The organism is Actinacidiphila sp. bgisy160, from assembly GCF_057707815.1.
Genome location: NZ_JBYIQW010000005.1, coordinates 111,665 through 166,977 on the forward strand (window position 1 = coordinate 111,665; position 55,313 = coordinate 166,977).

Genomic DNA, 55,313 nt, shown 5'->3' on the forward strand with positions numbered 1-55,313 from the left:
GCCCTCCTCGACGAGACCGGCCGCGAGATCGGCGATCGCCGTCTTCTCCGCGGTCGATAGATGGGATTTCTGCGGGAAGCCGGACTCCCTGGTGAAGCCCCCCGGCAGCACCGCACCGCCGTGCCGGCGGTCGAGCAGTCCTTCTGCCTCCAGCGCCCGCACGTCACGCCGTACGGTCACTTCCGAGGTCTGGACGACACGGGCGAGCTCACGGAGCGAGACCGCTCCGTTGGCGCGCACCATTTCGAGGATCAGTTGGCGACGTTCTGCTGCGAACACGAAACTGACAGTAACGCCAATGACCGTCTGCTATCAGCAGTTTGCACCGATTAACAGAAGTTGTTCGCAGGTTCGGACGTCCCGTGCTATATGGGCCGAGGCATTCGCCCCTGCAGGGCGAGACCGGAGGCCGGTGCCGGAGGTCGTTGCCGGGGGACCGTGCTAGAGCTCCCCGGCGGCCTTGCGCGTCGCCAACTGCCGTGCGGCTTCGGCGATCGAACCCGACAGGGAAGGGTAGACCGTGTAGGTGTTCGCCATCTGTTCGATGGTCAGATTGTTGTCGACCGCGATCGAGATGGGGTGGATGAGCTCGCTCGCGCGCGGCGCGACGACCACGCCGCCGACCACGATGCCGGTGCCCGGACGGCAGAACAGCTTCACGAAGCCGTCCCGGATGCCCTGCATCTTGGCGCGCGGGTTGCGCAGCAGCGGAAGCTTCACGACCCGTGCGTCGATGACGCCCGCGTCGACGTCGGCCTGGGTGTAGCCCACGGTCGCGATCTCGGGGTCGGTGAAGACGTTCGAGGAGACCGTCTTGAGGTTGAGCGGGCCGACCGTCTCGCCCAGGAAGTGGTACATCGCGATCCGGCCCTGCATGGCCGCGACCGAAGCGAGCGCGAAGACGCCCGTGACGTCACCGGCCGCGTACACGCCAGGCGCCGAGGTACGGGAGACCTTGTCGGTCCGGATGTGGCCGGACTCCTTGAGCTTGACGCCCGCGCCCTCCAGACCCATGGCGGCGGTGTTCGGTATCGCGCCGACCGCCATGAGGCAGTGGCTGCCGGTGATGACCCGGCCGTCGGCGAGGGTGACCTCGACGCCGTCGCCGACCCGCTTGACGGCCTCGGCCCGGGAACGGGCCATGACGTTCATGCCGCGGCGGCGGAAGACGTCCTCCAGGACGGCGGCGGCGTCCGGGTCCTCACCGGGCAGGACGCGGTCGCGGGAGGAGACGAGCGTCACCTTCGAGCCGAGCGCCTGGTACGCGCCGGCGAACTCGGCGCCGGTCACGCCGGAGCCGACCACGATGAGCTCCTCGGGGAGCTCCTCCAGGTCGTACACCTGCGTCCAGTTGAGGATCCGCTCGCCGTCCGGCTTCGCGTCGGGCAGCTCGCGGGGGCGGCCGCCGGTGGCGATCAGCACGGCGTCGGCGGTGAGGGTCTCGGAAGTGCCGTCGGCCACCTCCACGACGACGGTGCGGGAACCGTCGATCGCCTGCATGCCCTCCAGCCGGCCGCGGCCGCGCATCACCCGGGCGCCCGCACGGGTGACGGAGGCGGTGATGTCGTGGGACTGGGCGAGCGCGAGGCGCTTCACCCGCCGGTTGACCTTGCCGAGGTCGACGCCGACGACGCGGGCGGCCTGCTCCAGGTGCGGTGTGTCGTCCGCCACGATGATGCCCAGTTCCTCGTACGAGGAGTCGAAGGTGGTCATCACCTCGGCCGTCGCGATCAGGGTCTTCGACGGCACGCAGTCGGTCAGCACCGAAGCCCCGCCCAGGCCGTCGCAGTCGACGACGGTCACCTCCGCACCCAGCTGGCTGGCCACCAGGGCCGCTTCGTATCCGCCGGGTCCGCCACCAATGATCACGATCCGAGTCACGTACCCCATTGTCCCGCACGCGCCAAGTGATCACTTACGGGGGCGGCACCCCGCTGTCGTACTCTCGTGAGCATGTCGCTCTACGCCGCCTACGCCGGCAACCTCGACGCCCGGCTGATGACGCGCCGCGCCCCGCATTCGCCCCTGCGCGGTACCGGGTGGCTCAGCGGCTGGCGCCTCACCTTCGGCGGCGAGCAGATGGGCTGGGAGGGCGCGCTCGCCACTGTGGTGGAGGACCCGCTGCACCAGGTCTTCGTCGGGCTGTACGACATCGCGCCGGTCGACGAGGAGGCGGTGGACCGCTGGGAGGGCGTCCCGCTGGGCATCTACCGGCGCCACATGGTGCGGGTGCACACCCTGGACGGCGACGTGCCCGCGTGGATCTACGTCCTCAACGACTACGAGGGCGGTCTGCCGTCCGCGCGCTACCTCGGTGAGATCGCGGACGCGGCGGAGTCCGCGGGCGCCCCGCACGACTACGTCATGGAACTGCGCAAGCGCCCCTGCTGACCCTGCTGACCCCGCGGAAAGCACGGCGTCGCGGTCTCCCCGCGGCCCCCACGGCCCCGTCAATCGGCGGATCCTCCGAAATTTCGCAGACCGTGACCTGGGACGTCTACGCGCGTAGGAGATAACCGGCTACTCTCATCCGCGTGAACTCTTCCGCAACTCCCCACGCTGCCCGCACCCCGCTGGGCGACCCGTACGCCGCCGCCGCGGCCGCCGCCGCACGCCTGCGCGAGCTCACCGGCGGCGAGACCCACGACGTCGCCCTGGTGATGGGCTCCGGCTGGGTGCCTGCCGCCGACGCACTCGGCGAGGCCGACTACGAGTTCGCGGTGACCGAGCTGCCGGGCTTCCCGCCGCCCGCCGTGGCCGGGCACTCCGGCAAGGTGCGCTCCGTGCGGGTCGGCGACAAGCGGGCGCTGGTCTTCCTGGGCCGCAACCACTTCTACGAGGGCCACGGTGTCGCCACCGTCGCGCACGGCGTGCGCACCGCCGTCGCCGCCGGCTGCAAGACCGTCGTGCTGACCAACGGCTGCGGCGGGCTGCGCCCCACCTACCGCCCCGGCCAGGCCGTGCTGATCAGCGACCACATCAACATGACGGCCGCCTCGCCGATCGTCGGCGCGAACTTCGTCGACCTGACCGACCTCTACTCGCCGCGGCTGCGCGCCCTGTGCAAGGAGGTCGACCCCTCTTTGGAGGAGGGCGTCTACGTCCAGCTCCCCGGCCCGCACTACGAGACCCCGGCCGAGATCAAGATGGTCCGGGTCATCGGTGGCGACCTCGTCGGCATGTCCACCACGCTGGAGGCCATCGCGGCCCGCGAGGCGGGCGCCGAGGTGCTCGGCATCTCCCTGGTGACCAACCTCGCCGCCGGCATGACGGGCGAACCGCTGAACCACGAGGAGGTCCTGGAGGCCGGCCGCGACTCCGCCGCGCGGATGGGCAGCCTGCTGGCCCAGGTGCTCGAGCGGATCTGACCGGCTCGCACCCCCCGGTGGGGCAGGCCGGTGTGCCGTACCGGCACGCCGCGCGCGATCGCGGGGGTGCCCGCACCCTGGTTAGGGAAGACGCCCTACGGGGAGGTAACCCAGCGGCGCTCGTCGCGGCAGCCCGCTCCGCCGCCGCCCGGCCGGACGGACCCGGCCGCGCGGCCTCCCACCGCGGCACGGTCGCGGGCATGACGGGCCAGGGGCGCCAGGCCTGCCCGCGCGTGGCGCGGGCGGCACCGAAGACGACATCGCAGGAGCATCACGTGGCAAGCGCAAGCGAGAACGCGGAGCTGATCCCTCAGGCGCGCACCTGGCTGGCCGAGGACCCCGACCCCGACACCCGAGCCGAGCTGGAAGCCCTGCTCGCGGCCGTCGAGTCGGGCGACGCGGCGGCGGCCGGCGACCTCGCGGCCCGGTTCGCCGGCACCCTGCAGTTCGGCACGGCGGGGCTGCGCGGTGAGGTCGGCGCGGGCCCGATGCGCATGAACCGCTCCGTGGTCATCCGGGCCGCCGCCGGTCTCGCCGCGTACCTCAAGGCGCAGGGGCAGGGCGACGGGCTGGTCGTCGTGGGTCACGACGCACGCCACAAGTCGGTGGACTTCGCCCGCGACACCGCCGCCGTCATGGTCGGCGCGGGCCTGCGGGCGGCCGTGCTGCCCGGGCCGCTGCCCACGCCGGTGCTGGCGTTCGCCATCCGCCACCTGGGCGCCGTCGCGGGCATCGCGGTGACCGCGAGCCACAACCCCCCGCGCGACAACGGATACAAGGTCTACCTGGGCGACGGCTCGCAGATCGTCCCGCCCGCCGACGCCGGGATCGCCGACGAGATCGCCGCGATCGGCCCGCTGGCCGGCGTACCGCTGGCGGACGAGGGCTGGCAGATCCTCGGCGAGGAGGTCGTCGAGGCCTACCTGGACCGCGCCGCCTCGGTCGTGGACCGGCACACCCCGCGCGACCTCTCGGTCGTCTACACCCCTTTGCACGGGGTCGGCCGCGACGTGCTGACCGCCGCCTTCGAGCGGGCCGGGTTCGGCGCCCCGCACGTGGTCGCCGAGCAGGGCGAGCCCGACCCGGACTTCCCGACCGTCGCCTTCCCCAACCCGGAGGAGCCGGGGGCGATGGACCTGGCCTTCGCCGCGGCCCGGGCCCTCGGGCCCGACGTCGACATCGTCATCGCCAACGACCCCGACGCCGACCGCTGCGCCGTGGCCGTGCCGGACCGCTCCGCCGCGGACGGCTGGCGGATGCTGCGCGGCGACGAGGTCGGTGCCCTGCTCGCCACCCATCTGGTGCACCGCCGGGCCGGCGGCACCTTCGCGGCGAGCATCGTCTCCTCCTCCCTGCTGTCGCGCATCGCGGCCCGCGCGGGGCTGCCCTACGCCGAGACCCTGACCGGCTTCAAGTGGATCTCCCGGGTGGAGGGCCTGAGCTTCGGCTACGAAGAGGCCCTGGGCTACTGCGTGGATCCCGCGGGCGTGCGCGACAAGGACGGCGTCACGGCGGCGCTGGCCGTCGCGGAACTGACCGCCGAGCTCAAGGCCAAGGGCCGTACGCTCGTCGACCTGCTGGACGACATCGCCCTCGAGTACGGCCTGCACGCCACCGACCAGCTCTCGGTGCGGGTCGCCGACCTGTCGGTCATCGACGAGGCGATGAGCCGGCTGCGGGAGCGGCCGCCCAGCTCGCTGGCCGGGCTCGCCGTCGTCACGGCCGAGGACCTGTCCAAGGGCAGCGCGGAGCTGCCGCCGACCGACGGCCTGCGCTACCGGCTGGCCGGCTCCCCGGGAGCCGGCGTGGAGTCGGCCCGGGTGATCGTGCGGCCGAGCGGCACCGAGCCCAAGCTGAAGTGCTACCTGGAGGTCGTACTGCCGGTGCCGGGCGCCGACCGGCTGACCACCGTCCGCGCCCAGGCCGCCGGGGTCCTCGCGGCCCTCAAGGCCGGCCTCGCGGCCGCCGCCGGGCTCCCCGGGGACGAGGCCGCGGCGCAGGCCTGACGCCCCGGGAACACCGCCCGCCGCGGTCGTGCCGGCCCGGGCACGGCCGGGGGCGCGGTGGGCGCCCGGGCCGGCCGGCTCAGCCGATGGCGAGCAGGACGATCAGCACGACCGCCCCCGCCACCGCCGGGGCGATCACCTCGTAGGCCCAGCGGACCGTGACCTCGCTCTGCGCGCCCGCCCGGCCGCCGTGCCGCTCCGCGAGCTCGCGCAACTCGTCCACCACGCGGTCGGACCAGGCCCGGGTGGCATCCGCGGTACCGGGACGGGACCCCAGCGTCGCGCCCGGGTCGCCCGCGGCGGCGGCGCGCGTCTTGGCCCGTGCGGCCCGCTTGCGGGCGCGCATGGACACGGGCACGGCCCACAGCTGGTACTTCTTGCCCTCCGCGAACAGCTCGGTCGAGTACCCCGAACGCAGCCCCTCCACGGCGCCCCAGGACGCGGTGATGGTGCGGAAGGGGTTGCGCACCAGGAGGCGGTCGTCACCGGCCCGGACGACCGGACGCAGGGTGAACGCGACGACCAGCGGCACGATCAGCAGCAGCAGCGCGAGGGCCACCCAGGGCGTGTTCCCCGTACCGCGGACGATGGCGTCGATGCCGAGCCACAGTGTGATGGCGAGCATGATCACGCCGCCGGCGACACCGGCCGACGAGCGGTAGGAGCGCTCGGCGTACTTCGGCTGCCCGGAATCGGGCTGCGGTTCGGGGACGGGGTTCTCGGAGCTCGTCATGAGATCAGATTGTGCCTGACCGCGAGCCTCCGCCCCGCGGGGCGGAGGTTGCGTTAGTGCATCGGCGTCACCGGCCGCCTACTGGTACCCCTTGTCCTTCCTGGAGTCGTAGACGCGTTTGCCCGCCGCGTCGTAACCCTGGATGTGCGGCAGGGAATCCTCCGGCGCGGCGAGGACCCCGGTCGCGACGAAATAGCCGTGGTCGAGCGCGGCCTGCCGCGTGACGCCGCCCCAGGAGACGGTGACCTTGGCGACCCCGGGCTCGACCGTGCCGATACTGCCCCAGCGGAAGGGGAAGTGGTACGGCAGCCCCGGTCCGGTGGCGGTGTCCTGCTTGTAGAGCCGGTAGGCGTTGTCGTCCGGCACGACGGGCCCGCGGCCCGGAGCGTCGTCCGCTCCGATGCTGCCGTTGATACCGCCCGCCTTCCCGTCCTTGTCCGTGCAGATCAGGCGGACGGGGTCGCCGTCCGCGGTGCCGACCGCCACGACACGGATGCCGTCGCCCGGGGAGTTCCTGTCGCCCGTGGCGTTCAGCGCGAGGATCACCCGGTAGTCCTCGGCCTTCCCATAGTCGCGCGCGAAGGCGGACGCTCTGGGCTCGTGTTCCTCGCTGAACGCGAGACACCGCTCCAGCACCTCGGCCGCGCGCTCCATCGTGATCCCGTCGGCCAGCTGCCCCGGTGTCACCGGACCCGCGGGCCCGCTCGGCAGCGCGCTCGTCCGCACCGGGGCGGAGGGGTGCGGCTCTGCGGTGCTCGCCGGCACCGACGGCCGGGTGTCATGCGCGGGCAGGGCGGCCGAGCCGTCACCGCCGGGCTGGTAGTGCATCGCGACAGCCGTGCCGGGCACCGCGACCAGCGCCGCCAGCCCGGCACCGGCGGCGAGCACCCGGCGTCTGCGGCTCGTCCTTCCCTGCCGCACGATCGTGGCGTAGGGCGCCTCGCCCGTGCGCAGCCCGTCCGTCTGTTCCTCGAGGAGCTCGCGCAGCTGCGCCTCGAACTCCGTGTCACCGTCCGCCGGGCCGTAACCCGCCGTGTCTCCCGTGTCCTTCATCGGGCCCCTCCCGCGACCTTCGTGTCCTTCGCCGTGCCCCACGGCCTCGTCCCTGTCCTCGTCCCCATGGCCGCCCCGGCACCTACGGGCTCCGCGGCCACCACCGCCGTGCCCAGCCGGGCCCGCAGCTTGGCCAGGCCACGGGCCGCCTGGCTCTTGACCGTGCCGGCCGAGCAGCCCAGCGCCTGGGCCACCTCGGTCTCCGACAGGTCGTCCCAGTACCGCAGCACGACCACGGCCCGCTGCCGTGCGGGCAGCTCGCCGAGCGCCGCCAACAGCACCTGGCGCTGCGCCACCCGCGCCGTCGGGTCGGCCCCGACTCCCTCGGGCAGTACGTCCGTGAGCCGTTCGGCCACGCGTTTCTTGCGGAACCGGTCCTTGTTGCAGCTGATCAGAATCCGCCGCACGTACGCGTCCGGGTTGTCGCTGCGCTGCACCCGCCGCCAGGACCGATAGGCCTTGGCCAGAGCTGTCTGCGCCAGATCCTCGGCGTGATGCCCGTCACCTGTGAGCAGATAGGCGGTCCTGACCAGATGGGCCCATCTGGCGCGGACGTAGCCTTGGAACTCCGCCTCGTCGTCTGGATTCATCGATGACCCCCTTCACCCACCAGACCACCGATTCCGCCGATTCGGTTGCCGGGCCCCCCGGAAGGGGACGGACGGATCCGTCCCTACCGGTGACATTCGCTACGCGCGTAGATATGCTGGTCTGGTGACCATGCCCACCACTGTTCCCGCTCACGGCCCCGACGCCGCGGCCCGGCTGGCGTCCATGGCCGACGTCACGGCCTCCGACGCCGCGCTGCGCCGCTACCTGCACGGGCTGCCCGGCGTCGACGCGGTCGGTCTCGAGGCCCGCGCCGCAAGCCTCGGCACCCGTTCGATCAAGACCACGGCGAAGGCGTACGCCATCGACCTGGCGATCTCGATGATCGACCTGACCACGCTCGAAGGCGCGGACACCCCGGGCAAGGTCCGGGCGCTGTCCGCCAAGGGCGTCAACCCGGACCCGACCGACCGCACGACCCCCAAGGTCGCCGCGATCTGCGTCTACCCGGACATGGTCGCGACCGCCAAGGAGGCCCTCGGCGACTCCGGCGTGCACGTCGCGTCCGTCGCCACCGCCTTCCCGGCCGGCCGCGCCGCACTGCCGGTGAAGCTCGCCGACACCGCCGACGCGGTGGCCGCCGGCGCCGACGAAGTGGACATGGTCATCGACCGCGGTGCCTTCCTCGCCGGCCACTACCTGAAGGTCTTCGAGGAGATCAGGGCGGTCAAGGAGGCCTGCCGCCGTCCCGACGGCAGCTCCGCCCGCCTCAAGGTCATCTTCGAGACCGGCGAGCTGGCCACGTACGACAACATCCGCCGCGCCTCCTGGCTCGGCATGCTCGCGGGCGCCGACTTCATCAAGACCTCCACCGGCAAGGTGGCCGTCAACGCCACCCCCGCCAACACCCTGCTGATGCTCGAGGCCGTGCGCGACTTCCGCGCCGCCACGGGCGTCCAGGTCGGGGTGAAGCCCGCCGGCGGCATCCGCACCTCCAAGGACGCCATCAAGTTCCTGGTCCTCGTCAACGAGACCGTGGGCGACGAGTGGCTGAGCAACGAGTGGTTCCGTTTCGGCGCGTCCAGCCTGCTGAACGACCTGCTCATGCAGCGCCAGAAGCTGAGCACCGGCCGCTACTCCGGTCCCGACTACGTGACGGTGGACTGAGGACTCCGATGACACAGACCAAGAAGAACCAGCAGTCCCCGCAGGACCGGGCGGCCGGCCAGCCGGCACCGGGCTCGGCCTTCGCGTACGCGCCGGCGCCGGAGTCCCGCTCCGTCGTCGACATCGCCCCCTCCTACGGCCTGTTCATCGACGGCGAGTTCACCGACGCCGCCGACGGCCGGGTCTTCAAGACCGTGAGCCCGTCCACCGAGGAGGTCCTCTCCGAGGTCGCCCAGGCGGGCGAGGCGGACGTGGACCGGGCCGTCAGGGCCGCTCGCAAGGCCTTCGAGTCATGGTCGGCGCTGCCCGGCTCCGAGCGCGCCAAGTACCTGTTCCGCATCGCCCGGATCATCCAGGAGCGCTCGCGCGAGCTGGCCGTCCTGGAGTCGCTGGACAACGGCAAGCCGATCAAGGAGACCCGCGACGCCGACCTCCCGCTGGTCGCCGCGTACTTCTTCTACTACGCCGGCTGGGCCGACAAGCTCGCGCACGCCGGCTTCGGCCCGGCCCCCCGCCCGCTGGGCGTGGCCGGCCAGGTCATCCCGTGGAACTTCCCGCTGCTGATGCTGGCGTGGAAGATCGCCCCGGCGCTGGCCACCGGCAACACCGTCGTCCTCAAGCCGGCCGAGACCACCCCGCTGTCCGCGCTGTTCTTCGCCGACATCTGCCGCCAGGCGGGCCTGCCCAAGGGCGTCGTCAACATCCTCCCCGGCTACGGGGACGCCGGCGCCGCGCTGGTCGCGCACGAGGGCGTCGACAAGGTCGCCTTCACCGGCTCCACCGCCGTCGGCAAGCAGATCGCCCGCACCGTCGCCGGTACGAAGAAGAAGGTCACCCTGGAGCTGGGCGGCAAGGGCGCCAACATCGTCTTCGACGACGCACCCGTCGATCAGGCCGTCGAGGGCATCGTCAACGGGATCTTCTTCAACCAGGGCCAGGTCTGCTGCGCCGGCTCCCGGCTGCTGCTCCAGGAGTCCGTCGCGGACGAGGTGCTCGACGCGCTCAAGCGCCGGCTGTCGACGCTGCGCGTCGGCGACCCCCTGGACAAGAACACCGACATCGGCGCCATCAACTCCGCCGAGCAGCTGGCCCGGATCACCGCGCTCGCCGAGGCCGGCGAGGCCGAGGGCGCCGAGCGCTGGTCTCCGGCCTGCGAACTGCCCTCGGCGGGCTACTGGTTCGCACCGACGCTGTTCACCGGGGTCACCCAGGCGCACCGCATCGCCCGCGAGGAGATCTTCGGCCCGGTCCTGTCGGTGCTGACCTTCCGTACCCCGGCCGAGGCCGTGGAGAAGGCCAACAACACCCCGTACGGCCTGTCCGCCGGGATCTGGACGGAGAAGGGCTCGCGCATCCTCTCGGTCGCGAACCAGCTCCGCGCGGGCGTGGTGTGGGCCAACACGTTCAACAAGTTCGACCCGACCTCGCCCTTCGGCGGCTACAAGGAGTCGGGCTTCGGCCGCGAGGGCGGCCGCCACGGTCTGGAGGCCTACCTCGATGTCCGATAAGTCCGAGAAGGCCGGGGCAGTGCGGCTGTCCGTCTTCAAGACCTACAAGCTGTTCGTCGGGGGCAAGTTCCCCCGCAGCGAGAGCGGGCGGGTGTACGAGGTGACCGACGCCAAGGGCAAGTGGCTCGCCAACGCCCCGCAGTCCTCCCGCAAGGACGCCCGTGACGCGGTGTCCGCCGCCCGCAAGGCCTTCGCCGGCTGGTCGGGCGCGACGGCGTACAACCGGGGGCAGGTCCTCTACCGCGTCGCGGAGATGCTGGAGGGCCGCCGGGAGCAGTTCGTCCGCGAGGTCGGCGAGGCCGAGGGGCTGTCGAAGTCCAAGGCGGCGGCCGTGGTGGACGCCGCGATCGACCGCTGGGTCTGGTACGCGGGCTGGACCGACAAGATCGCCCAGGTCGTGGGCGGCGCCAACCCGGTGGCGGGACCGTACTTCAACCTGTCGAGCCCGGAGCCGACCGGTGTCGTCGCGGTCCTCGCGCCGCAGGAGTCGTCCTTCCTGGGCCTGGTCTCGGTGATCGCCCCGGTGATCGCCACCGGCAACACCGCGGTCGTGGTGACCAGCGAGCGGGCCCCGCTGCCCGCGCTGTCACTGGGCGAGGTACTGGCCACCTCCGACCTGCCGGGCGGCGTCGTCAACATCCTGTCCGGCCGCACAGCCGAGGTCGCGCCGACGCTCGCCGCGCACATGGACGTCAACGCGCTGGACCTGGCGGGGACGGTGGACGACGCCGGACTGGCGAGGGAGCTGGAGGTCGCCGCCGCGGACAACCTCAAGCGTGTGCTCCGTCCGCAGGCCGTGGACTGGGCGGCCGAGCCCGGCACGGACCGCATGACGGCCTTCCTGGAGACCAAGACCGTCTGGCACCCCGCGGGTGCCGGCGCGGCCTCGGGCTCCGCCTACTGACCCGCTCCCCCGGCGGCCCGTCCCGTCGCCGGGGGACCGGGAGCGCCCGCACGACCCGGCGGCGGGCCCTCGCCATCGTTGTGTCCCCGCGAGGGCCCGCCGCCGTCAGCCGCCCTGCAGGGTCCTGACGGCGTCGCCGATCAACGGCAGGTCCGCGACCGTGCGGCTGTCGGCGACCGGCTTGGTGACGTCCGCGGTGGAGACCGGCTTGAAGTCGGCGACCTGCGAACCCACGGAGTTGTCCAGGGGGTTGACGCTGGTCCGCGCGAGCGGGTTCACCGGCAGGTGGTTCACCGTGCCGATCAGGGCCGACGTCGCCGCCCGGCCGGCCTCGGCGGCCGTGGCCGTTCCTTCGCTCTGGGCGTCCGCGTGCGCCGCCCCCGCCGAGGCGACGGCCGCGACGGACGACACCGCGAGGACGGTGGCGCGGAGGAGGGTGCGGGAGAACTGCGGCATGAGGATCCACCTGCCTGGTCGCCGGCCCGCTCGCTCACGGACCGGTCCCGGGACGACCCGGCGGCCGTCCCCGTACGCGACAATGACATAACTCACCGTAGTTGGTCGAACATCACGCATCCAAAGCATGTCCCGGCGGGTCACTCCAAAGGCGGAATGCGTCACACTGGTGTCCCGTGAGCTCTCGCCCTCCCGCCGCCCGCGTGATCCTGCTGACCGGCCCCTCCGGGTCCGGCAAGTCCTCCCTCGCCGCCCGCACCGGCCTGCCGGTCCTGCGACTGGACGACTTCTACAAGGAGGGTGACGATCCGTCCCTCCCGATGCTGCCGAGCGGCATCGGCGCCGACTGGGACTCCCCGCTGTCCTGGAACGCCGACGCGGCCGTCGCGGCCGTGGCGGAGCTGTGCGCCACGGGCCGGACCGCCGTCCCGGTGTACGAGATCTCCTCCAGCTCCATCACCGGACGGGCGGAGGTCGGCCTCGACGGGGCGCCGCTCTTCATCGCGGAGGGCATCTTCGCCGCCGACATCGTCGCGCGCTGCGCCGAACTCGGTCTGCTCGCCGACGCGCTGTGCCTGAGCCGCGGCGCGGTCACCACCGCCCGCCGCCGCTTCGCCCGGGACCTGCGCGAGAGCCGGAAGTCGCTGCCCTTCCTGCTGCGCCGCGGGTGGAACCTGATGCGCGCCGAACGGGACATCATCGCCCGGCACGCGGCGCTCGGGGCGCATGTGTGCGACCGGGACGAGGCACTGGAACGGATCGGTCGCGCATCTTTTCCGACGGTTGCCGTTCGCGTTTGAACGAAACGGCGCGCGGGTCCGTAAGGCATGCGTGAGGGAGCGGTGCGCACAGACCCCCCGCTGGGCGCGACCGCTCCCTCTTGCTTCCCCCGATTCCCCCCGGTTCCCCCGATTCCCCCCCGTTTCCCCGTTCCCCCCGGCGTCAGGCCACCAGCTCGCCGAACGCCGCCTCCTCGTCGACGCCCGTGCTGAGCGTCGCGTCCTCGCGCAGCCGGCGCAGGGAGCGCCAGATGCTGCTCTTCACCGTGCCGACGCTGATGCCGAGGATCTCGGCGATCTCCGGGTCGGTGCGGCCCTCGTAGTAGCGGAGCACCAGCATCGTGCGCTGCGGCTCCGGGAGCTTGGCCAGCGCCTGCCACAGCACCGCCCGCAGCTCGGTGCCGCGCATCGCGTCCGTCTCGCCCGCCGTCTCCGGCAGCTCCTCGGTCGGGTACTCGTTGAGCTTGCGGCGCCGCCAGGCGCTGATGTGCAGATTGGTCATGGTCCGGCGCAGGTAACCGCCGACCGCGGCCTTGTCGCTGATCCGGTCCCAGGCCCGGTAGGTGGAGAACAGCGCGCTCTGCAGCAGGTCCTCCGCCTCGAAGCGGTCGCCCGTCAGGTGGTAGGCGGTCGCGTACAGAGAGGCCCGGCGCTCCTGGACGTACGCGGTGAAGTCCGCGTCCGCCGTGAAGCACCGCTCCCCCGGGATCCCCCGGGCCCCCGTGGCCTCCCCGTAGGCGACACCCCCGTGCCCCCCGTCTCCCCCGTGACCGCCCTCGATCGCCGTGATGTACGGCGGCCGGTTGCGAACCACCTGACGCCCGGTGCCACGAGCGCACCCCCGCCCGCCCGTGGCACCGGACTTCTCTGCGCCCCGGCCCGCGGTGTGCAGGCGCGGCTGAAGGACTGCGGTGGTCGTCGTGCTGTGCAGTGCGTTCATTTCGCGCCCCCCGTGGGTGGAGCCGGCCTGGTCTTCGTACCCGTCCGGCGGGGGCCGCCCGTTCGGCGTCCCCGTCGATGACCAATAGCGTGCCGCGCCAGTTTCATGGCGCTGTCCGCCGAGTGTCACAGCCCCGTCACAGACCACGGCGGTACCTTCCACGGGCCGTCTTGGGAGAGAATGCGGGCGTGCCTTTCCTGTTGCTGATCGAGGACGACGACGCCATCCGAGCGAGCCTCGAACTCGCCCTGTCGCGCCAGGGCCACCGTGTGGTGGCCGCGGCAACGGGCGAGGACGGGCTGAAGCTGCTGCGCGAGCAGCGACCGGACCTGATCGTGCTGGACGTGATGCTCCCGGGCATCGACGGTTTCGAGGTGTGCCGGCGCATCCGGCGGACCGACCAGCTGCCGATCATCCTGCTGACCGCGCGCAGCGACGACATCGACGTCGTGGTGGGTCTGGAGTCCGGCGCGGACGACTACGTCGTCAAGCCCATCCAGCCGCGCGTGCTGGACGCCCGCATCCGCGCCGTGCTGCGGCGGGGCGAGCGGGACAGCACCGACTCGGCCGCCTTCGGCAGCATCGTCATCGACCGCTCGGCGATGACCGTCACGAAGAACGGCGAGGACCTGCAGCTCACTCCGACCGAGCTGCGGCTGCTGCTGGAGCTGAGCCGCCGCCCGGGGCAGGCGCTGTCCCGGCAGCAGTTGCTGCGCCTGGTGTGGGAACACGACTACCTCGGTGACTCGCGTCTGGTGGACGCCTGTGTGCAGCGGCTGCGCGCCAAGATCGAGGACGTGCCCTCCTCGCCGACCCTGATCCGCACCGTACGGGGTGTCGGGTACCGGCTGGACGCGCCGGCGTGAGTCGACCGCATCACGAGGACACGGCCGGTGACGACGAAACCGACCGGCGGCTGAGCGGCTGGAGGTCACGGCTGCTGCGGCTCACCAGCCTGCGGCTGCGTCTGGTCGCCGTCTTCGCCGCCGTGGCGCTGGCGGCCGCCGTCTCCGCCTCGGGCATCGCGTACTGGCTCAACCGCGACGCCGTGCTCACCCGTGCCCAGAACGCCGCTCTCAACGACTTCCGCGCCTCGATGACCCGCAACGCGGGCTCGCTGCCGCGGCACCCGTCCTGCGACAAGCTGGCCGACGCCGCGCGCAGCATCGGCGCCAGCACCCAGAACTACCAGGTGCTGCTGATCGGCACCGGGCCGGACGGCGAGCGCTGCGCGACCAAGTCGCAGAGCGACGGCTTCTCACTGGACGCCGTCCCCTCGACGCTGCGCAAGGCCGTCAGCAAGCGCAACCCCAAGACGGGCGACTCCGCCGAGTACCACCTGTACTGGCAGCGGGTCACCCGCGACGGCCAGCCGTACCTGGTGGGCGGGGCCAAGGTGATCGGCGGCGGCCCGACCGGCTACATGTTCAAGTCGCTGGAGGCCGAGCGGAAGGACCTCAACTCGCTGGCCTGGTCGCTCGGCATCGCCACCGCCCTCGCCCTGATCGGTGCGGCACTGCTCGCCCAGGCCGCGGCCTCGACCGTGCTGCGGCCCGTGGCCCGCCTCGGCGACGCCGCCAGGAGGCTCGGCGAGGGCAAGCTCGACACCCGGCTGCGGGTCACCGGCACCGACGAACTCGCGGAGCTGTCGCGGACGTTCAACCGCACCGCGGAGCGGCTGGAGCGGCGGGTCGACGAGCTCAGCCAGCGCGAGGCGGCCAGCCGGCGCTTCGTCGCCGACATGTCGCACGAGCTACGCACCCCGCTGACCGCGATCACCGCCGTGACCGAGGTGCTGGAGGACGAGGCGGACTCCCTCGACCCGATGATCGCCCCGGCGGTGCGGCTGGTGGTGAGCGAGACCAAGCGGCTGGGCGAGCTGGTGGAGAACCTGATGGAGGTCACCCGCTTCGACGCGGGCACCGCGCGCCTGGTCCTGGACGACGTCGACGTCTCCGACCTGGTCACCGCCTGCATCGACGCCCGCGCCTGGCTGGACGCGGTGGAGCTGGACGCGCCGCGCGGCATCATCGCCCTGCTCGATCCGCGCCGCATCGACGTGATCCTCGCCAACCTGATCGGCAACGCCCTCAAGCACGGCGGCTCGCCGGTCCGGGTCAAGGTGCGGCAGGACGGGGACGAACTCGTCGTCGAGGTCGCCGACAACGGCCCCGGCATCCCCGAGGACGTGCTGCCGCACGTCTTCGACCGGTTCTTCAAGGCGGACGCCTCCCGGGCCCGTTCCGAGGGGAGCGGCCTGGGCCTGTCCATCGCGCTGGAGAACGCACACATCCACGGCGGAGAGATCGCCGCGGCCAACAGCCCCGGTGGCGGTGCGGTGTTCACGCTGCGGCTGCCGATGCGCACCGGGGCCGGCCAGGCGGCGGAGACCGAGGAAGGGAACGAAGGCAAGTGACGCAGCCGTCCCGGGACGCCGCCCCGAAGGCCCCGGGGCTCCCGTCCCCGGGCGCCGCCCACCGCCGGCGCGCCCCGCTCCTCGCCCTGGCCGGCCTGGTGCTGCTGGCCGGCTGCGGTATCCGCACCACCTCGGTGCCGGTGGACGCCGGGCCGGCGCCCTCCCGCGTCTCCTGCGCGGTGCCCGACGAGGAGGCGACCGCCACGGCCACGGCCACGGCCTCCGCCTCGCCACGGGGACTGACCGCCCGGGTGTACCTGGTGTGCAGCGCCCAGGTGGCCGGCGTGAACCGCTCGGTGCGGACCGAGGGCCCGGACCAGCTGGGCGTGGCGGTGCTGCTCCTGCGCGAGCTGCAGCGCAAGCCGCGCGGCGGCGAGTCGTCGGCCGGCTTCACCACGGCCGTGCAGGGCGACCTGGCGGTGGAGGGGCCGCGGCGCGGCGACCCGCGCGGATCGCTCCGGCTCAGCGCCCCGCTGGGCGACCTCCCGCCGTTCGCGCTCGCCCAACTGGTGTGCACCTACGCCGGCACGGCCGCGGGCTCCGGCGACGGCGGTGTGCTCCTGGGCGGCTCCGACGACACCCCGGTGCGCCGCTTCACCTGCACCGGCGACCTGCGCACCGACCCGGAGGCGGCGGAGACCGCTGGAACCGCCGTGAAGTGACAGACGTCCTTCCAGGCGTGCGGCGCGACGGCTCTCTCCCGAAAGTGCGCGCGGTGGGCCTGACACTCGCCGCGGTCCATCTGGCTCTGCTGGGGTGGCTGATGCTGCGTCCGCAGTACGTGCCCTGGGTGGACGCCCCCAATCTCCGTCCGTTCGCCACCATCCGCCACGACCTCACCATGGGACCCGCGGAGGCGGCCCGCCGGATCGGCGCGGGGCTGGCGCTGCTGGCCCCGCTGGGCGTGCTGCTGCCGATGGCCGGCGGCCGGGTGCGGGTCTCGGCGCCGGGCTCGTTCGCGCGGACGGTCTTCGCGGGACTGATGATCTCGCTGACCCTGGAATTCGTGCAGACCGGGGTGCCGGGCCAGATCTTCGACGTGGACGCCCTGCTGCTCAACACGGCGGGTGTCGCGCTGGCCCACCTCGCCGTGGTGCCCGCGGCCCGCGCGTGGGCGCACCGGCGCAGCCTCCGCCAGGAGGACCGGCTGACCGGTGCTCAGGGGCGGACCCCGAGGATTCACAGGGTCGGGATCGCACCGTAGAGCGATGAATCGCGGCGGTATGCGCTCGTACGGTGATGTATCGGCCGGAGAGACCGGCCTGGACTCCCGAAGGAGCACCCCCATGTCCGCACTGGTCCGCCCCCGTCACGGCCGGATGATCGCCGGAGTCTGCGCCGGGCTCGCAGACCGGTTCGGCACCTCCGCCGCCACGATGCGCGTGATCTTCCTGCTGTCGTGCCTGCTACCCGGGCCGCAGTTCCTGCTCTACCTCGCGCTGTGGCTGCTGCTGCCGGGCGAGGTGAGCACGAAGGCCGCCGTTTGACGCCACGGGCCCCCGGAAGGCCGGCGGGCCGCACCCCGAGGGGGTGCGGCCCGTCCGCGGTACGTCCGGCCGGTGCTCAGCCGCCGATCGGCAGGCCCTGCAGCGGGAGCTGGCCCAGCGGCAGCTGACCGCCGACCGGGAGGCCGCCGAGCAGCGTGCTCAGGCCCTGGGGCGCGTTCTGCACGCCGGGGACGAGGTTGGCCGACTTCGGCAGGCCGCTGGTGACGGCACCGACCGGGACCGCCTTCGCGACGCCCGCGACCGGCAGGGAGGCCGGCAGGGCCGAGGCGTCCGGCAGGCCCAGGCCGGCTTCCGAAGGAGCGGCGGAGGCGACGCCCGCGGCGGCCCCGACGAAGGCCACGCCCAGCGCGGCGGCACCGAGAGTCTTGACGGTTCCGGTCTTCATGGTTGCGATCCTCGTGATGGGGGATGGTGCGTCCGCCGCGGCACACACGGATCGTGTTCGCGGGATATCGGAACGTAGCGACGGAACACGGGGCGGTGCAAGCAGCCGCGCGCCGTCGCACCGGGCCCGGGCCGTCCCGCCGCCGCACGGCGGGACGGCCCGGGGCTCATCCCTCTTCCGGCGAGGAATCGCTGGCCACAGCGGTGGCGGCGGTCGTCTGACGGAACAGCCACTCGGCCTTCAGCTCCGAGTATCCGGGCTTGATCACGTCATTGATCATGGCGAGACGTTCATCGAAAGGGATGAAGGCGGACTTCATCGCGTTGACGGTGAACCACTGCATGTCGTCGAGGGTGTATCCGAACGCGGCCACCAGTTCGGCGAACTCGCGGCTCATGCTCGTACCGCTCATCAGCCGGTTGTCGGTGTTGACGGTGACCCGGAAGTGCAGCCGGCGCAGCAGTCCGATGGGATGCTCCGCGTACGAGGCGGCCGCGCCGGTCTGCAGGTTGGAGGTGGGGCACATCTCCAGGGGGATGCGCTTGTCGCGCACGTAGTTGGCGAGCCGGCCGAGGGCGACCGTGCCGTCGTCCGCGACCTCGATGTCGTCGATGATGCGCACGCCGTGACCGAGCCGGTCCGCGCCGCACCACTGCAGGGCCTGCCAGATGGAGGGCAGGCCGAAGGCCTCGCCCGCGTGGATGGTGAAGTGGAAGTTCTCCCGCTGGAGGTACTCGAAGGCGTCGAGGTGGCGGGTGGGCGGGAAGCCCGCCTCGGCGCCCGCGATGTCGAAGCCGACGACGCCCCGGTCGCGGTAGCGGATGGCGAGTTCGGCGATCTCCTGCGAGCGGGCGGCGTGCCGCATCGCGGTGAGCAGGGCGCCCACCCGGATCCGCCCACCCGCCTCGCGGGCCCGCCGTTCGCCCTCCCGGAAGCCCGCGTTGACGGCCTCCACGACCTCGTCGAGGGAGAGCCCGCGTTCGACGTGGAGCTCGGGGGCGTAGCGCACCTCGGCGTAGACGACCCCGTCCGCGGCGAGGTCCTCGGCGGCCTCGGCGGCGACGCGGGTGAGCGCCTCGCGGCTCTGCATGACGCCGACCGTGTGCGAGAAGGTCTCCAGGTAACGCTCCAGCGAGCCGGAGTCGGCGGCCTCGCGGAACCAGGTGCCGAGCTTGTCCGGGTCGGTCTCCGGCAGGCCGTCGTAGCCCGACGCGCGGGCCAGGTCGACGACGGTCCCGGGGCGGACGCCGCCGTCGAGGTGGTCGTGGAGCAGGACCTTGGGCGCGCGGCGGATCTGCTCGGGCGTGGGGGTCGCCCCCGCAGCGCCCGCGGGGAAGGGGAGCGTGCTTGAGCTCGTCATTTCCGAAACATACCCCCTACGCGCGTAGAACTTTTGGATGATGCCGAATATTGATCTCCCGGCCAGGTCGTGCGCACCTTCCCGTCTGCCATGGTTACGCCATGGCTTCGCAAGCTTTACCGGTGCGTGGTGCGCGGTTGGGAAAGAGAGTGACACCGGGTCTGAACCCGGCGGCACGGCGGGAGGCGGACGGCGAGGCCGTCCGGGCCGCCGTGCTGCTGCTGCCCGGCGGCAGTGCGCTGAGCACCCGTCGGCGCTCCCCCGTGGCCGCCGCGGCGATGGTGCCGCTGGCCCGCCGGCTGGTGCGGGCGGCGGGCCGCGGTGAGGGTCTGGCCGTGCACGTCGTGCACTACCGCTTCCGCGGCTGGAACGGCGGTCACGCCCACCCGGCCGAGGACGCGCGGTGGGCCGTCGACGAGGTCGTCCGCCGTTACGGTGACGTACCGGTGTCACTGGTCGGCATGGACATGGGCGGCCGGGCCGCGCTGCGCGCAGCGGGCCATCAGGCCGTCGACTCCGCGGTCGCCATAGCCCCGTGGCTGCCGGACGCGCCGGAGCCCGATCCGGTGAAGCAGCTGATAGGCCGCCACGTCCTGATCGTGCACGGCACGAACGACGACTCCACCCACCCGGAGCTCTCCTACCGGCTGGCCGAGCGGGTGAAGAAGGTCAACCGGGACGTGTGCCGGTTCGAGGTGCACACCGACGGACATCTGCTGCACGGCCACCGGGCCGAAGTCGCCTCCCTGACCGTCGACTTCGTCCTCGGCACCCTGCTGGGACGGTCCTTCGCCCGCCCGGTCGCCGACGCGCTGGCCGCCCCTCCCCCACTCGGCCTGCGCATGCCCCTGGCCTCGGGTTTCGGACGGTCGCCCCAGATGCGCTGACCCCGACGTGTCCGCGCCATCGGCCCCGCCCCGGCGTCGGCCGCGGGGCCGGGGGCTGCGGCCGTCCGGCAGCCGCGGCCCCGGCCCCGTGCCGTGAGCGGGTGAGCGGCCCACGGAATTCTCGGTGCGACTACGGGTGCCGACGCGCCGTCATCCGGGGAGGAGCTGCCCACGCCTGCCCAGCAGGAACTTCTTGAACGCCGTGACGGGCGCCGTGTCGGGGTGGCCGCCGAGCCAGGCCACGCCGATCTCCCGGACCGCGCGCGGGGCGGTGACCGTCAGCTCCACGACGCCCGGGCGCGGGACGAGCGGGGGCGGCAGCAGGGCCACCCCGAGCCCGGCGGCGACCAGGCCGCGCAGGGTCTCGGCCTCCTCCCCCTCGAAGGCCACCCGCGGGGTGAAGCCCGCCTCCGCGCACAGGGCGTCGGTGATGCGCCGCAACCCGTAGCCGGGCTCCAGGCTCACGAACAGCTCCCCGGACGCCTCCGCCAGGCGGACCCTGCGCCGGGTGGCGAGCCGGTGGTCGGCGGGGACGACCAGCCGCAGCCGCTGCTCGTCCAGGCGCCGGACGACCAGGTCGGGCGCGTCCGGCACCGGTGAGGTCAGGCAGAGGTCCAGCTCGCCCGCGCGCAGCCCGGCGAGCATCGCCTCGCCGTAGTTCTGCACGAGCTGGAACCGGATTCGCGGGTGGTCGGCGCGGAAGGCCCGCAGCAGGGCCGGTACGGTCTCGGGGCCGAGCGTGTGGAGGAAGCCGAAGGCGACCCGTCCCGACTGCGGGTCCGCGTCGGCACGCACGGACTCGGCCGAGCGCTCCACCTCGCCCAGCGCCCGCTCCACGGAGACGAGGAAACCACGGCCCGCGGGCGTGAGCGAGACCGTACGGCCCTGACGGGCGAAGAGCGTGACCCCCAGGTCGAGTTCGAGCCGGACCATGGCCCGGCTGAGCGTGGACTGCGGCACCCCCAGCTCGCGTGCCGCGCGGGTGACGTGCTCGTGCCGCGCCACGGCGGCGAACTGGGCGAGCCTGGGCGCCAGCACCGCCGCCCAGGACGCGCTGTCCAACTCGGCCCGGGTGTCTGTTGCGTCACGGGTCGGTGACAGCGATCGTGCTGACCTCGCTTCATGCGCCATGGGAACGATTATGGCTACTCCGTGCATTGGACGCATGAAACAGGCCCGGCCTAGCGTGAGGACATGTCTCCCGCCGATACAGGGGCGTCCACCGTGACACGGCCGGGCGCCGCCGCCTCCGCCTCCTCAGCCGCCACGCTCCGTCCGGGCGAACCCGGTTACCGCCGAGCCATCCTGGCCCTGTTCGCCGCGGGTCTCGCCACCTTCGCCCTGCTCTACTCGACGCAGGCCCTGCTGCCGGCGCTCTCCACGGGGCTGTCCCTCAGCCCGGCCCAGGCCAGCCTCACCGTCTCGGCCACCACCGCCGCGCTGGCGCTGGCCCTGCTGCCGGTGAGCGCGCTGAGCGAGAAGTACGGTCGCACGGCCGTGATGACCACGTCTGTCTTCAGCGCCTCGGCGCTGGCCCTGGTCATCCCCTTCGCGCCGGACCTGACCACCCTGGTCGTCCTGCGCGCCGTGCAGGGCGTGGCCCTCGCCGGGCTCCCCGCGACCGCGATGGCCTACCTCGGCGAGGAGATCCACCCCAAGGCGGTCGCCTCCGCGATCGGCCTCTACGTCGCGGGCAACAGCATCGGCGGCATGAGCGCCCGGGTCCTCACCGGCGCCGTGGCGCAGGCCTTCGGCTGGCGCGCCGCGCTGTTCGCCGCCGGCGCGATGGCGGTGCTGTGCGCCGTCGCCTTCCGCCTGCTGATCCCCGCCGCCCGCAACTTCCGTCCCGGCCCGGTCAGTCCCGCCGCCCTGTGGCGTACGGTCACCGGCCACCTGGGCACTCCGCTGCTGCGCCGGCTCTACCTGATCGGGCTGCTCTTCATGGCGGTCTTCGGCGCCGTCTACAACGTGCTGGCCTACCGGCTCGCCGCCGGGCCCTTCGGCCTGTCGCAGACCGCGATCGGCCTCATCTTCCTGGTCTACCTGGTCGGCACCGGCGCCTCCGCGGCCTCCGGGGTCCTGCACGGCCGCCTCGGGCGGCGCGGCGCCCTGTACGTCGCCGTGGTGCTGGCCACGGGCGGGCTGCTGCTCACCCTCGCGGGGTCCCTGGCCGCCGTGCTGAGCGGCCTGGTCCTCATCACCGCCGGCTTCTTCACCGGCCACTCCATCGCCTCCGGCGCGGTCAGCCGTACGGCCACCACCGGCCGCGCCCAGGCCTCCGCGCTCTACCTGACCGCGTACTACATCGGCAACAGTCTCGGCGGCACCCTCGGCGCCTCCGCCTTCCACGCCGCCGGCTGGGGCGGCACCGTCGCCCTGTGCCTGGCCGCCGTCCTGGGCGTCGCGGGGATCACCCTGTACGCGACCCGGCGCGCGGTCACGGACCGGCGGCTCGCCGTCCCGGCAGGACGCCCGGCCTGAGGGCCTGACCCGACGCGGAAAGACGAACGGGACCGGTGGAATCCACCGGCCCCGTTCCGCGTCGCGGGGTGGCCCGGCTCAGGCGATACGGTCCAGCACGATCGGGTCCGGCGTGAAGGCGGTGCCCGCCGGGGAGATCTCGACCCCGCCGGCCAGCGCCTCCAGCGCGTAGTCGAACCTCTCCGGGGTGTCGGTGTGCAGGGTGAGCAGCGGCTGGCCCTGCGTCACCGTGGCACCCGGCTTGGCGTGCAGCTCGACGCCCGCGCCGGCCTGAACCGGGTCCTCCTTGCGCGCCCGGCCGGCGCCCAGGCGCCAGGCGGCGACACCGACGGCGTAGGCGTCCATGCCGGTGAGGACACCGGACCGCTCGGCCGTCACGACGTGCTGCTCCCGCGCGACGGGCAGCGTCGCGTCCGGGTCACCGCCCTGGGCGGCGATCATGCGGCGCCACACGTCCATGGCGGAGCCGTCGGCGAGCGCCTTGGCCGGGTCGGCGTCCTTCAGCCCGGCCGCGTCGAGCATCTCGCGCGCCAGAGCCAGGGTCAGCTCGACCACGTCGGCCGGGCCTCCGCCCGCCAGCACCTCGACGGACTCGCGGACCTCCAGCGCGTTGCCCGCGGTCAGGCCGAGCGGGGTGGACATGTCGGTGAGCAGCGCCACCGTCCGCACCCCGTGGTCGGTGCCGAGGCCCACCATCGTGGCGGCCAGCTCCCGCGCCTGCTCCAGGTTCTTCATGAAGGCGCCGGAGCCGACCTTGACGTCCAGGACGAGCGAGCCCGTGCCCTCGGCGATCTTCTTGGACATGATCGAGGAGGCGATCAGCGGGATCGCCTCGACGGTGCCGGTGACGTCGCGCAGCGCGTACAGCTTCTTGTCGGCCGGGGCGAGGCCGTCGCCCGCGGCGCAGATGACGGCGCCGGTGTCGCCCAGGACCCGCAGCATCTCGTCGTTCGACAGCAGCGCCCGCCAGCCGGGGATGGACTCCAGCTTGTCCAGGGTGCCGCCGGTGTGGCCGAGGCCCCGGCCGGACAGCTGGGGAACGGCCGCACCGCAGGCCGCGACCAGAGGCGCGAGCGGCAGTGTGATCTTGTCGCCGACGCCACCGGTGGAGTGCTTGTCGGCGGTCGGGCGGGGCAGCGAGGAGAAGTCCATGCGCTCGCCGCTGGCGATCATCGCGGCCGTCCAGCGCGCGATCTCGGCCCGGTCCATGCCGTTGAGCAGGATCGCCATCGCGAGCGCGGACATCTGCTCGTCGGCGACCTCACCCCTGGTGTAGGCGTCGATGACCCAGTCGATCTGGTCGTCGCCGAGTCGGCCGCCGTCGCGCTTGGTGCGGATGACGGAAATGGCGTCCATGATTCACGTACCTTCTTAGCGGTTGATCAGGTCGTCCGGGCCGAACGCGTCGGGGAGGACGTCGCGCATCGTGCGGATGCCGTCGGACATCTCCACCAGCAGTTCCGGGCCGCCGTGCTCCCACAGCAGCTGGCGGCAGCGGCCGCACGGCATCAGCTGGTTGCCCTTGCGGTCGACGCAGGTGAAGGCGACGAGCCGGCCGCCCCCGGTGGCGTGCAGGATCGACACCAGCCCGCACTCGGCGCACAGGCCGAGGCCGTAGCTGGCGTTCTCCACGTTGCACGCCGAGATGACCCGGCCGTCGTCCACCAGCGCGGCCACGCCGACGGGGAAGTGGGAGTAGGGGACGTAGGCCCGGGACATGGCGTCCCGGGCCTGCGCCCGCAGGCCCTCCCAGTCGACGTCGTCGACGCCGACCGGGCCCGCGGTGTCGCTCACTTGCCCTGGCCCTTCCGGTACCTCATACCGTCAGCCTTGGGCATCCGCAGGCGTTGTGCCGACAGGGAGAGCACCAGCAGGGTGACGACGTACGGGGTCGCGCCCACGAACTCGCCCGGCACCTCGTCGGTGAGCAGGTACCAGGCCAGCACCAGAGCTCCGACGACGAGGCTGACGCCGCCCTGCCAGAAGCTCCGCTTCCACAGCTTCCAGGCCGCCAGCAGCACCAGCAGGACCACCAGGAGCAGCAGCAGCGCGTGCACGGTCGGGCCGCCGTTGCGCAGCTGGAGCGCGTCGGAGTAGCCGAACAGGCCGGCGCCGGTGGCGAGGCCGCCGACCCGCCAGTTGCCGAAGATCATCGCGGCGAGGCCGATGTAGCCGCGGCCGCCGGTCTGGTTCTCGAGGTAGATGTGCGCGGGCACCATCGCCAGGAAGGCACCGCCGAGGCCGGCCAGACCGCCGGAGGCGATCACGGCGATGTACTTGTACAGGTACACGTTGACGCCGAGCGACTCGGCCGCGACCGGGTTCTCACCGCAGGACCGCAGCCGCAGGCCGAACGGGCTGCGCCACAGCAGGAAGAAGCTGCCGACGAAGAGCAGCACCGCGACGACCGTCAGCGCGGACACGTTGGTGACCAGGCCGCCGAGGATGCCGGCGAGGTCGGAGACGAAGAACCAGCCGTGCTTCTCGATGCTCGCCAGTCCGTCGGACAGCCCGGGGATGTCGAACGACGGCAGGGCGTCGACCGGCGGGGACTGCTTGGGGTTGCCGCCCTTGGTGGCCGCGTCGCCGGTGGAGAACCACAGCTTGGCGAGGTACTGGGTGGCACCGAGCGCCAGGATGTTGATGGCCACACCGGAGATGATGTGGTCGACGCCGAAGGTGACGGTGGCGATCGCGTGGATCAGGCCGCCGAGCGCGCCGCCGACGACACCGGCGAGGACGCCCAGCCACGGGTTGGTCTGCCAGCCGGCCCAGGCACCGAAGAAGGTGCCGAGGATCATCATGCCCTCGAGGCCGATGTTCACCACGCCGGAGCGCTCGGACCACAGGCCGGCCAGACCGGCCAGGCCGATCGGCACGGCGAGGCCGAGCGCCGCGGTGATCTGGCCCTGGGCGGTGAGCTGGTCCTGTCCGGTGATGATCCGCACCACCGACACCAGCGCGATCGCGGCGGCGATGATCAGCAGGATCACCGGGAAGGAGAGGCGGCCCTTGCGGCCCTTGGCCCCTGCGGCCTTGGGAGCCGCGGGCGGCGGGGTCTGGGTCGTCGTGGCGGTCACGCCGTCACCTCCTTCTTGGTGCGGGCCTGGGCGGCGAGCTCCTCGCCGACCTTCTGCTGCTGGCGCTTGAGGCCGTAGCGGCGGACGACCTCGTAGGCGATGACGACGCTGAGGACGATGACGCCCTGCATCACGCCGACGATCTCCTTGTCGTAGCCCTCGAACTCCAGGCGGCCCGAGCCGCGCTCCAGGAAGCCCCACAGCAGCGCGGCCAGCGCGACGCCGACCGGGTTGTTGCGGCCGAGCAGGGCCACCGAGATGCCGGTGAAGCCGATGCCGGCCGGGAAGAGGTCGGAACCGTAGGCGTGGGCGTCGTTGAGCAGCAGCGGCATGCCGGTGAGACCGGCCAGGCCGCCGGAGATCAGCATGCTGGTGATCACCATGCGCTTGACGCTGACGCCGCTCGCGCTGGCGGCGCTCTCGGACAGGCCGACGCTGCGCAGGTCGAAACCGAAGCGGGTACGGCCCAGCACGAACCAGTAGCCGACGCCGATGACCACGGCGAGCACGACGAAGCCGTAGATCTGGCCGACGTCCTCGCCCATGTCGAAGTTGAACAGGTGGCCGGAGGAGGGCAGCGGCGTGGTCGACACCGAGGTCTGCGCCTTGTCGAGGTGGCCGAGCCGGCCGTCCTTGAGCAGGTAGCCGACGATGTAGGTGGCGATCGCGTTCAGCATGATGGTCGCGATGACCTCGCTGACCCCGCGCGTGGTCTTCAGCAGCCCCGCGATACCGGCCCACATCGCGCCGACGATCATGGCGACCACGATGATCAGCGGGACCTGGAGGAAGCCCGGCAGCGTCACCGCGCCGCCGACGGCGGCGGCGAAGAAGGCACCCAGGCGGTACTGGCCCTCGACACCGATGTTGAACAGGTTCATGCGGAAGCCGACGGCGACCGCGATGCCCGCGATGTAGTACGTGGTCGCCTTGTTGATGATCTCGACCTGGCTGTCACTCTTGAAGCCGTAGTCGAACATCGTGCCGAAGGCGCCGAACGGCTCCTTGCCCGTGGCGAGCAGGACCAGCGCCGTGATCACGAACGCGGCCACGAGCGCCAGCACGGGGGCGGCGATGGCGAGGAGCACCCGCTCCTTGTCGAACTTCTTCATCGGTCCTCTCCCCCGTGGGCGGCGTCGCCGTCCTCGTGCTCGAGATGGCCGGCGGCCGCGCCGGTCATCGCGGAGCCCAGATCCTCCGGGGTGATGGTGGCGGGGTCGGCGTCGGCGACCAGACGGCCGCGGTACATGACGCGCAGGGTGTCGGACAGGCCGATCAGCTCGTCCAGGTCGGCGGAGATCAGCAGCACCGCCAGGCCCTCGCGCCGGGCCTCGCGGATCTGGTCCCAGATCTGCGCCTGGGCGCCGACGTCCACACCGCGGGTGGGGTGCGCGGCGATCAGCAGCTTGGGCCGGTGGCTCATCTCGCGGCCGACGATCAGCTTCTGCTGGTTGCCGCCGGACAGGGACGCCGCGGTCACCTCGATGCCGGGGGTGCGGACGTCGTACTCGCGCACGATCCGCTCGGTGTCGCGGCGGGCCGCGCCCGGGTCGAGGAAGGCGCCCTTGCTGTTGGGGCGCTCGGTGACATGGCCCAGGATGCGGTTCTCCCAGAGCGGGGCCTCCAGCAGCAGGCCGTGCCGGTGCCGGTCCTCGGGGATGTAGCCGATGCCGTCCTCGCGGCGCCTGCGCGTCGGGAGCTGGGTGATCTCGGCGCCGTCCAGGCCGATCCGGCCCGCGTCGGGCGGCAGGATGCCCATGATCGCCTCGACCAGCTCCGCCTGGCCGTTGCCCTCGACACCCGCGATGCCGAGGACCTCGCCCTTGTGGATGGTGAAGGAGATCTGGTCCAGGACGACGCGCTCGATGCCCTCCAGGTCGGTCTCCGACAGGTGCAGACCGTCGACGGTCAGCATCGGGACGTCGGTGACCGTGGACTCGCGGGTCTCGGGGGACGGCAGCTCGCTGCCGACCATCAGCTCCGCGAGCTGCTTGGGGGTCGTGGTCGCCGGGTCGGCGGAGCCCACCGTGGTGCCGCGGCGGATGACGGTGATCTCGTCGGCGACGGAGAGCACCTCGCCCAGCTTGTGGGAGATGAAGATGACGGTCAGGCCCTCGGCCTTGAGGCCGCGCAGGTTGTCGAAGAGCGCGTCGACCTCCTGCGGGACGAGGACGGCGGTCGGCTCGTCGAGGATCAGCGTACGGGCGCCGCGGAAGAGGACCTTCAGGATCTCGACGCGCTGACGGTCGGCGACACCGAGGTCCTCCACCAGGACGTCCGGGCGCACCCCGAGGCCGTAGGCGTCGGAGATCTCCTTGATCTTGGCCCGGGCCCTGCCGCCGATGCCGTACAGCTTCTCGCTGCCGAGGACGACGTTCTCGAGGACGGTGAGGTTGTCGGCGAGCATGAAGTGCTGGTGCACCATGCCGATGCCGCGGGCGATGGCGTCGCCCGGGTCGTGGAAGGTGGCCCGCTCGCCGTCGATGGTGATGGTGCCCTCGTCCGGCTTCTGCATGCCGTAGAGGATCTTCATCAGCGTCGACTTGCCGGCGCCGTTCTCGCCCACGAGGGCGTGCACCGTGCCACGGCGAACCGTGATGTCGATGTCGTGGTTGGCCACGACGCCTGGGAATCGCTTGGTGATGCCGCGGAGCTCCACGGCATTCTGGCTGGGGGGGCTGGACGCGTTGATGGCGCACTCTCCTCGCGGAAAAGAGCGGGGCGGGCGGGGTGTGGCGAACGTATCGCGAGGAGGGGCCTCTACGCGCGTAGCGTCGCCAGATCCATAAGGGGGTGGGTCACAACGGATACCGCGTGCGCGACACCCGGGCTGAACGCAGGCGCGAGGCCCGGGAAGGGGGGAGCCTGGGCTGTCCCCTCCCGAGCCTCGCGACCGGCGCTCACGAGAGACCGGGCGTCACTTGACGGTCGTCTTGACCTTGATGTCGCCGTTCACGATCTTCTTCTTGGCGTCGTCCAGCTGGGACTTGATGTCGTCGATGAAGCCACCGCTGGTGGACAGGCCGACACCGTCCTTGCCGAGGTCGTAGGCGTGGGTGCCGGTCAGCGGGGATCCGCTCTTGACCGACTCGACCACGTCGTAGACCGCGACGTTCACATTCTTCAGAGCGGAGGTCAGGATCGAGTCCTTGTACTTCGCCAGACCCGGCTGCTCGTGCTGGTCGGAGTCCACGCCGATCGCCCAGGCGCCGGACTTGCCGGCGACGGCCTCGATGGCGCCGTTGCCGGAGGAGCCGGCGGCGGCGTAGATCACGTCGATGCCGTTGTCCAGCATGCCCTGCGCGGCGGCCTTGCCCTTGGCGGGGTCGGAGAAGCCGGAGAGGTCCGAGCCGCTGGTCAGGTACTGGGTGGTGACCTTGACCTTCGGGTTGGTCTCCTCGACGCCCTGGCGGAAGCCGGCCTCGAACTTGTTGATCAGCGGGATGTCCACGCCACCGATGAAGCCGACCTTGTTGTCCTTGGTCTTCAGCGCGGCGGCGACACCGGCGAGGTAGGAGCTCTGCTCCTCGGTGAAGACGATGCTGTCGACGTTCTTGGCGTCGACGACCGAGTCCACGATCGCGAAGGTCGTCTTGGGGTACTTCTTGGCCGCGGCCGTGATGGACTCGGCGTAGGCGAAACCGACACCGATGACCGGGTTGTAACCCGCGTCGGCCAGATCCTCCAGGCGCTGCTCGCGGTCGGCCTCGGTGTCCGAGGTCTTGGCGGTCAGCTCCTTGACCTCGACGCCGAAGTCCTCCTTCGCCTTGTCCAGGCCCTGGGCGGCGGAGTCGTTGAACGAGTGGTCACCACGGCCACCCACGTCGTAGGCGACGCCGACCTTCAGCTTGCCGCTGCCGCTGTTGCCGTCACCGCCACTGTCCTTGGAACTGCTGCCGCAAGCGGTCGCGGTGAGCGCGAGAGCCGCGGAGGCTATACCCGCGGCGGCGATCTTGGTTACCCGGCGCAAGAGGGTACCCCTTCAACTCTGAGCGCCCCGTCCGGCGCTGGCTTAACCGGAGCTTAACGCGCGTAGATGTCAGGTAAAGGGGGGTTGGCGGCCCGTTATCGGATCGTCGCATTTCGGCCAGGTGACCCGGCCGTGTCGACCGGGTCACCCACCGTCATGCCAGCAGCGCAGCGGAGGTGAAGAGCTCCACGCCGACCTTGATCGCGCCCTCGTCGACGTCGAAGTCACCTTGATGCAGATCACGCTTTGACGTGTCCCCAACGGGCCGTACACCCAACCTCGCCAGCGCGCCCGGAACCTTCTCCAGGTACCAGGAGAAGTCCTCGCCGCCCAGGCTCTGCTCCGTGTCCTCGACGGTGTGCGCGCCGTAGCGGGCCGTCATGGCGTCGCGCAGCAGCTCGGTCGAGTCGGCCTCGTTCACCACCGGCGGCACCCCGCGGTGGTACGTCAGCTCCCACTTCGCCCGGTACATGGCGGCCACCTGGTCGATCACCTCGTGGACCAGGTCGGGGGCCTCGTGCCAGGCGTTCAGGTCCAGGCAGCGGACCGTGCCCTCCAGCTCGGCGTGCTGCGGGATGACATTGGCCGCGTGACCGGCCTCGATGCGGCCCCACACGATGCTCATCCCGGACCGGGGGTCGATCCGGCGGGCCAGCACGGCCGGCAGCTCGGTGGCCATCTTGGCGGCGGCCATCACCAGGTCGGTGGTCAGGTGGGGACGGGCCGTGTGGCCGCCGGCGCCGTCCAGGGAGAGCTCAAGCCGGTCCACGGCGGAGGTGATCGGTCCCTGGCGCAACCCGATCCGCCCGACCTCGACCTTGGGGTCGCAGTGCAGGGCCAGAATCCGGCCCACGCCGTCCAGCGCGTCCGCCTTGATGGCGTCCAGCGCGCCCCCCGGCATGACCTCCTCGGCCGGCTGGAACACCAGCCGTACCGGACGCCTCAGCTTGCCCTCGCGCTCCAGCTCCGCCAGTACCAGACCGGCGCCGAGCACCACCGTGGTGTGCACGTCGTGGCCGCAGGCGTGCGCCCGGCCGGGCACGGTCGAGCGGTACTCCACACGCTTGGTGTCCGGGATCGGGAGCGCGTCCAGGTCCGCGCGCAACGCCAGCCGCGGACGTGCCGGGTCGGTGGCGCCGATGTCGCACAGCAGCCCCGTGCCGCCGGGCATCACCCGCGGCCGGAGGCCGGCCTGCTCCAGGCGGGCCTTGATCGCGGCGGTGGTGCGGAACTCCTGCCGGCCCAGCTCGGGGTTCATGTGCAGGTCCCGCCGGAACGCCACGAGTTCGGCCCTGAGCCGCTCGGGCAGTACGCCCAACAGCGCACCTTCGGGTGCGGCGGGAACTGTGGGCGCCACTGGCACGGGGTTTTCGGAGGGTTCGGACGCTGAGTCGTTCACCTCCGACAGGCTAGACCGCATCTGCTCTCCCGATCACTACATCGCCGTAAATTCATGCCACGCGAGGAAGAAAAACTCCCCCGTTCGGCGCGTACCCCGCCCCGCTCAGGGGTATGAACTTGGTTTGTCCCTCGCCACTCCATAGTGGCCCAACGATGGCCCGGCCGCGAGGCAACGCCCTGTGACCGGCCCCGGGTGGCCCAGGCGAGGCCCGGATCAGGGCAGCTCGGGGACACCGCGGACGCAGTCGACGGCCGGCTGCGGGACCACTTCACCTTCAGGGCACCGATCTTCGGCAGGCGCAGCTTTCCGCCGGTCGTGATCGACCGGCGGGCGTTCGCGGTGAAGCGAACGACCTGCCGGGAGGTCGTCTCCGTGACGCGCTGACCCGCCGGACGGGCGGCCGGGCGGCCGGCGGGACGTGCTCAGCTGACCGGGGCCACCGAGGCCAGGCCGTGCAGGTCGCGGGCACTGCCCGTGATCGCGGACAGGAAGCTCTGGGCCCGCGGCGAGGCCTGGTCGGTCAGCCACTCCGGATCGACGTCGCAGACCGTGATCTTGACGCCGGTGCCCTCCAGCGCGAGCGGCAGGGTGTGCACGACCGTGGAGGGGAAGCTCAGGACCGTTTGGCCGATCGGGCCGCGGCGGGCGATCAGCTCCAGCGGCAGATCGGGCCGGACGATCTGCAGCCCGGTCTCCGTGGACAGCCGGTGCAGTTTGTCGGCGCTCTCCCGGCGGTGCGCGAAGTAGCGGGTGGCGCCGTGCGCCCGGGTCAGGGCGGCGACGGCGGCCAGATAGCGCTCGGGGTCGACCACCCCTGTCTCCACCAGGGAGGTGCCGACGATGTCGGTGCCGGTCCTGACGGTGGGCGGGCCGAACCGCGCCCGGGTCCAGGCGAAGCGGTTGGCCCGCAGCGCCATCCCGGGGGGAGGCGAGGCGGGCATCGAGCTGAACAGCTCGACCCGCCGCCCGGCGCCCGGGGTGAGCCGGCGCCGGGCGGCCGAGGCGAAGACGCCGAGGGCCGCGTCCACCGGCGACAGCCTGCGGCCGCTGCGGTGCCAGCGGACGAGCCGGGCACCCTTGGCAAGGAGTTCGGTGAACTCCATGGTCGCCGTGCCGTCGTCCACGACGGTGATCTCCTTCGCCCGGCTGAGCGGCAGGAGCACCTGCACCAGCCGGGAGAAGGGGTCACCGAGGACGACCCGTCCCGCGGCCCGCAGGGCCGGGGTCAGTTCGGCGGCGGTGCGCAGCAGCGAACCCCGGGAGGAGCGGGCTTCGCACCAGCGCACCGTGATGCCCTCGTCCATGGCCAGCTCCGTCATGCGACGGAGCTGGCCACGCGTCATGGGGTCACGCGGGGCGAGGGCGACGATGGTGAGCGGCCGCCCTGGCGCCACCGGGCCCGGGTCGGCCGTGACCGTCCCGGGCCGCGGCGAGGGCACCGCGGGCGGGTGAACATGCGCCCACTCCAGCACGTTGAGCAACTGAACGGGGCTCTCCACGAGTGCCAGAGTGGCGCTGTCGCTCATGGATCAGGCCGACACCGTCTCGGGCTCCGCGGCGGCCGCGGCCTGGGCCGCCTCCTGCTCGGCGATGACGCCGGGCACGCGGCGCAGCTTCTTCATCGGGCCGAGTTCGCCCTCGTAGACCTTCTTGACACCGTCGCCGAGCGCCTGCTCGATGATGCGGATGTCGCGGACCAGGCGGTCCAGGCCCTGCGGCTCGACCGAGGCGGCCTGGTCCGAGCCCCAGTTGGCACGGTCGAGGGTGATGTGGCGCTCGACGAAGACGGCGCCCAGGGCGACGGCCGCGAGGGTGGTCTGCAGGCCGATCTCGTGACCGGAGTAGCCGACCGGGACGTTCGGGAACTCACGCTGCAGGGTGTTGATCATCCGCAGGTTGAGCTCCTCGTGCTTCGCCGGGTAGGTCGAGGTGGCGTGGCACAGGATGATGTTCGCGCTGCCGAGCACCTCCACCGCGTGGCGGATCTGCTTCGGGGTCGACATGCCGGTCGAGAGGATGACCGTCTTGCCGGTGGCGCGCAGGGCGCGCAGCAGCTCGTCGTCGGTCAGCGAGGCCGAGGCGACCTTGTGGACCCGGACGCGGTCGAACTTCTCGAGGAACTCGACGGAGGGGACGTCCCACGGGGAGGCGAACCAGTCGATGCCCTTCTTGGCGCAGTACTCGTCGATCGCGCGGTACTCGTCCTCACCGAACTCCACCTTGTGGCGGTAGTCGATGTAGGTCATGCGGCCCCAGGGGGTGTCGCGCTCGATGTCCCACTGGTCGCGCGGGGTGCAGATCTCCGGGGTGCGCTTCTGGAACTTCACACCGTCGGCGCCGGCCTCCACGGCCGCGTCGATCAGGGCGAAGGCGTCCTCGAGGGAGCCGTTGTGGTTGATGCCGATCTCGCCGGTGACGTAGACGGGCTGGCCGGGGCCGACCAGGCGGTCGCCGATCGGACGAAGGCGGGCGTTGGTGGTGGTCACTGGGAGAGTTCCCTTCGGGACAGTGAGGGGCCGAGGATCCACGAGGCGATCTCGCGGATCGCTCCGCGTCCTCCGGGCGTTGCGGTGACGGAACGGGCGGCGTCCTTGACGATGTCGTGCGCGTCGGCGACGGCCGTGGGCCAGCCGACGAGCGCGAAGCAGCCGAGGTCGTTGACGTCGTTGCCGACGTACAGGACCCGCTCGGGGGCGATTCCTTGCTCCTCGCACCACTGCTTGAGTGCGAGGTCCTTGCGGTCGATGCCGTGGAGCACGGGGACCTTGAGCTTGCGGGCCCGTGCGGCGACGACCGGGTTGGTCTCCGTGGACAGGATCAGGACGGGCAGTCCGTTGTCGCGCAGGGCGGCGATCCCGAGCCCGTCACCGCGGTGCACGGTGACGGCCTCACGTCCCTCGGAGTCGACCAGCACCGTGTCGTCGGTCTGGGTGCCGTCGAAGTCGAGTACGACCGCGTCGACGTCGTCGCGGGTCGGGTGCGCCGGGGCCTCGGGGACGTCGTCAGCCGCGGGGTCGAGCAGCGGGGCCAGCGCGCGGGCGCGGGCCAGGTCGTCCGGCTCGTCGATCTCCAGGACCTTGGCGGGGTCGGTGCGCACCAGCGCGGTGCGGCCGAAGAAGCGGTGCCTGGCCTCGCGGAAGCCGTCCGCGCGCATCGCGTAGGCGGCGCCGGTCTCCAGCAGGTCCTGCGGCCGGTCCTGGCGGCGCGGGCGGTGGGCCTTGTCGTGGTTGACGCCGTAGCCGCCGGTCGCGGCGGCCACCGTCGTACGGGACCGGCCGCCCTCGGCCGCCTCGTCTGCTGCCATGGCGACGGCGCCGATCCGGTCGGCGGCGTCGCGCCAGACGAAGCCGTGGAAGGGGGCCACGGTCACCGCCGTGTCCGCGCCGTCCTCGACGACCGCGGCGGCCACGCCGCCCACGTCCCCGGTGGTGATGAACGGGCTGGTGCACTGGACGAGCAGCACCACGTCGGCGCCGCGGCCGGTCATCGCCTCGTGCGCGTCCATCGCGTGCAGGACCGCGGCCTCGCTGGTCGCGGTGTCCCCCGCGATGGCGGCCGGGCGCAGGACGACCTCGGCGCCGGCGGCGCGGGCCGCCTCGGCGATGAACGGGTCGTCGGTGGAGACGACGACGTCGGTGACGAGGTCGGCCTCGCGGCAGGCCCGCACGGCGCGGGCGACCAGCGGCACGCCGCCGACCGGGGCGAGGTTCTTGCCGGGTACGCCCTTCGAGCCGCCGCGGGCGGGAATGACGGCCAACACCGTTGGCATGGTGGCTCCTTGGGGCTTGGGGGGCGGGTTCACAGCTGGCCCCACCTGCGGATCACGGGCGCGACGCGCTGCACGCCCTGGCGGTACGCGGCGCGCGCGGAGTTGCGCGCGATGTCGCGCACGGTCCGGCGCAGGGCGCTGGGCTCGGCGGGCTCGGTCGCGGCGCCGGGCAGGGGCTCGCCCTTCGGGCCGAGGCCGTGGCGGGCGAGCACGCCGGGCAGGTAACCGGGCGCGGTGGTGGTCGTGTAGTACGGCGCCAGCGGCGGGAGCGCGGGGGCGGCGGCCAGTTCCGTGACGCGCTCGCGCACCACGCGGAAGGGGTCGCCGTCGGAGGCGATGCCCTGGCCGCGGGCCCACTCGGGGCGGACCCTCGGCACCTCGCCGGAGTCGATCTGGTCCCAGGAGGCGTAGGCGCCCGAACCGAGGAAGTGGTGGTTGCCGAGCGCCTCGCGGATCCCGAGGTCGGTGAGGACGGCGGTGGGGATGCCGCGGTGCATGGACTCCAGCGCCGCCGTCGAACTCACCGTGACCAGCAGGTCGGTGCGGTCCAGGACCTCGCCCATGTGCCCGTAGACGAGCTTGAGGTTCTTCGGCGGGTCCAGCTTGGGGACCAGCTTCTGGTACGGCTGTTCCTCGATGTGCGTGGTGTGCTCACCGGGCTTGCTGCGCAGCTTTACCAGCACCTCGCGCTCCGGGTGGAAGCGCGCGTGGTCCACCGCGCGGCGCAGCAGGTACGTGCGGTCCTTGCGGCTGTCCGGCACGGAGGGCTGGACGGCGAAGACCACGGTGAACGGCCGGTCCCCGGAGGGCTCGTAGGGCTTGCCCTCAAGGAAGGGCAGCGCGGTCTCCACGACCGTCCCGGCGTCCGCGCCGACGCCCTCGTAGACGTCGCGGAAGCGCTGTGCGTCGTGGGCGCTGTTGGCGAGCACGGCGTCGGCGCCGGCCCGCAGCAGGAGCCCGTCGGCGAGCTTCTCGTAGACGACCCCGACGTAGCCGGTGACGACGACCGGGCGACGGGGGGTGCCCTGCCAGGCGCGGGCGAGGCCGTGCAGCATGGCCTGGACGGTGCCGCCGACGCAGGAGAGCACGACGACGTCCGCGGTGTCACGGGAGGCCCCGGCGAGGAACTGTGCCGCGGTGACCTCGCGCATCGAGTCCGCGGGGATGCCGACCTCCGCGAGCTGGCGCTCGGTCGGGGTCGCCCGGCCGCGGAGCAGGCGGGCGTCGAGCCGCGCCTCCGGGGCGATGCGGCGCGCCGTCAGCGCACCCCATTTCCATCGGGTGTCCGAGTCGGCGAGGACGGTGACCCTGATCGGGTCCGCGGTACTTGCTGGCACTCCGGAGACGCTAGGAATGCATTCCGAGCGGGCCTCCAACGCGACGCCAACGGACGGTTAACAACGCGCCGCCGAATGAAGAATCGACCGCCCCGGGCCACGGATTCAGTTCCGCCATCTTGCGTTCACCTGGGGGTGGGGAAGGCATGGTGCGCGGGGCGGTCGCGGCGGGGCACCGCACGGCGGTCTTCGAGCCGCACCCGACGGCGCCCGCGCACTGGTCGTGGCGGCTGGAGCGGGAGGCGCGTGCTCTGGGCGCGGAGCTGACGAGGGCGGTGGCGTCCGGGCTCGCCGAGGTGCTCTTCCTGCGGGCCCGCCCGCGGCTGGTCGTCGGCTGGTCGTCGGCTGCTTCTCCACCGCGCTGTACACCGCGTCCGCCCTGTACGGACTGCCGGTCGCCCGCGTCGGCAGTCCGTAACAGGGCGGACTGGTGCTCGACCGGCTGTCGCCGTACGAGAACAGCAACCGCGTGCCCGTCACCATCGCCGACCGCCTTCTGCCGGACCCGGAAGCGGCGATGACCGAAAGACGCCGGAGGTGGCGGCCACCGCCGGCGGAGCAGGCCGAACGGGACCTGACACCGCGGGTAGGCCTGCCCGTGATCCGCCCGGACGGTTGCGCCGGTCTCGCCACGCGCGGCCCGGAACGGGTCACCGCCTGGTCGCCCGCCTCGCCGGGTGACTCAGAAGACGTCGGAGGGGACGTACGTCCCCCAGACCTCGCGGAGCGCGTCGCAGACCTCGCCCACCGTGGCGCGGGCACGGAGCGCGTCCCTCATCGGGTACAGGACGTCCTCCGTGCCCTCGGCGGCCTTCCGCAGCGCGGACAACGCCGAGTCCACGGCCCGCCGGTCGCGCCCGGCACGCAGCGCGGCCAGCCGCGCCACCTGCGCCGCCTCGATCGCGGGGTCGACGCGCAGCGGCTCGTAGGGCTCCTCCGCCTCCAGTTGGAAGCGGTTGACGCCGACGACCACCCGCTCACCCGAGTCGGTCTCCCGGGCGATCCGGTAGGCGTTGCGCTCGATCTCGGACTTCTGGAAGCCGCGTTCGATCGCGCTCACCGCACCGCCGAACTCCTCCACCTTCGCCATCAGCTCCAGTGCCGCCGTCTCGAGCCCGTCGGTCATCGACTCCACCACGTAGGACCCCGCGAAGGGGTCCACGGTCGCCGTCACGTCGGTCTCGTACGCCAGGACCTGCTGGGTGCGCAGCGCGAGCCGGGCGGACTTCTCGGTGGGGAGCGCGATCGCCTCGTCGAAGGAGTTGGTGTGCAGCGACTGCGTGCCGCCCAGCACCGCCGCCAGCCCCTGCACGGCCACCCGGACCAGGTTCACCTCCGGCTGCTGGGCGGTGAGCTGGACGCCCGCGGTCTGGGTGTGGAAGCGCAGCATCTGCGACTTGGGGTTCCTCGCCCCGAACTCCTCGCGCATGACGCGGGCCCAGATGCGGCGGGCGGCACGGAACTTGGCGACCTCCTCCAGGAGGGTCGTGCGCGAGACGAAGAAGAAGGACAGCCGCGGCGCGAAGTCGTCGACGTCCATGCCCGCGGCGAGGGCGGTGCGGACGTACTCGATGCCGTCGGCGAGGGTGAAGGCGATCTCCTGCGCGGGCGAGGCACCGGCCTCGGCCATGTGGTAGCCGGAGATGGAGATGGTGTTCCAGCGCGGGATCTCGGCGCGGCAGTAGCGGAAGAGGTCCGCGACCAGTCGCAGCGAGGGCTTGGGCGGGAAGATGTAGGTGCCGCGGGCGATGTACTCCTTGAGCACGTCGTTCTGGATCGTGCCGGTGAGCCGGTCCGCGGGCACCCCCTGCTCCTCGCCGACCAGCTGGTACATCAGGAGCAGCAGGGCGGCGGGGGCGTTGATCGTCATCGAGGTGGAGACCCGGTCCAGTGGGATGCCGTCGAACAGCACGCGCATGTCCTCGACCGAGTCGACGGCCACACCGACCTTGCCGACCTCGCCGTGGGCGAGGGGGGCGTCGCTGTCGTGGCCCATCTGGGTCGGCAGGTCGAAGGCGACGGACAGGCCCGTGGTGCCGTGGGCGATCAGCTGCCGGTAGCGCGCGTTGGACTCGGTGGCGGTGCCGAAGCCCGCGTACTGGCGCATCGTCCAGGGCCTGGTGGTGTACATCGTCGGGTGGACGCCGCGGGTGTAGGGGTAGCCGCCCGGCGCGCCGAGCCGTTCGCCCGGGTCCCAGCCGTCGAGGGCGGCAGGGCCGTAGACGGGCTCGATCGGCAGACCGGATTCGGACTCGCGTGCCATGCGTCATGCCTCCAGCGACTCGGTCCCCCTTTGCTCAGTGTGCGGCGAACCGTGACCTGGCCGGTGCAACTACATGCCGGGGAAATCAGTCAAAGGGTGTACCGACTCATCTCCAGGGGGACGAAGTGGCACTCATATCCGTCACAAGATCTCGCGCGGCGGCCGCGGCCGCCGCGCTGCTCACCGGGGCCCTGCTCGCCGGCTGTACGGCCCAGGCGAGCGAGCCCACCGCCAGGGCCTCCGCGGCACAGGACACCCCGGCACCCGCGGCAAGCCCCTCGGCGAGCCCGAGCGCGGCGCCGAGCACCGGCTCCCCCTCGCCGACGGCCTCGCCGTCCGCCACGAAGGAGCCGAAGGCCGACCGCACCCCCCGGCCGGTCGTCGTCATCGCGCGAGGCAGCAGCAGCGCCCGGGTGCGCGACCTCCAGGCCCGGCTGAAGCAACTCGGCCTCTTCGGCCGCAACCCCACCGGCTACTACGGCGAGGTCACCGCCGCCGCGGTGCGCGCCTTCCAGTCCCGCCACAAGCTGCCCGCCTCGGGCACGGTCACCGACGTCACCTGGGCGAAGCTGCGCTCGGTGACCCGACAGCCCACGCGTGCCGCCATGTACCCGCCCACCAGCAACCCGGTGGCCAAGCTCGACCCGCGCTGCATGACCGGCCGCGTGCTGTGCGTCAGCAAGACCAGCCGCACCCTGGCCTGGGTCGTGAACGGCAGGGTCGTGTCGGCGATGGACGTCCGCTTCGGCTCCCAGTACACGCCCACCCGCGAGGGCACCTTCAGCGTCTTCGCCAAGAGCCGGAACCACGTGTCGACGATCTACCACACGCCCATGCCGTACGCGATGTTCTTCAGCGGCGGCCAGGCGGTGCACTACTCCGCCGACTTCGCGGCCCGCGGCTACGCGGGGGCCTCGCACGGCTGCGTCAACGTGCGCGACCTCGGCAAGATCTCGGCGCTCTTCGACCAGGTACGGATCGGCGACAAGGTCGTCGTCTACTGGTGAGCCCGGGCCAGGAGCCCGTCCAGCGCCCGCCCGAACAGGAGCCGACCGGCCCACGCCGTGGGCCGGTCGAACGCCCTCGGCAGCGGGCGCACCCGCAGGTCCTCGCGCCACATCACGCGTGAGCCCCCCTCTTCCCGCGGCCACACCTCGATCTCGGCCCAGCCGAGCACGATCCGGCCGCGCTTCTCCAGCCGGCACCGCCCGGGGCGGCCCGCGTCCGGCGGTTCCCAGCGCACGATCTCCATGGGGTCGTCGACGGCCGCCCGTCCGAGGCCGGTGCGCGCCGTGAACGACCGCTCTCCGGTGACGACGGCGGTGGTGAACGGCACCAGCTCCGCGTGGCGTTCCCAGTCGGTGACCCGGCGCCATGCCTCGGCGGCGGGGAGCGGGCAGTGCCGCTCGATCCGGAAGATCACGTCATCGACCCTACGCCGCCGCCTCTGCGGCGCTGTGTGAGGACGCGGGCGAAGCGGGGGGAAAGCGCTCCGCCCGCGTCCCTCGTTGGGGGCCCGATACGGGGGGACCGGGCGACCCCTCGACCGATGACCAGTCGGTCTACTGGGTAAAGCGCCCGGGAGGCCGAAAGTGTCACACCCCGACCCGCGGCGCCCGGGAGCGCGGCCGGGAGAGGGGACCTGCCCGGCCGCGCTCGGGTGCGGACCCGTGGGCACGGGGAGCGCCCGGATCCGCGGGGCCGATGACCAGTCGGCCCGTCCATAGGGGCGCACGGCGGCCGGAAAGTGTCACTCACCGCCGCGGCCGGGATGCGGTCCCGGCCGCCCGTCGGCCGGGGCGGCCGGGGAGGCGGGGGCGGCCAGGGCGGGCTGTGAGGTGACGCGCGGGGCGTCGCCCGACTCGTCCCCCTTCCCGGCCTTGCCGCCGTTCCCGTTCATCGAGTTCCCGTTCCCGGAGTTCGCGTTCCCGGAGTTCGCGTTCCCGGAGCTCCCGTTCCCGGAGTTCGCGTTCCCGGAGCTCCCGGGCTCCCAGCCGAGCAGCCCGGCGCAGTAGCGGCGGACCTGCTGCCCGCCGCCGCCCGCCGCCTTCCGCAGCTGTTTGTAGGCCTGCTCGTCCACGCCCTTGCGGTGCCATCCGGCCGCGGCGTAGGCCCGGCACAGTGCCTCGTGGTCCAGGACCGGCGGGGCGGACGTCGTCCCGGCGGTCCGGCCGGGGACGGCGGTGCCGTGGGTGGCGCCGGCGCCACCCGACGGGCGGTCGCTGCCGTGGCCGGGACGGGAGGGGGCCGGCGGGGCGCTGTCCGGGGCGGCCGTCGCCGCGCTCTGGGTGTGGACCGGGGCGGGGGCGGGAACGGCGTGCCCGAGCAGTGCCGGCAGCGCGCCGGCGGCGGCCGCCACGCTCACCCCCGCCACCGCCGCGGCCGCCGTCGCGATCAACGTCCCCGTCAGCGATCTGGAGTGACGGGCCGCACGGTTGCGCCCGCTCCGGGACCCCGCGTCCGTGCCCGCGCCGGGCGACCAGTCGTCGGCCGTGCCGAGGCGGACGCCCGCGGAGCCTTCGGTGAGCGCGGCCTCGGCGCGCGCGGCGCGGAACGCGGCGACGGCCGCCTCCTCACGTTCCGGGTCGAGGGGGCCGGGAGCGGCGGCGGCGGCCAGCAGCCCGGCCAGGGCGGCGGCGCGCTCGTCGCGCCAGGTCCGCTCCGCGGGGTCGTCACCGTGGGCACCCGGCAGCAACCGCTCGGCGGTGGCGTCGTCCAGCCAGTCGTGTCCTCGGTTGTCGCTCATCTCATGTCCTCAAGCGTTCGAGACGCCGAAAACGTCACACTTGACGACCCGCCGTCGAAATCCAGCAGCTCAGCGAGACGGCGCAGACCGCGACTGGTGGCCATGCGTATCGCGCCGGGCCTCTTGCCGACGACCTCGGCCGCCGACCGGGAGTCCAGGCCCATGACCACGCGCAGCAGCACGGCCTCGGCCTGGTCCTGGGGAAGGGCGGCGATGGCCGCCAGCGCGGCACCGGTGCCCACCGCGGCGACCGCCTCCTCGGCGGTGTCCGAGACGGCGGGCCGGTCGAGCAGTTCCTCCACCCCGGCGGCGGCCAGCGGCCGGCGGCCCACCGCTCGCAGGTGGTCCATCGCCCGGTTGCGGGCGACCCGGGCCGCCCAGCCGCGCACCGCGTCCCCGTCGCCGTGGAAGCCCGGCAGGTCACGCGCTATCTGCAGCCACGCCTCCGACGCGACGTCCTCGGCGTCCCCCGCACCGACCAGCGAGCGTACGTACTGCAGCAGTTTCGGCTGCACCGCTCGGTACACGAACCGGAAGCCGTCCTCGTCCCCTTCTTGCGCCGCGCGTACCGCGGTCGCCAAATCCACGTTCGGGCCTCCCCCTCGCAATCGCGCACCATACTGCCCCATGGCGGGCGCCCGCAGGGCCTCCGGGGGCGGCTACCCGCCGGTCACCAGGGGTCAGGACAGCAGCCGGGCGAGCCGCTTCAGACCGCGGTGCGCCGCCGTGCGGACCGCTCCCGCGCGCTTGCCCAGCACCCGGGCCGCGGACCCTCCGTCGAGTCCGACGACGACCCGCAGCAGCACCGCCTCCGCCTGGTCGGGCGGGAGCGAGGCGATCAGGGAGAGCGCGCGTTCGGTGCCGAGCGCCTCCAGCGCGCGGTCGGCGGTGTCCTCGGCCGCGGGGTGGTCCAGCAGTTCGGCGTCGAGAAGACGGGCGCGGGGCCTGCTGTCCTGGCGCCGCAGGTGGTCCAGGGCCCGATGCCGGGCTATGGTCGCCGTCCACCCCCGGAAGCCCGCCCCGTCCCCGCGGAACCGGCCGAGGTCGCGGGCGATTTCGAGCCAGGCCTCGGAGGTGACGTCCTCCGCCTCGTCGCCCACGAGGCCGCGCACGTAGCCGAGCAGCAGGGGCTGGACGAGCCGGTAGACGACCGCGAAGGCGTGCTCGTCCCCGCCCTGGGCACGCCCGACCGCGGCCCCGAGCTCCATGTCGCGGTCGGTCCGCGGGTCGTGGCGCCCCCCGTTGCTGGCCACACTGTCCTCTCGATTCGCCGACATCCTGTACAGCGTGGATTCGCACTGAATCGTCACACCTGTCGGGCCGCCTGGCGATGGGTGTGACACTTTCGGCCCCGCAGACGCTTTAACAATCAGAAGCGGCCGAAGACGCTCCTGTGGGGGGAGGCGGACTTCGGCCGCTTCACCATCGAGACCGCCGGATACGGCGCCTCAGCCGGCCCTCTCGGCGAGGGCGGTGAAGTCCTGCCAGGTCAGGACGGGCGGGCCGGGGTCCCAGAGCTTCTGGGTGAGCGCGCGCAGCGGCATCCGGATGCCGGCAGCGACCTCGTCCTCGGTCTGTGCGTCCGCCCGGTCGCACCAGACGGCCAGCCGCGCGCCGAGGATGCGGTCCGGCCCCGCGAGCGCCGCGGGCACGGCGTCGTCCCGGTAGACGACGGCCGGGGTCCACTCCTCGTAGATGCGCCGGCCACTGGGGTACGGGAACTTCTTCGGCGCGCCGAGGACGTAGTAGAGGTACCAGGAGTTGAGGTTGAGCAGCTGCCGGCCCTCGCGCAGGAAGTCCTCGGGCAGCCGTCCGCGCAGTTTGTTGCTGGACCAGTAGACGACCACCCGGTCCGGGTCCGCACCCACGCGGGCGCCGTCGGCGAAGCCGTCGTTCCAGGCCTCCACCCGCTTGCCGAGCGATCGCAGGGTGGCGGCACGGTCGTTGAGCCAGCCGGCCGCCGCGTCGGCCACCCCCGCGTCCGGTCCGTAGCGCTCGCGTGCGTAGGCGGCGAGCCGCGGGAAGGAAGTCTGCGGGTCGTCCGCCACGAGCGCTCCGTACTCGTCGCCGCCGACGTGCCAGTACGTGCCGGGGAAGAGCGGTGCGTACTCCCTGAGCAGGTCGTCGACGACGACCGCCGCGCCGGGCCGGGAGATGTCGAGCGCCCCGCGCACGGGGGTGCCGTCCGCGGAGCGCAGTCGCAGGTCGGGGTGGGCGTCGAGCACGGCGCCCATGTGGCCGGGGCTGTCGATCTCGGGGACGACGGTGATGTGCCGCTGCGCGGCGAGGTCGACGACGGCGCGGATGTCCTCCTTGGACAGGTGCCGGGCCGAGACGATCTCGGGGTGGCTGTCGCTCTGGACGCGGAAGCCCTGGTCGTCGCTGAGGTGGAGGTGGAGCTGGTTGTACTTCAGGTCGCCGAGCTCGCGGACCCTGGCCTCCAGCCATTCCCGGCTGAAGTACTTGCGCCCGATGTCGATCATCAGCCCGCGCTCCGGGCGGTCCGGGCGGTCCTCCACGGTGCCGGCCGGCACCCGTCCGGTGGAGCGGAGCGCCTGCAGGAGGGTGCGGGTGCCGTAGAAGACCCCGGCGTCGGTGTCGGCGCGTACTGTCACCCCGTCGGCCGAACTTGTCATCTTGTACGACTCCGGGCCCGAATTACTCCGTTCGAGTGAAAGCGCGATGTCCCCCGGCCTGGCGGGCCCACTTGCGTACGGCCGGCGGAGCTCCCCCGCGAGCAGCCGCGCCTCGTCCTCCACGGCGCTCCCGGACGGCGCCACCACCCGCGAGCCCGGACCCGGCACGAAGGCGGCGCTTCCGGCGGCAGGGGTGAACGAACGGACGGCGGGGATCGACGGGAACCCGGCGGACGCCCCCGACTCCCCCGCCGGCGGGGCACCGGGAGCGGCGGTCCCCGTGGGTGCGGCGAGCGCCGGACCGGCCCCGAGCACAGCGGTCAGTACGGCCGTCGCCGCGTACGTCGACGCACGTTTCGCCCGCAGCTGCCACATGATCCGAATTTATGCCCGTTGTAGGGATCCCGCCGTGCGGACCAGGGGAAGACGTGCACTTTCGTTCTCGTACGAGTGAAATTCGCGCATCCGTCGTACAGGGCCGAACATAGGCCGATACGGTGGTCGTCACTCCTCGTCCCACCGTGGTTCACGCCGCGCTGCCGCCTCGCGGTTCCCCCCACCGCCGTCACCGTTTCCTCCAGGAGCCCACCGCTGTCCAGCGACACTCCCGCCGTCCCGCCGCGGGCCCCGGCGCACCTCCCGGCGCAGTCACGCGGCCGGGCCCCTCGGCCTGCCCCGACGCCCCGCCCCGACCTCCCCCACGGCCTGCGGCGGCTCAACGAGGCCTTGCCCGGGGCGGCCGAGGCCGTCCTGCTGACCTGCTGCGGCAGCCTGCGCTGGGCCCGCAGGGTCGCCGCGCACCGCCCCTACCCCGACCCGGCCGCCCTGCTCGCCGCCGCCGACGAGGCCGCCTACGACCTCACGCCCGCCGACCTCGCCGAGGCGCTCGCCGCCGAGGCGGCCGGCGCCCCACCGGACGCCGCCCCCACCCGCGGCAGCCTCGCCGCGCACACCGCGCTGCGGGCCGCGCAGGCCGCGTACGAGGCGCGCTTCGGCCATGTCTTCGTGCTGTCCCTCGACGGCGTGCACCCCGGCGAGTCCCTCGACCGGATGCTGGCGTCACTCCGTCAGCGTCTTTGCAACGACCCGGACGAGGAGCGGGTCACGGCCGCCGAGGAACTGCGCCGCGTCACCCGCTCCCGCCTGGCGCGACTGGCCCTCGGGGACGCGCCGGGCGGGCCGGGGGTTCCCGGCCCGTACACCCACACGTGCGGGATCGATCACACCTGAAGGACCCGGCAGGACGTAGCCGACAAGCCGTCGCTACGATGGCCAGGGCCGGTGGACCGTACCCGGCCGGGCCGACCGACCAACGAAGCCGGCAGGCCCCACATCCGCTCCCGGAGGGTTTTTCCGTGCCGGCTGGAACGTTGTACCGCGGCCGGGAAGGCATGTGGTCATGGGTGGCTCACCGAGTCACCGGTGTCCTCATCTTCTTCTTCCTGTTCGTCCACGTCCTCGACACCGCACTGGTGCGTGTCTCCCCCGAGGACTACGACAAGGTCGTCAACACCTACAAGCAGCCCATCGTCAGCCTGCTCGAGTACGGGCTGGTCGCGGCTGTCCTCTTCCACGCTCTGAACGGCCTGCGCGTCATCGCCGTCGACTTCTGGTCCAAGGGTCCGAAGTACCAGAAGCAGATGCTGTGGACGGTCGTCGGAATCTGGGTCGTGCTGATGATCGGGGCCATCTACCCCGTCCTCGGCCACGCCGCACGAGTGCTGTTCGGGAGCTGAGCGAAGTCATGTCCGCAACCGACCACGTGGAGCTCAGCTCCTCCAGCGCCGCCTACGGCCCCGACAACCCGGCCCCGGTCATCGAGCCGCCGCGGGCCCGGACCAAGCGCACCCCGCGCAGCACCCGGACCAACTTCGAGATGTACGGCTGGCTCTTCATGCGCCTGTCCGGCATCGTCCTGGTCGTCCTGGTCGTCGGTCACCTGCTGATCCAGCTCGTCCTCGACGGCGGCGTGACCAAGGTCGGCTTCGCCTTCGTCGCCGGCCGCTGGGCCTCGCCGTTCTGGCAGACCTGGGACCTGATCATGCTGTGGCTGGCGATGCTGCACGGCGGCAACGGCCTGCGCACCGTGATCAACGACTACGCGGAGCGGGACAACACCCGGTTCTGGCTGAAGATGCTGGTCTACACCGCGACCGCGTTCACCGTCATCCTCGGCACGCTGGTGATCTTCACCTTCGACCCGAACATCCGCTAGCCAGGGCTGGACAGGGAAGCGACCCCTCATGCAGATCCACAAGTACGACACCGTCATCGTCGGCGCCGGCGGTGCCGGCATGCGCGCCGCCATCGAGGCGACGAAGCGCAGCCGCACCGCCGTGCTGACGAAGCTCTACCCCACCCGCTCCCACACCGGCGCCGCCCAGGGCGGCATGGCCGCGGCCCTCGCGAACGTCGAGGAGGACAACTGGGAGTGGCACACCTTCGACACGATCAAGGGCGGTGACTACCTGGTCGATCAGGACGCCGCCGAGATCCTGGCGAAGGAGGCCATCGACGCGGTCCTCGACCTCGAGAAGATGGGCCTGCCCTTCAACCGCACCCCCGAGGGCCGGATCGACCAGCGCCGCTTCGGCGGTCACTCCCGCAACCACGGCGAGGCCCCGGTCCGCCGCGCCTGCTACGCCGCCGACCGCACCGGTCACATGATCCTCCAGACGCTGTACCAGAACTGCGTCAAGGAGGGCGTGGAGTTCTTCAACGAGTTCTACGTCCTCGACCAGATCATCGTCGAGGAGGACGGCGTCAAGAAGTCCGCCGGCGTCGTCGCGTACGAGCTGGCCACCGGCGAGATCCACGTCTTCCAGGCGAAGGCCGTCGTGTACGCCTCCGGCGGCACCGGCAAGTTCTTCAAGGTCACCTCCAACGCGCACACCCTCACCGGTGACGGCCAGGCCGCCGTCTACCGCCGCGGTCTGCCGCTGGAGGACATGGAGTTCTTCCAGTTCCACCCGACCGGCATCTGGCGCATGGGCATCCTGCTGACGGAGGGCGCCCGCGGTGAGGGCGGCATCCTCCGCAACAAGGACGGCGAGCGCTTCATGGAGAAGTACGCGCCGGTCATGAAGGACCTCGCCTCGCGTGACGTCGTCTCCCGCGCGATCTACACCGAGATCCGTGAGGGCCGCGGCTGCGGTCCCGAGGGCGACCACGTCTACCTCGACCTGACCCACCTGCCGCCGGAGCAGCTGGACGCCAAGCTCCCGGACATCACCGAGTTCGCGCGGACCTACCTCGGCATCGAGCCCTACACGGACCCGATCCCGATCCAGCCGACCGCGCACTACGCCATGGGCGGCATCCCCACCAACGTCGAGGGTGAGGTCCTGTCGGACAACACCACCGTCGTCCCGGGCCTGTACGCCGCCGGCGAGGTCGCCTGCGTCTCCGTGCACGGCGCCAACCGCCTCGGCACCAACTCGCTGCTGGACATCAACGTCTTCGGCCGCCGGGCCGGTATCGCCGCCGCCGAGTACTCCGCGGAGCACGGCTACGTCGAGCTGCCCGAGGCCCCGGCCCAGCTCGTGGTCGACCAGGTCGAGCGGCTTCGCGCCTCCACCGGCAACGAGCGGGTCGCGCAGCTGCGCAAGGAGCTGCAGGAGACCATGGACGCCAACGTGATGGTGTTCCGCACCGAGCAGACCATCAAGACGGCCGTCGAGAAGATCGGCGAGCTGCGCGCGCGGTACAAGAACGTGTCGATCCAGGACAAGGGCAAGCGGTTCAACACCGACCTGCTCGAGGCCATCGAGCTCGGCAACCTGCTCGACCTCGCCGAGGTCATGGCGGTCTCGGCGCTGGCCCGCAAGGAGTCCCGCGGCGGCCACTACCGCGAGGACTACCCGAACCGCGACGACGTCAACTTCATGCGGCACACGATGGCGTACCGCGAAGTGGGTGCCGACGGCACCGAGTCGATCCGGCTCGACTACAAGCCGGTCGTGCAGACCCGCTACCAGCCGATGGAGCGTAAGTACTGATGAGCACCGCGACCCTGGACAAGGTCGAGGCCGAGGCCTCGCCCTACATCACGGTCACCTTCCGGATCCGCCGGTTCAACCCGGAGATCTCGGACGAGGCCACCTGGCAGGACTTCCAGCTGGAGATCGACCCCAAGGAGCGGGTCCTCGACGGTCTCCACAAGATCAAGTGGGACATGGACGGAACGCTGACGTTCCGTCGCTCCTGCGCCCACGGCATCTGCGGCTCCGACGCCATGCGCATCAACGGGCGCAACCGGCTGGCCTGCAAGACCCTGATCAAGGACATCAACCCGGACAAGCCCATCACCGTCGAGCCCATCAAGGGCCTGACGGTGCTGAAGGACCTGGTCGTCGACATGGACCCGTTCTTCCAGGCCTACCGGGACGTGATGCCCTTCCTCATCACCAAGGGCAACGAGCCGACCCGCGAGCGCCTGCAGTCCCCCGAGGACCGCGCGCGCTTCGACGACACCACCAAGTGCATCCTGTGCGCCGCGTGCACGTCGTCCTGCCCGGTCTTCTGGAACGACGGGCAGTACTTCGGCCCGGCGGCCATCGTCAACGCCCACCGCTTCATCTTCGACTCGCGTGACGAGGCGGGCGAGCAGCGGCTCGAGGTGCTGAACGACAAGGACGGCGTGTGGCGCTGCCGCACCACGTTCAACTGCACCGACGCCTGCCCGCGTGGCATCGAGGTCACCAAGGCCATCCAGGAGGTGAAGCGCGCGCTCATCACGCGTCGCTTCTGATCCCCTCCGCCGAGGCTCCCCCGAGGCCCCGCACCCGGTTCCCACCGGGCGCGGGGCCTCGGGCGTTCACGGGGTCAGCACCCGGTGGATCTGCTTGCGGGTGACCGTGTGGTCGACGCACCCCGCGAGCCTGCGCAGCTCGTCCCGGGCGGCGCCGCCGTCCAGCCGGGCCAGGGCGCGTATGCCGGCAGCGGCTACGACGGTCTTGACCGGGGGCCGTTCGACGAGGGCGCCCAGGACGCGGATGGTCTCCAGGTGGGGCGGCACGGACGGGGACGACAGCAGCCAGGCCAGGCCCCGGACGGCGGTGACGTTCCAGGGGTCGCGGCTGCCGTGGGTGGCGAGCGCCAGCCAGGGGGTGGCGGTGCGGCGTACCGCCTCGGGGTCGATTCCGTCGAGGACCGCGGCGGCCGCCCGGTCCCAGCGCGCGCTCGGGTTCGGCCCCGCGGCACGCAGATGCGGGATCAGCCGCCGCCAGGGGTCGCCGAGTTCCGGCAGCTCGGCCAGGACGCGGTCGGTCCAGAGCTCACCGGGGTTGAGAGGCGGCTCGGGGATGCGGTCCAGGAGGAGTTGCGCCCAGCCGAGGCCCATGAGCGCGGATCTGCGGAGCAGGCCGACCACCTCGCCGGACAGCGGCCGTCCGGCGTCCAGCAGTGCCTCGGCGAGGGTGGGCATGTCGTCACTGGTCTGCGACCACCAGAAGTCCGCTGCGTGGCGTTCCAGCATGCCGTTCCACTGCGCGCACCAGGAGTCCTCGGCGAAGCCAGGGGACACCGCCGCGAGCACGAGCCAGACCCTCACGGTCTTGTCCGGCACCTGGTGCGAGGCCTTGCGCTGCTCGACGAGGAGGGCGGCCAGGGCCATGCGCCGTTCCTGGGGCATCGCCCGCAGCCGGGACACGGCGCCGTAACCCTCGTCCCACCCTTCGGCCGGCTGCAGGAGCGCCTCCGCCAGTTCGGTGAGATCCCCCTCGGCTGCGAGCCGGGCGATGTGGTCGATCCGGCCCGTGTCCTCCCACGGCGAACATTCGGGGATCCGGACATGTTTCACAGTCGCCTCACGATCGTCGGGTCGGTGATCTCCGTGTCGCGGGCGAGGAGCAGCGCCTTGGCGAGGATCACCGGCAGCAGGGGGTCGCCCTCGAAGGGCAGGGGGCCCGGGACCGCGCCGGGGCGCGCGGGCGGGACGACGCACAGGTGGCGGTCGTCCGGGGACATCAGGACGTTGCCGGAACCTATGTGGATCCGGTACGTGTGCCGGTCGCCGCGGACGTGCAGGAAGCGGTCCTCGACGGCGCAGCGACCGGCGACGGCCAGGCGCGGCGTGAGGCGGGACAGCACCTCGCGGCGGGTCCGCGCGCGGGGGGTCAGCTCGCCGAAGCCGTAGGACGCCCAGTACGCGCGGAAGCGGCCGTCGGGCCCGCCGTCCTGCCAGGTGGGGTCGTTGCCGATGCCGGCGGCGCCCACGAAGAGGTCCACGTCGCGCAGGACCTCGCTGAGGACGAGCGGCGGCACGTCGGCGAGCGGGAGCGGGTCGGCCCGGTTCCCGGGGGCGTCCAGCGGATGGAAGCGCACCCGGTCCGTGCCGACGTGCAGAAAGCTGCCGCAGTGGCTGAGGTCGTCGCCGTCCACGCCTTCGACCCGGAGCTCCGCCCGCAGCCCCCACGCCGGGAGCTCGCGCGTGGCGGGCGGGAAGGTGTCGTCGGCGGCCGGCAGGCGCACGCGGTACCGCCAGCCGCGGGTGGCGGCCAGCGCGGCGAACTGGTGCTGCCTCAGAACGTGCGGGGTGGCGAAGAGGCGGGCGGCATCGGCGGGGCCGTACACCTCGCGGTGGGCCTGCGCGAAGGGCTGCGTGACGCCGTACCGCTCCAGCCACTCCCGCCAGGCCGTGATCTGCGCGCGGTCGCGCCCCATGGGGTGCCACAGTTCGACGGCGCCTTCCCCCATGTGCTGGACCGGCTCGCCGTCGAGGGCGCGCAGGCCGCCCTCGGCCCAGCCGCAGGCCACCCCGTCGACCGTCCACAGCAGCCGCCGGACGAGGGTGCCGAGCAGCGGGTGGCCCGCAAGCCGCTCCCGCCACACGGCGTACGCCCAGCTGCGCCGCTCCAGGAACTGCCGCTCCAGCCACCCGGCCTGCGCCGCCAGCGTCCGGTCGATGTCCCTGACGGTCATCCTGAGCCGCGTCAACTCCCCCGCGTGCTCCCGCCGAACGGCGGCCGGGGCGACCTTCAGCGCCTTGCCCGCCGCATTACGCCACCCCAGTACGGCCCGCCCGTCCCGGATCCCCAGCTCCGCGGTGACCCCACCCACCGGCTGCGCCACCCCGAGCCCGTACCCGGGCACGACCGGCTCCTCGACGTCCCCCCACGCGATCACGCTCACCGTCCACCCCCTGTGCGGCGGCCCCCGCCGTCGCCATCCCCGCCGAGCGTAGGACCGGCCTCTGACAACACCCCATCTGCTCCTGTGCGTGGCTTGATTCGCCCTATGGTGCACTTATTGATGATCTGTCATGCTCCGAGCAGGATGCGGGGAGCTCCGGGGGTGGGCATGGCAAAGCTGGGGCGGCCGCAACCGCTCGGACTCGGACACGCGGCCCAGGAAGTCCATTCCATCGCCGCCCCGATGCTGGCGGCCGCCGCACTGGCCCTGGCCGGCGTGGTGGCGGGCGCGAACCCGAACACCTTTGTCTGGTCCGGGCCGACCCTGCTCGTCCTGGTGGCGGCGTCGCTGTTCTTGGTGGCCAGCATTCAACTGCATTATCACGCACGCCATTTCTACTACTCCGTACAGGACATCGACTTCTGGTACGGGCTCGACGTCCGTCGCGGATCCGAAGTCTTCAAAGAACTGTGCCACCGCCAGCAACGAGACTTCGAAATCTGGGAACGATACATACGGCGAGCCGCGACATGCTTCAATACGGGCGCCCTGCTACTGGGATTCGGCGTATCCCTCGCACTTGTCCCGACATCGGGAGACAAGCAGGAAAGCTGGCGCTGGATCGCTCTCTCCATGGTGCTCGTAGGCACTGTGGCGGACATGGCATGGATTGCCCACCTCTATGGCAAGAGGGCTCAGTACGCCGATCGCGATGCCGCCTTGAATGAACTCAATGCAGTTCCCGACGAACCCAGCGAGGAATAAAACAATGGACATGCACGCCATGACACTTCCAGGGTTCGCCGGCCCCCGTCGCCGACGCGGGACCATGGAATGTTCCGGCCAAGAATGCTTCGGGCAGATTCCCACCCGCGCGGAGGCCGGGGACACCGAAGCGGCGTGGGCCGATGCACTGCGTCAGGGGAAAGGTGCGATCTCGGCGTACCTCGAAACATACAAGGCCGACCACGCACAGGGCTGCCGATACCGAGAGCTTCCGCCCTCGATCCATATCGCGGCCGCCGCCGGAGGCCGAAGGCCGGATCCCCACCTCGAGAAGGCCCTCGCCGCACTCAAGGAGGCCCGCAACCGCGAGGGCTAGCCACCCGTCCGGCAGCCTGAGCCACGCCCGCCACTACGATGACGCGCGTGGCTCGGACGGACAGGGAACGGGGGCGTCGTGCCTCCCCGTGGCTGGGTCTGTGCGCGCTGGCGCTCGGGAGCTTCGCCGCCGGGGACACCCTGCACCGGGTGCGCGCCGCGGTGGAGTGGGCCCACGTGTGGTGGCCGTGGCTGCTGCTGGTGCTGGCGGTGCTCAACCTCGTGCGGTCCTTCGTCGCCGTCAGCTCCCTCATAGCCCCCGGCGTCCTGGCCGGGATCGCCCTCGTGGGGCTGGCCCACGGTCACGCCGTCAGCGGCCGCGTCCTGGTGAACGTCGTACTGCCGGCCTCCGTCGCGCTGGTGGGCGTCGCGATGCTGCTCCCCTTCGGCGGACCGGAGCAAGGACGGTGGACGCGGTTCCTGGCCACGGGCCGCATCCACGGTCCCGGGGCGATCGGCGAACGCACCCGGCACCCGCGGCTGGAACTGCGGGCCGTCGCCGGTGAGATACGGGCGGACCTCACCGGTTCGGCACTCGACGGCGACGTGACCGTCCACATCACTGCGGTCGCGGGACACGTGCATCTGACCGTTCCCCGGAGCTGGCCGGTGACGGTCCGCACGACCGGCATGGTCCTCACGCGGGTCACCGACTCGGGGCCGAGGGACGCCGTCGACGCGGACTCCGGCGGCGTTGGCCTGCACCTGCTGGGGCTGGGCGGCGCGGTCAGCCTCGTACGGGCATAGCCGGCGGTCACCGCAGCCGGTCGGATATCAGCCGGAACAGGTCCCACTCACCGTCGTGGTCGGGGAGTTCGTGGCCCAGCGCCTTTGCCAGATCGAGCCGGTGCAGGTCGTAGACGACGTACATCAGCCCCGCGTAGGCCTGTGCCGCCGTCACCGCCCCCTTGTACGCGAGGGCGGCGCCCACCAGGGACGCGGCGAGGAGCCACCACTGGCGCGGTTCGTCGTGGAGGGCCACCGCCCCCAGCAGGGTGCAGGCGAGAAGGCAGTGGCAGAGGTTCACCGCGGTGTCGAGGGAGTCGCGGGCGGAGCTCAGCGCGGCGGCAAGGCGGTCGGACACCTGCGGGAGGATCCGCGGCCAGGAGGGCAGCGTCGCCAGGCCGTAGCGCTCACCGGCTCTCAGTTCGCCGGCCCGCAGGGCGTTTCCAAGGGCTGTGGGCAGCAGCACGTTGCCCGGGGGAAGCGCCGCCAGTCGCCGGACCGCCTGATGGCGGTCGCGTTCGAGGCGGGAGTGTGCGTCCCGCTCGCGTATCTGCTCGCCGAGGCTCTTGCCGGCGGAGCCCTCCGTGGCCGGGGTCTCGCGCCTGGTGGCGTCGAACAGAACAAGCCACCTGCGCCGCTGGTACTCCACCAGCACCCCCGCCAGCCGCGACGTCGGCGCCCACCGCTCCCAGTAACCCTCCAGCACCCGGACGGCGCGCACCTGGAAGGGGTGGAGCAGCAGGCCGAACAGTACGGCGGAGGCGAAGATCGCGAGCAGTGCGGCCGCGGCCGTGGCGGGGGTGGCGGGGAGGGCGTCGTGCCATCGGGTGCGGCCGGAGAACGCGCCCGCACGGGTGAGGGTCCAGGCGTACGTGACGAAGAGGGCGCCCGGCGCGAAGTGCACGGCCAGCATCCGGCGCAACGGGTTCCCGCCCTTCCCCCATTCGCATCAAGGGACCCAGTATGCGCTGGGCCGGCCGGTGTCCACAGCGGTGCCCCCGGTTCGGCTGCGGGGGGTCGCGGCTTGTACCGTCCCTCCATGGCTGCGACACCCCCCACACCGCCGCGACGTGCCGTCCTCGGGCTCGGCGTCGCCGCCGCCCTGCTCCCCGCCGGGAAGGCGGTGGCGGCCGGCAGAACCGTGGTCGGGGGCGAGCGGCTGGGGCGGCACGGGGTGCAGGTGGTGGCGGGGGCGCCGAAGCTGCCCGAGACGAACTCCCTGTCGTGGATCGTGGCGGACGCCGACTCCGGTGACGTGCTGGCGTCGTACAACGCGCACCGGCGGCTGCCGCCGGCCAGCACGCTGAAGATGCTGTTCGCGGACACGCTGCTGCCCCGATTCGGCCGGCGAACACGGCACAAGGTGACGCACGCGGACCTGGCGGACATAGGAGCCGGGAGCAGTCTGGTCGGGATCGAGGCAGGGATCACCTACTCGGTCGAGCAGCTGTGGCTCGGGGTGTTCCTGCGCTCGGGGAACGACGCGGTGCACGTGCTGTGCTCGATGAACGGCGGGGTGGAGAAGACCGTCCGGGAGATGCGGGCGCGGGCCCGGGAGCTGCAGGCGAACGACACGTACGTGGTGAGCCCGGACGGCTACGACACGCCGGGGCAGTTGTCGTCGGCGTACGACCTGACGCTCTTCGCGCGGGCGGGGCTGCGGAACCCGGACTTCCGGTACTACTGCCGCACTCAGGTCGCGCGCTTCCCCGGGGAGAAGGGCGCGACCTTCGAGATCCAGAACACCAACCGGCTGCTCGGCGACTACGACGGCATGATCGGGGTGAAGAACGGCTACACCACCAACGCCGGAAACACCTTCACCGGCGCGGCGGAGCGCGACGGGCGGACGCTGCTGGTGACCGTGATGCACCCCGAGTCGGGGTACGACGAGGTGTACCGGGAGGCGGCCGACCTGCTGGACTGGGGTTTCGACGCGGTGGGCCGCGTGGAACCGGTCGGGGAACTCGTGCCGACGCTGAGCCAGGTGCGCGCGATGGCCGGGGGGCCGCTTGGCGACAGCCACGGTCCGCGGCCCACGGCGGCGAGGGACGCAGCGAAGGGGTCCTCGTGGGTCGGCCCGGCCGCGGAGACCGTCCTGGTGGCGGCGGTCGCGGCGTTCGTCCTGGCGATCAGGCGCCGCCCGCTGCCGCAGCGGGCGGCCGCCGCCCGGGACGACGCCCGGCGGCGCGGGCGCGGCTCGAGCCGCGCCCGCTGAGGGCCGGAGCCGCACCGTCCTTCATCCAGGTGACGGAGCAGTTCACGCGCCCCGACCGCGCCGGGGACCCGGGAGCGGGGGACCGCGCGCCGGGCCGAGCGTCAGTTCCGGGCGACCCAGACCTGGTTGAGCTGCTCCTGGTAGTAGAAGGACGTCAACCCGAAGGCGGGCGCCAGCAGCAAACCCTTGAGGCCGGAGACCGTGTCGTGGAGGCCCGCGCGGCGCTGGGCGCGGGCGATGCGGCAGCCGGTGTTGTAGAGCGAGACGACGGCGGGCACGAGCAGCAGCGCCCCGAGGCTCACGGCGACCACCGCGAGGGCGGGGCGGACCTTGATACCGGGATCGAAGTCGCGCAGTTCCTTGTTGGCCCGGTAGTACCAGACGAGCCAGTACACGCCGAAGGTGAGGGGCCCCAGCAGCCAGACGGTCCCGGG

Annotated in this window: 54 protein-coding genes and 1 pseudogene (2 of these 55 running past the window's edge); 24 read left to right on the plus strand and 31 right to left on the minus strand. The window is 72.3% G+C overall.

The annotated features are described in order from the left end of the window. Both AC3EUJ_RS07220 and AC3EUJ_RS07225 read right to left on the minus strand, forming a co-directional pair. A protein-coding gene (locus AC3EUJ_RS07220) for a DeoR/GlpR family DNA-binding transcription regulator (protein WP_431960251.1) crosses the window boundary here: on the minus strand, positions 1–243 show its beginning. 744 nt of this gene lie to the left of the window's left edge; the window shows 243 of its 987 coding nt (coding positions 1–243); the start codon lies at positions 241–243; the stop codon falls past the left edge of the window. 198 nt (positions 244–441) lie between these two features. Beyond that, positions 442–1,890, minus strand: coding sequence for an NAD(P)H-quinone dehydrogenase (locus AC3EUJ_RS07225; RefSeq protein ID WP_431960146.1), 1,449 nt, complete (start codon positions 1,888–1,890; stop codon positions 442–444). Positions 1,891–1,953: 63 nt separating this feature from the next. Here AC3EUJ_RS07225 and AC3EUJ_RS07230 point away from each other — a divergent pair, with 63 nt between their 5' ends. From AC3EUJ_RS07230 to AC3EUJ_RS07240, 3 genes are all read left to right on the plus strand, one after another. After that, on the plus strand, positions 1,954–2,391 hold the full coding sequence (locus AC3EUJ_RS07230; RefSeq protein ID WP_431960147.1) for a gamma-glutamylcyclotransferase family protein: 438 nt from the start codon (positions 1,954–1,956) through the stop codon (positions 2,389–2,391). A gap of 143 nt (positions 2,392–2,534) precedes the next feature. Further along, positions 2,535–3,368 (plus strand): purine-nucleoside phosphorylase, encoded by an 834-nt coding sequence (locus tag AC3EUJ_RS07235; protein ID WP_431960148.1) that lies wholly within the window; start codon positions 2,535–2,537, stop codon positions 3,366–3,368. A 275-nt stretch (positions 3,369–3,643) separates the two neighbouring features. After that, positions 3,644–5,374, plus strand: a complete 1,731-nt coding sequence (locus AC3EUJ_RS07240) for a phospho-sugar mutase (protein WP_431960149.1) — start codon at positions 3,644–3,646, stop codon at positions 5,372–5,374. 79 nt (positions 5,375–5,453) lie between these two features. On the opposite strand, the gene AC3EUJ_RS07245 is transcribed toward AC3EUJ_RS07240, so the two are convergent. The 3 genes from AC3EUJ_RS07245 to AC3EUJ_RS07255 form a co-directional block, all read right to left on the minus strand. Then, a complete protein-coding gene (locus AC3EUJ_RS07245) occupies positions 5,454–6,107 on the minus strand; it encodes a PH domain-containing protein (protein WP_431960150.1) in 654 nt (217 codons plus the stop codon). Between the two features lie 78 nt (positions 6,108–6,185). Next, complete coding sequence (locus AC3EUJ_RS07250) at positions 6,186–7,160, minus strand: hypothetical protein (RefSeq protein WP_431960152.1); 975 nt, start codon at positions 7,158–7,160, stop codon at positions 6,186–6,188. Next, complete coding sequence (locus tag AC3EUJ_RS07255) at positions 7,157–7,750, minus strand: SigE family RNA polymerase sigma factor (protein WP_431960153.1); 594 nt, start codon at positions 7,748–7,750, stop codon at positions 7,157–7,159. Before AC3EUJ_RS07255 ends, AC3EUJ_RS07250 begins: the two co-directional genes overlap by 4 nt. Before the next feature lie 130 nt (positions 7,751–7,880). Between AC3EUJ_RS07255 and deoC the strand changes: the two genes are divergently transcribed. From deoC to AC3EUJ_RS07270, 3 genes are read left to right on the plus strand one after another with little or no spacing between them, the layout of a single operon-like run. Beyond that, entirely contained in the window at positions 7,881–8,876 is a 996-nt protein-coding gene (gene deoC / locus AC3EUJ_RS07260; protein ID WP_431960252.1) for a deoxyribose-phosphate aldolase, read from the plus strand. An 8-nt stretch (positions 8,877–8,884) separates the two neighbouring features. Next, positions 8,885–10,384, plus strand: coding sequence for an aldehyde dehydrogenase family protein (locus tag AC3EUJ_RS07265; RefSeq protein WP_431960154.1), 1,500 nt, complete (start codon positions 8,885–8,887; stop codon positions 10,382–10,384). Then, the gene (locus tag AC3EUJ_RS07270) at positions 10,374–11,288 is read left to right on the plus strand and encodes an aldehyde dehydrogenase family protein (RefSeq protein WP_431960155.1); all 915 of its coding nucleotides are present in this window, start codon (positions 10,374–10,376) and stop codon (positions 11,286–11,288) included. The genes AC3EUJ_RS07265 and AC3EUJ_RS07270 overlap by 11 nt, the downstream gene beginning before the upstream one ends. 105 nt (positions 11,289–11,393) lie before the next feature. Here AC3EUJ_RS07270 and AC3EUJ_RS07275 read toward each other — a convergent pair whose 3' ends face one another. Further along, complete coding sequence (locus tag AC3EUJ_RS07275; protein WP_431960157.1) at positions 11,394–11,744, minus strand: hypothetical protein; 351 nt, start codon at positions 11,742–11,744, stop codon at positions 11,394–11,396. A 176-nt stretch (positions 11,745–11,920) separates the two neighbouring features. Between AC3EUJ_RS07275 and AC3EUJ_RS07280 the strand changes: the two genes are divergently transcribed. Next, positions 11,921–12,544 carry an ATP-binding protein gene (locus tag AC3EUJ_RS07280; protein ID WP_431960158.1) on the plus strand — a complete coding sequence of 208 codons (624 nt, stop codon included), beginning with the start codon at positions 11,921–11,923 and terminating at the stop codon, positions 12,542–12,544. 142 nt (positions 12,545–12,686) lie between these two features. Here AC3EUJ_RS07280 and AC3EUJ_RS07285 read toward each other — a convergent pair whose 3' ends face one another. Next, on the minus strand, positions 12,687–13,463 hold the full coding sequence (locus tag AC3EUJ_RS07285; RefSeq protein ID WP_431960159.1) for a SigE family RNA polymerase sigma factor: 777 nt from the start codon (positions 13,461–13,463) through the stop codon (positions 12,687–12,689). A 188-nt stretch (positions 13,464–13,651) separates the two neighbouring features. Between AC3EUJ_RS07285 and AC3EUJ_RS07290 the strand changes: the two genes are divergently transcribed. From AC3EUJ_RS07290 to AC3EUJ_RS07310, 5 genes are all read left to right on the plus strand, one after another. Continuing rightward, a complete protein-coding gene (locus tag AC3EUJ_RS07290) occupies positions 13,652–14,329 on the plus strand; it encodes a response regulator (RefSeq protein WP_431960160.1) in 678 nt (225 codons plus the stop codon). After that, positions 14,326–15,879 (plus strand): ATP-binding protein, encoded by a 1,554-nt coding sequence (locus AC3EUJ_RS07295; protein ID WP_431960161.1) that lies wholly within the window; start codon positions 14,326–14,328, stop codon positions 15,877–15,879. Before AC3EUJ_RS07290 ends, AC3EUJ_RS07295 begins: the two co-directional genes overlap by 4 nt. Next, positions 15,876–16,541: a hypothetical protein gene (locus tag AC3EUJ_RS07300; RefSeq protein ID WP_431960162.1), complete on the plus strand. Its 666-nt coding sequence runs from the start codon at positions 15,876–15,878 to the stop codon at positions 16,539–16,541. Before AC3EUJ_RS07295 ends, AC3EUJ_RS07300 begins: the two co-directional genes overlap by 4 nt. 53 nt (positions 16,542–16,594) lie before the next feature. Beyond that, positions 16,595–17,083: a VanZ family protein gene (locus AC3EUJ_RS07305; protein ID WP_431960163.1), complete on the plus strand. Its 489-nt coding sequence runs from the start codon at positions 16,595–16,597 to the stop codon at positions 17,081–17,083. A gap of 82 nt (positions 17,084–17,165) precedes the next feature. Then, positions 17,166–17,366 carry a PspC domain-containing protein gene (locus AC3EUJ_RS07310; RefSeq protein WP_431960164.1) on the plus strand — a complete coding sequence of 67 codons (201 nt, stop codon included), beginning with the start codon at positions 17,166–17,168 and terminating at the stop codon, positions 17,364–17,366. A gap of 76 nt (positions 17,367–17,442) precedes the next feature. On the opposite strand, the gene AC3EUJ_RS07315 is transcribed toward AC3EUJ_RS07310, so the two are convergent. Beyond that, positions 17,443–17,772: a hypothetical protein gene (locus tag AC3EUJ_RS07315; RefSeq protein ID WP_431960165.1), complete on the minus strand. Its 330-nt coding sequence runs from the start codon at positions 17,770–17,772 to the stop codon at positions 17,443–17,445. Between the two features lie 166 nt (positions 17,773–17,938). Next, positions 17,939–19,132: an adenosine deaminase gene (locus AC3EUJ_RS07320; RefSeq protein WP_431960166.1), complete on the minus strand. Its 1,194-nt coding sequence runs from the start codon at positions 19,130–19,132 to the stop codon at positions 17,939–17,941. A 101-nt stretch (positions 19,133–19,233) separates the two neighbouring features. Between AC3EUJ_RS07320 and AC3EUJ_RS07325 the strand changes: the two genes are divergently transcribed. Beyond that, positions 19,234–20,019, plus strand: coding sequence for an alpha/beta hydrolase (locus AC3EUJ_RS07325; protein ID WP_431960167.1), 786 nt, complete (start codon positions 19,234–19,236; stop codon positions 20,017–20,019). Positions 20,020–20,169: 150 nt separating this feature from the next. Here the strand turns inward: AC3EUJ_RS07325 and AC3EUJ_RS07330 are convergent, their stop codons facing one another. Further along, positions 20,170–21,150 carry a LysR family transcriptional regulator gene (locus AC3EUJ_RS07330; protein ID WP_431960168.1) on the minus strand — a complete coding sequence of 327 codons (981 nt, stop codon included), beginning with the start codon at positions 21,148–21,150 and terminating at the stop codon, positions 20,170–20,172. 63 nt (positions 21,151–21,213) lie between these two features. Between AC3EUJ_RS07330 and AC3EUJ_RS07335 the strand changes: the two genes are divergently transcribed. Continuing rightward, a complete protein-coding gene (locus tag AC3EUJ_RS07335; RefSeq protein WP_431960169.1) occupies positions 21,214–22,500 on the plus strand; it encodes an MFS transporter in 1,287 nt (428 codons plus the stop codon). 78 nt (positions 22,501–22,578) lie between these two features. Here the strand turns inward: AC3EUJ_RS07335 and AC3EUJ_RS07340 are convergent, their stop codons facing one another. From AC3EUJ_RS07340 to AC3EUJ_RS07390, 11 genes are all read right to left on the minus strand, one after another. Further along, complete coding sequence (locus AC3EUJ_RS07340) at positions 22,579–23,856, minus strand: thymidine phosphorylase (RefSeq protein WP_431960170.1); 1,278 nt, start codon at positions 23,854–23,856, stop codon at positions 22,579–22,581. A gap of 15 nt (positions 23,857–23,871) precedes the next feature. Then, positions 23,872–24,294: a cytidine deaminase gene (locus AC3EUJ_RS07345; RefSeq protein WP_431960171.1), complete on the minus strand. Its 423-nt coding sequence runs from the start codon at positions 24,292–24,294 to the stop codon at positions 23,872–23,874. Next, a complete protein-coding gene (locus AC3EUJ_RS07350; RefSeq protein WP_431960172.1) occupies positions 24,291–25,580 on the minus strand; it encodes an ABC transporter permease in 1,290 nt (429 codons plus the stop codon). Before AC3EUJ_RS07350 ends, AC3EUJ_RS07345 begins: the two co-directional genes overlap by 4 nt. Next, on the minus strand, positions 25,577–26,692 hold the full coding sequence (locus AC3EUJ_RS07355; protein WP_431960173.1) for an ABC transporter permease: 1,116 nt from the start codon (positions 26,690–26,692) through the stop codon (positions 25,577–25,579). Before AC3EUJ_RS07355 ends, AC3EUJ_RS07350 begins: the two co-directional genes overlap by 4 nt. Beyond that, positions 26,689–28,239 (minus strand): ABC transporter ATP-binding protein, encoded by a 1,551-nt coding sequence (locus AC3EUJ_RS07360; protein WP_431960174.1) that lies wholly within the window; start codon positions 28,237–28,239, stop codon positions 26,689–26,691. The genes AC3EUJ_RS07355 and AC3EUJ_RS07360 overlap by 4 nt, the downstream gene beginning before the upstream one ends. 258 nt (positions 28,240–28,497) lie before the next feature. Next, complete coding sequence (locus AC3EUJ_RS07365; protein ID WP_431960175.1) at positions 28,498–29,550, minus strand: BMP family lipoprotein; 1,053 nt, start codon at positions 29,548–29,550, stop codon at positions 28,498–28,500. Between the two features lie 154 nt (positions 29,551–29,704). Further along, positions 29,705–30,907 (minus strand): M20 family metallopeptidase, encoded by a 1,203-nt coding sequence (locus tag AC3EUJ_RS07370; protein ID WP_431960176.1) that lies wholly within the window; start codon positions 30,905–30,907, stop codon positions 29,705–29,707. 467 nt (positions 30,908–31,374) lie between these two features. Beyond that, positions 31,375–32,478, minus strand: coding sequence for a hypothetical protein (locus AC3EUJ_RS07375; RefSeq protein ID WP_431960177.1), 1,104 nt, complete (start codon positions 32,476–32,478; stop codon positions 31,375–31,377). 3 nt (positions 32,479–32,481) lie between these two features. Then, the gene (locus AC3EUJ_RS07380) at positions 32,482–33,438 is read right to left on the minus strand and encodes an N-acetylneuraminate synthase family protein (protein WP_431960178.1); all 957 of its coding nucleotides are present in this window, start codon (positions 33,436–33,438) and stop codon (positions 32,482–32,484) included. Further along, complete coding sequence (locus AC3EUJ_RS07385) at positions 33,435–34,721, minus strand: cytidylyltransferase domain-containing protein (RefSeq protein ID WP_431960179.1); 1,287 nt, start codon at positions 34,719–34,721, stop codon at positions 33,435–33,437. Before AC3EUJ_RS07385 ends, AC3EUJ_RS07380 begins: the two co-directional genes overlap by 4 nt. Before the next feature lie 29 nt (positions 34,722–34,750). Next, positions 34,751–36,058 (minus strand): DUF6716 putative glycosyltransferase, encoded by a 1,308-nt coding sequence (locus tag AC3EUJ_RS07390; RefSeq protein ID WP_431960180.1) that lies wholly within the window; start codon positions 36,056–36,058, stop codon positions 34,751–34,753. A 146-nt stretch (positions 36,059–36,204) separates the two neighbouring features. Between AC3EUJ_RS07390 and AC3EUJ_RS07395 the strand changes: the two are divergent. Next, a pseudogene (locus AC3EUJ_RS07395) lies at positions 36,205–36,593 on the plus strand (hypothetical protein); the annotation flags it as partial. 147 nt (positions 36,594–36,740) lie between these two features. Here AC3EUJ_RS07395 and AC3EUJ_RS07400 read toward each other — a convergent pair. After that, positions 36,741–38,321 (minus strand): acyl-CoA mutase large subunit family protein, encoded by a 1,581-nt coding sequence (locus AC3EUJ_RS07400; protein ID WP_431960181.1) that lies wholly within the window; start codon positions 38,319–38,321, stop codon positions 36,741–36,743. 125 nt (positions 38,322–38,446) lie between these two features. Between AC3EUJ_RS07400 and AC3EUJ_RS07405 the strand changes: the two genes are divergently transcribed. Further along, positions 38,447–39,328: a L,D-transpeptidase family protein gene (locus tag AC3EUJ_RS07405; RefSeq protein WP_431960182.1), complete on the plus strand. Its 882-nt coding sequence runs from the start codon at positions 38,447–38,449 to the stop codon at positions 39,326–39,328. Here AC3EUJ_RS07405 and AC3EUJ_RS07410 read toward each other — a convergent pair. From AC3EUJ_RS07410 to AC3EUJ_RS07430, 5 genes are all read right to left on the minus strand, one after another. Further along, a complete protein-coding gene (locus AC3EUJ_RS07410) occupies positions 39,319–39,744 on the minus strand; it encodes an SRPBCC family protein (protein WP_431960183.1) in 426 nt (141 codons plus the stop codon). The two genes, AC3EUJ_RS07405 and AC3EUJ_RS07410, sit on opposite strands and share 10 nt — an antisense overlap. A 327-nt stretch (positions 39,745–40,071) precedes the next feature. Further along, entirely contained in the window at positions 40,072–41,067 is a 996-nt protein-coding gene (locus tag AC3EUJ_RS07415; protein ID WP_431960184.1) for a hypothetical protein, read from the minus strand. Continuing rightward, entirely contained in the window at positions 41,064–41,696 is a 633-nt protein-coding gene (locus AC3EUJ_RS07420) for an RNA polymerase sigma factor (protein WP_431960185.1), read from the minus strand. Before AC3EUJ_RS07420 ends, AC3EUJ_RS07415 begins: the two co-directional genes overlap by 4 nt. A gap of 51 nt (positions 41,697–41,747) precedes the next feature. Continuing rightward, a complete protein-coding gene (locus AC3EUJ_RS07425) occupies positions 41,748–42,275 on the minus strand; it encodes an RNA polymerase sigma factor (protein ID WP_431960253.1) in 528 nt (175 codons plus the stop codon). A 240-nt stretch (positions 42,276–42,515) separates the two neighbouring features. After that, a complete protein-coding gene (locus AC3EUJ_RS07430) occupies positions 42,516–44,078 on the minus strand; it encodes a family 20 glycosylhydrolase (protein WP_431960187.1) in 1,563 nt (520 codons plus the stop codon). 351 nt (positions 44,079–44,429) lie between these two features. On the opposite strand from AC3EUJ_RS07430, the gene AC3EUJ_RS07435 reads away from it, so the two are divergent. From AC3EUJ_RS07435 to AC3EUJ_RS07455, 5 genes are all read left to right on the plus strand, one after another. Further along, positions 44,430–44,933 (plus strand): 2-oxo-4-hydroxy-4-carboxy-5-ureidoimidazoline decarboxylase, encoded by a 504-nt coding sequence (locus AC3EUJ_RS07435; protein ID WP_431960188.1) that lies wholly within the window; start codon positions 44,430–44,432, stop codon positions 44,931–44,933. A gap of 125 nt (positions 44,934–45,058) precedes the next feature. Beyond that, positions 45,059–45,439, plus strand: coding sequence for a succinate dehydrogenase, cytochrome b556 subunit (gene sdhC, locus AC3EUJ_RS07440; RefSeq protein WP_078620037.1), 381 nt, complete (start codon positions 45,059–45,061; stop codon positions 45,437–45,439). A gap of 8 nt (positions 45,440–45,447) precedes the next feature. Beyond that, positions 45,448–45,918, plus strand: a complete 471-nt coding sequence (locus tag AC3EUJ_RS07445) for a succinate dehydrogenase hydrophobic membrane anchor subunit (protein ID WP_431960189.1) — start codon at positions 45,448–45,450, stop codon at positions 45,916–45,918. A 28-nt stretch (positions 45,919–45,946) separates the two neighbouring features. Further along, the gene (gene sdhA, locus AC3EUJ_RS07450) at positions 45,947–47,701 is read left to right on the plus strand and encodes a succinate dehydrogenase flavoprotein subunit (protein ID WP_431960190.1); all 1,755 of its coding nucleotides are present in this window, start codon (positions 45,947–45,949) and stop codon (positions 47,699–47,701) included. Continuing rightward, on the plus strand, positions 47,701–48,453 hold the full coding sequence (locus tag AC3EUJ_RS07455) for a succinate dehydrogenase iron-sulfur subunit (RefSeq protein ID WP_431960191.1): 753 nt from the start codon (positions 47,701–47,703) through the stop codon (positions 48,451–48,453). Before sdhA ends, AC3EUJ_RS07455 begins: the two co-directional genes overlap by 1 nt. 66 nt (positions 48,454–48,519) lie before the next feature. On the opposite strand, the gene AC3EUJ_RS07460 is transcribed toward AC3EUJ_RS07455, so the two are convergent. Continuing rightward, a complete protein-coding gene (locus AC3EUJ_RS07460) occupies positions 48,520–49,503 on the minus strand; it encodes a hypothetical protein (protein ID WP_431960192.1) in 984 nt (327 codons plus the stop codon). Further along, a complete protein-coding gene (locus AC3EUJ_RS07465) occupies positions 49,500–50,834 on the minus strand; it encodes a DUF4132 domain-containing protein (RefSeq protein WP_431960193.1) in 1,335 nt (444 codons plus the stop codon). Before AC3EUJ_RS07465 ends, AC3EUJ_RS07460 begins: the two co-directional genes overlap by 4 nt. Positions 50,835–51,002: 168 nt before the next feature. Between AC3EUJ_RS07465 and AC3EUJ_RS07470 the strand changes: the two genes are divergently transcribed. Together AC3EUJ_RS07470 and AC3EUJ_RS07475 are read left to right on the plus strand one after the other, a co-directional pair. Further along, entirely contained in the window at positions 51,003–51,599 is a 597-nt protein-coding gene (locus AC3EUJ_RS07470) for a hypothetical protein (protein ID WP_431960194.1), read from the plus strand. Positions 51,600–51,983: 384 nt separating this feature from the next. Continuing rightward, positions 51,984–52,682: a hypothetical protein gene (locus tag AC3EUJ_RS07475; RefSeq protein ID WP_431960195.1), complete on the plus strand. Its 699-nt coding sequence runs from the start codon at positions 51,984–51,986 to the stop codon at positions 52,680–52,682. A gap of 7 nt (positions 52,683–52,689) precedes the next feature. Here AC3EUJ_RS07475 and AC3EUJ_RS07480 read toward each other — a convergent pair whose 3' ends face one another. Next, positions 52,690–53,574 carry a hypothetical protein gene (locus tag AC3EUJ_RS07480; RefSeq protein ID WP_431960196.1) on the minus strand — a complete coding sequence of 295 codons (885 nt, stop codon included), beginning with the start codon at positions 53,572–53,574 and terminating at the stop codon, positions 52,690–52,692. Positions 53,575–53,700: 126 nt separating this feature from the next. Between AC3EUJ_RS07480 and AC3EUJ_RS07485 the strand changes: the two genes are divergently transcribed. Continuing rightward, a complete protein-coding gene (locus AC3EUJ_RS07485) occupies positions 53,701–54,879 on the plus strand; it encodes a D-alanyl-D-alanine carboxypeptidase family protein (protein ID WP_431960197.1) in 1,179 nt (392 codons plus the stop codon). 101 nt (positions 54,880–54,980) lie between these two features. On the opposite strand, the gene AC3EUJ_RS07490 is transcribed toward AC3EUJ_RS07485, so the two are convergent. Then, positions 54,981–55,313: the 3' portion of a DUF4234 domain-containing protein gene (locus tag AC3EUJ_RS07490; protein ID WP_431960198.1), read on the minus strand. The gene runs 111 nt beyond the window's last position; the window shows 333 of its 444 coding nt (coding positions 112–444); the start codon falls outside the window, past its right edge; its stop codon occupies positions 54,981–54,983.

Excerpts from the sequence above, each read along its gene's own strand:
- AC3EUJ_RS07225 (WP_431960146.1), bottom strand. The coding sequence starts at position 1,890 with ATGGGGTACGTGACTCGGATCGTGATCATTGGTGGCGGACCCGGCGGA.
- AC3EUJ_RS07230 (WP_431960147.1), top strand. The coding sequence starts at position 1,954 with ATGTCGCTCTACGCCGCCTACGCCGGCAACCTCGACGCCCGGCTGATG.
- AC3EUJ_RS07245 (WP_431960150.1), bottom strand. The coding sequence starts at position 6,107 with ATGACGAGCTCCGAGAACCCCGTCCCCGAACCGCAGCCCGATTCCGGG.
- AC3EUJ_RS07250 (WP_431960152.1), bottom strand. The coding sequence starts at position 7,160 with ATGAAGGACACGGGAGACACGGCGGGTTACGGCCCGGCGGACGGTGAC.
- AC3EUJ_RS07255 (WP_431960153.1), bottom strand. The coding sequence starts at position 7,750 with ATGAATCCAGACGACGAGGCGGAGTTCCAAGGCTACGTCCGCGCCAGA.
- deoC (WP_431960252.1), top strand. The coding sequence starts at position 7,881 with ATGCCCACCACTGTTCCCGCTCACGGCCCCGACGCCGCGGCCCGGCTG.
- AC3EUJ_RS07265 (WP_431960154.1), top strand. The coding sequence starts at position 8,885 with ATGACACAGACCAAGAAGAACCAGCAGTCCCCGCAGGACCGGGCGGCC.
- AC3EUJ_RS07270 (WP_431960155.1), top strand. The coding sequence starts at position 10,374 with ATGTCCGATAAGTCCGAGAAGGCCGGGGCAGTGCGGCTGTCCGTCTTC.
- AC3EUJ_RS07275 (WP_431960157.1), bottom strand. The coding sequence starts at position 11,744 with ATGCCGCAGTTCTCCCGCACCCTCCTCCGCGCCACCGTCCTCGCGGTG.
- AC3EUJ_RS07285 (WP_431960159.1), bottom strand. The coding sequence starts at position 13,463 with ATGAACGCACTGCACAGCACGACGACCACCGCAGTCCTTCAGCCGCGC.
- AC3EUJ_RS07310 (WP_431960164.1), top strand. The coding sequence starts at position 17,166 with ATGTCCGCACTGGTCCGCCCCCGTCACGGCCGGATGATCGCCGGAGTC.
- AC3EUJ_RS07315 (WP_431960165.1), bottom strand. The coding sequence starts at position 17,772 with ATGAAGACCGGAACCGTCAAGACTCTCGGTGCCGCCGCGCTGGGCGTG.
- AC3EUJ_RS07320 (WP_431960166.1), bottom strand. The coding sequence starts at position 19,132 with ATGACGAGCTCAAGCACGCTCCCCTTCCCCGCGGGCGCTGCGGGGGCG.
- AC3EUJ_RS07325 (WP_431960167.1), top strand. The coding sequence starts at position 19,234 with ATGGCTTCGCAAGCTTTACCGGTGCGTGGTGCGCGGTTGGGAAAGAGA.
- AC3EUJ_RS07330 (WP_431960168.1), bottom strand. The coding sequence starts at position 21,150 with ATGGCGCATGAAGCGAGGTCAGCACGATCGCTGTCACCGACCCGTGAC.
- AC3EUJ_RS07335 (WP_431960169.1), top strand. The coding sequence starts at position 21,214 with ATGTCTCCCGCCGATACAGGGGCGTCCACCGTGACACGGCCGGGCGCC.
- AC3EUJ_RS07340 (WP_431960170.1), bottom strand. The coding sequence starts at position 23,856 with ATGGACGCCATTTCCGTCATCCGCACCAAGCGCGACGGCGGCCGACTC.
- AC3EUJ_RS07355 (WP_431960173.1), bottom strand. The coding sequence starts at position 26,692 with ATGAAGAAGTTCGACAAGGAGCGGGTGCTCCTCGCCATCGCCGCCCCC.
- AC3EUJ_RS07375 (WP_431960177.1), bottom strand. The coding sequence starts at position 32,478 with ATGAGCGACAGCGCCACTCTGGCACTCGTGGAGAGCCCCGTTCAGTTG.
- AC3EUJ_RS07385 (WP_431960179.1), bottom strand. The coding sequence starts at position 34,721 with ATGCCAACGGTGTTGGCCGTCATTCCCGCCCGCGGCGGCTCGAAGGGC.
- AC3EUJ_RS07400 (WP_431960181.1), bottom strand. The coding sequence starts at position 38,321 with ATGGCACGCGAGTCCGAATCCGGTCTGCCGATCGAGCCCGTCTACGGC.
- AC3EUJ_RS07415 (WP_431960184.1), bottom strand. The coding sequence starts at position 41,067 with ATGAGCGACAACCGAGGACACGACTGGCTGGACGACGCCACCGCCGAG.
- AC3EUJ_RS07420 (WP_431960185.1), bottom strand. The coding sequence starts at position 41,696 with ATGGGGCAGTATGGTGCGCGATTGCGAGGGGGAGGCCCGAACGTGGAT.
- AC3EUJ_RS07425 (WP_431960253.1), bottom strand. The coding sequence starts at position 42,275 with ATGGAGCTCGGGGCCGCGGTCGGGCGTGCCCAGGGCGGGGACGAGCAC.
- AC3EUJ_RS07430 (WP_431960187.1), bottom strand. The coding sequence starts at position 44,078 with ATGTGGCAGCTGCGGGCGAAACGTGCGTCGACGTACGCGGCGACGGCC.
- AC3EUJ_RS07445 (WP_431960189.1), top strand. The coding sequence starts at position 45,448 with ATGTCCGCAACCGACCACGTGGAGCTCAGCTCCTCCAGCGCCGCCTAC.
- sdhA (WP_431960190.1), top strand. The coding sequence starts at position 45,947 with ATGCAGATCCACAAGTACGACACCGTCATCGTCGGCGCCGGCGGTGCC.
- AC3EUJ_RS07455 (WP_431960191.1), top strand. The coding sequence starts at position 47,701 with ATGAGCACCGCGACCCTGGACAAGGTCGAGGCCGAGGCCTCGCCCTAC.
- AC3EUJ_RS07470 (WP_431960194.1), top strand. The coding sequence starts at position 51,003 with ATGGCAAAGCTGGGGCGGCCGCAACCGCTCGGACTCGGACACGCGGCC.
- AC3EUJ_RS07480 (WP_431960196.1), bottom strand. The coding sequence starts at position 53,574 with ATGCTGGCCGTGCACTTCGCGCCGGGCGCCCTCTTCGTCACGTACGCC.
- AC3EUJ_RS07485 (WP_431960197.1), top strand. The coding sequence starts at position 53,701 with ATGGCTGCGACACCCCCCACACCGCCGCGACGTGCCGTCCTCGGGCTC.